General features: G+C 49.8%; 47 protein-coding genes and 4 pseudogenes (1 of these 51 running past the window's edge). 26 read left to right on the forward strand and 25 right to left on the reverse strand.

Annotated features, from left to right (window positions below):
• On the reverse strand, nt 1-136 hold the 5' portion of the coding sequence (gene cspG, locus OGX98_RS10950; protein WP_045442583.1) for a cold shock protein CspG. It extends 80 nt beyond the left edge of the window; the window shows 136 of its 216 coding nt (coding positions 1-136); its start codon is at nt 134-136; its stop codon lies off the left edge, out of view.
• Between the two features lie 301 nt (nt 137-437).
• On the opposite strand from cspG, the gene cspH reads away from it, so the two are divergent.
• Nucleotides 438-650 carry a cold shock-like protein CspH gene (cspH, locus tag OGX98_RS10955; RefSeq protein ID WP_071828923.1) on the forward strand — a complete coding sequence of 71 codons (213 nt, stop codon included), beginning with the start codon at nt 438-440 and terminating at the stop codon, nt 648-650.
• Nucleotides 651-787: 137 nt separating this feature from the next.
• On the opposite strand, the gene OGX98_RS10960 is transcribed toward cspH, so the two are convergent.
• The gene (locus OGX98_RS10960; protein ID WP_286595278.1) at nt 788-1,600 is read right to left on the reverse strand and encodes a class I SAM-dependent methyltransferase; all 813 of its coding nucleotides are present in this window, start codon (nt 1,598-1,600) and stop codon (nt 788-790) included.
• Nucleotides 1,601-2,092: 492 nt separating this feature from the next.
• Here OGX98_RS10960 and add point away from each other — a divergent pair, with 492 nt between their 5' ends.
• Complete coding sequence (add, locus tag OGX98_RS10965; protein WP_286493839.1) at nt 2,093-3,094, forward strand: adenosine deaminase; 1,002 nt, start codon at nt 2,093-2,095, stop codon at nt 3,092-3,094.
• 81 nt (nt 3,095-3,175) lie between these two features.
• Here add and OGX98_RS10970 read toward each other — a convergent pair whose 3' ends face one another.
• Entirely contained in the window at nt 3,176-4,216 is a 1,041-nt protein-coding gene (locus tag OGX98_RS10970; RefSeq protein WP_048221507.1) for an oxidoreductase, read from the reverse strand.
• Between the two features lie 241 nt (nt 4,217-4,457).
• On the opposite strand from OGX98_RS10970, the gene blr reads away from it, so the two are divergent.
• The 12 genes from blr (at nt 4,458) to gstA (ending at nt 14,723) form a co-directional block, all read left to right on the forward strand.
• Nucleotides 4,458-4,586 (forward strand): division septum protein Blr, encoded by a 129-nt coding sequence (gene blr, locus OGX98_RS10975; protein WP_045442577.1) that lies wholly within the window; start codon nt 4,458-4,460, stop codon nt 4,584-4,586.
• 295 nt (nt 4,587-4,881) lie between these two features.
• Nucleotides 4,882-5,097: a transcription modulator YdgT gene (gene ydgT / locus OGX98_RS10980; RefSeq protein ID WP_045442575.1), complete on the forward strand. Its 216-nt coding sequence runs from the start codon at nt 4,882-4,884 to the stop codon at nt 5,095-5,097.
• 92 nt (nt 5,098-5,189) lie between these two features.
• On the forward strand, nt 5,190-5,630 hold the full coding sequence (locus tag OGX98_RS10985; protein ID WP_045442573.1) for a DUF2569 domain-containing protein: 441 nt from the start codon (nt 5,190-5,192) through the stop codon (nt 5,628-5,630).
• A 76-nt stretch (nt 5,631-5,706) separates the two neighbouring features.
• Nucleotides 5,707-6,288, forward strand: a complete 582-nt coding sequence (rsxA, locus tag OGX98_RS10990; protein ID WP_005121199.1) for an electron transport complex subunit RsxA — start codon at nt 5,707-5,709, stop codon at nt 6,286-6,288.
• Nucleotides 6,288-6,866, forward strand: a complete 579-nt coding sequence (rsxB, locus tag OGX98_RS10995; protein WP_045442568.1) for an electron transport complex subunit RsxB — start codon at nt 6,288-6,290, stop codon at nt 6,864-6,866. The genes rsxA and rsxB overlap by 1 nt, the downstream gene beginning before the upstream one ends.
• Nucleotides 6,859-8,880 carry an electron transport complex subunit RsxC gene (gene rsxC, locus OGX98_RS11000; protein WP_286595279.1) on the forward strand — a complete coding sequence of 674 codons (2,022 nt, stop codon included), beginning with the start codon at nt 6,859-6,861 and terminating at the stop codon, nt 8,878-8,880. The genes rsxB and rsxC overlap by 8 nt, the downstream gene beginning before the upstream one ends.
• Nucleotides 8,881-9,933, forward strand: coding sequence for an electron transport complex subunit RsxD (gene rsxD, locus OGX98_RS11005; RefSeq protein WP_284097223.1), 1,053 nt, complete (start codon nt 8,881-8,883; stop codon nt 9,931-9,933).
• 9 nt (nt 9,934-9,942) lie between these two features.
• Complete coding sequence (gene rsxG, locus OGX98_RS11010) at nt 9,943-10,563, forward strand: electron transport complex subunit RsxG (protein WP_225760880.1); 621 nt, start codon at nt 9,943-9,945, stop codon at nt 10,561-10,563.
• 3 nt (nt 10,564-10,566) lie between these two features.
• Nucleotides 10,567-11,259, forward strand: coding sequence for an electron transport complex subunit E (locus OGX98_RS11015; protein WP_045442557.1), 693 nt, complete (start codon nt 10,567-10,569; stop codon nt 11,257-11,259).
• Nucleotides 11,259-11,894, forward strand: coding sequence for an endonuclease III (nth, locus tag OGX98_RS11020; RefSeq protein WP_045442555.1), 636 nt, complete (start codon nt 11,259-11,261; stop codon nt 11,892-11,894). Before OGX98_RS11015 ends, nth begins: the two co-directional genes overlap by 1 nt.
• 612 nt (nt 11,895-12,506) lie before the next feature.
• Entirely contained in the window at nt 12,507-14,012 is a 1,506-nt protein-coding gene (dtpA, locus tag OGX98_RS11025; RefSeq protein WP_048221511.1) for a dipeptide/tripeptide permease DtpA, read from the forward strand.
• Nucleotides 14,013-14,117: 105 nt separating this feature from the next.
• Nucleotides 14,118-14,723, forward strand: a complete 606-nt coding sequence (gene gstA / locus OGX98_RS11030) for a glutathione transferase GstA (protein ID WP_045442550.1) — start codon at nt 14,118-14,120, stop codon at nt 14,721-14,723.
• A 41-nt stretch (nt 14,724-14,764) separates the two neighbouring features.
• Here the strand turns inward: gstA and pdxY are convergent, their stop codons facing one another.
• The 5 genes from pdxY to anmK form a co-directional block, all read right to left on the reverse strand.
• Nucleotides 14,765-15,625, reverse strand: coding sequence for a pyridoxal kinase PdxY (gene pdxY, locus OGX98_RS11035; RefSeq protein ID WP_045442547.1), 861 nt, complete (start codon nt 15,623-15,625; stop codon nt 14,765-14,767).
• A gap of 64 nt (nt 15,626-15,689) precedes the next feature.
• On the reverse strand, nt 15,690-16,964 hold the full coding sequence (gene tyrS / locus OGX98_RS11040) for a tyrosine--tRNA ligase (protein WP_045442543.1): 1,275 nt from the start codon (nt 16,962-16,964) through the stop codon (nt 15,690-15,692).
• Between the two features lie 126 nt (nt 16,965-17,090).
• Nucleotides 17,091-17,747 (reverse strand): pyridoxamine 5'-phosphate oxidase, encoded by a 657-nt coding sequence (gene pdxH, locus OGX98_RS11045; protein ID WP_045442541.1) that lies wholly within the window; start codon nt 17,745-17,747, stop codon nt 17,091-17,093.
• A 59-nt stretch (nt 17,748-17,806) separates the two neighbouring features.
• On the reverse strand, nt 17,807-18,136 hold the full coding sequence (gene mliC, locus OGX98_RS11050) for a C-type lysozyme inhibitor (protein WP_136345584.1): 330 nt from the start codon (nt 18,134-18,136) through the stop codon (nt 17,807-17,809).
• Between the two features lie 87 nt (nt 18,137-18,223).
• Nucleotides 18,224-19,345: an anhydro-N-acetylmuramic acid kinase gene (anmK, locus tag OGX98_RS11055; protein WP_045442529.1), complete on the reverse strand. Its 1,122-nt coding sequence runs from the start codon at nt 19,343-19,345 to the stop codon at nt 18,224-18,226.
• Nucleotides 19,346-19,619: 274 nt separating this feature from the next.
• Here anmK and slyB point away from each other — a divergent pair, with 274 nt between their 5' ends.
• On the forward strand, nt 19,620-20,087 hold the full coding sequence (gene slyB / locus OGX98_RS11060) for an outer membrane lipoprotein SlyB (RefSeq protein WP_045442526.1): 468 nt from the start codon (nt 19,620-19,622) through the stop codon (nt 20,085-20,087).
• Nucleotides 20,088-20,133: 46 nt separating this feature from the next.
• Here slyB and slyA read toward each other — a convergent pair whose 3' ends face one another.
• Nucleotides 20,134-20,574, reverse strand: coding sequence for a transcriptional regulator SlyA (gene slyA, locus OGX98_RS11065; RefSeq protein ID WP_019076732.1), 441 nt, complete (start codon nt 20,572-20,574; stop codon nt 20,134-20,136).
• 192 nt (nt 20,575-20,766) lie between these two features.
• Between slyA and OGX98_RS11070 the strand changes: the two genes are divergently transcribed.
• The 3 genes and pseudogenes from OGX98_RS11070 (at nt 20,767) to OGX98_RS11080 (ending at nt 23,939) form a co-directional block, all read left to right on the forward strand.
• Entirely contained in the window at nt 20,767-21,003 is a 237-nt protein-coding gene (locus OGX98_RS11070; protein WP_045442519.1) for a DUF1656 domain-containing protein, read from the forward strand.
• Nucleotides 21,004-21,005: 2 nt separating this feature from the next.
• Nucleotides 21,006-21,869, forward strand: a complete 864-nt coding sequence (locus OGX98_RS11075; RefSeq protein ID WP_286595282.1) for an efflux RND transporter periplasmic adaptor subunit — start codon at nt 21,006-21,008, stop codon at nt 21,867-21,869.
• A pseudogene (locus tag OGX98_RS11080) lies at nt 21,866-23,939 on the forward strand (FUSC family protein). Before OGX98_RS11075 ends, OGX98_RS11080 begins: the two are co-directional and overlap by 4 nt.
• On the opposite strand, the gene sodC reads toward OGX98_RS11080, so the two are convergent.
• The 3 genes from sodC to OGX98_RS11095 form a co-directional block, all read right to left on the reverse strand.
• Nucleotides 23,882-24,403 (reverse strand): superoxide dismutase [Cu-Zn] SodC, encoded by a 522-nt coding sequence (gene sodC / locus OGX98_RS11085; protein WP_045442513.1) that lies wholly within the window; start codon nt 24,401-24,403, stop codon nt 23,882-23,884. The pseudogene OGX98_RS11080 and the gene sodC overlap by 58 nt on opposite strands.
• A gap of 81 nt (nt 24,404-24,484) precedes the next feature.
• Nucleotides 24,485-25,381, reverse strand: coding sequence for an aldo/keto reductase (locus tag OGX98_RS11090; RefSeq protein ID WP_286595283.1), 897 nt, complete (start codon nt 25,379-25,381; stop codon nt 24,485-24,487).
• A 50-nt stretch (nt 25,382-25,431) separates the two neighbouring features.
• On the reverse strand, nt 25,432-25,671 hold the full coding sequence (locus OGX98_RS11095) for a DUF1289 domain-containing protein (protein WP_045442508.1): 240 nt from the start codon (nt 25,669-25,671) through the stop codon (nt 25,432-25,434).
• A gap of 101 nt (nt 25,672-25,772) precedes the next feature.
• Between OGX98_RS11095 and OGX98_RS11100 the strand changes: the two genes are divergently transcribed.
• From OGX98_RS11100 to rnt, 4 genes are all read left to right on the forward strand, one after another.
• Nucleotides 25,773-26,372 carry a TetR/AcrR family transcriptional regulator gene (locus OGX98_RS11100; protein ID WP_045442505.1) on the forward strand — a complete coding sequence of 200 codons (600 nt, stop codon included), beginning with the start codon at nt 25,773-25,775 and terminating at the stop codon, nt 26,370-26,372.
• A gap of 58 nt (nt 26,373-26,430) precedes the next feature.
• Nucleotides 26,431-27,528, forward strand: coding sequence for an alkene reductase (locus tag OGX98_RS11105; protein ID WP_286595284.1), 1,098 nt, complete (start codon nt 26,431-26,433; stop codon nt 27,526-27,528).
• Between the two features lie 154 nt (nt 27,529-27,682).
• Entirely contained in the window at nt 27,683-28,090 is a 408-nt protein-coding gene (gloA, locus tag OGX98_RS11110) for a lactoylglutathione lyase (protein WP_045442499.1), read from the forward strand.
• A 94-nt stretch (nt 28,091-28,184) separates the two neighbouring features.
• On the forward strand, nt 28,185-28,832 hold the full coding sequence (gene rnt / locus OGX98_RS11115; RefSeq protein WP_286595285.1) for a ribonuclease T: 648 nt from the start codon (nt 28,185-28,187) through the stop codon (nt 28,830-28,832).
• A 149-nt stretch (nt 28,833-28,981) separates the two neighbouring features.
• Here the strand turns inward: rnt and tyrR are convergent, their stop codons facing one another.
• The 4 genes from tyrR to pspE form a co-directional block, all read right to left on the reverse strand.
• The gene (tyrR, locus tag OGX98_RS11120; protein ID WP_045442494.1) at nt 28,982-30,526 is read right to left on the reverse strand and encodes a transcriptional regulator TyrR; all 1,545 of its coding nucleotides are present in this window, start codon (nt 30,524-30,526) and stop codon (nt 28,982-28,984) included.
• Between the two features lie 146 nt (nt 30,527-30,672).
• On the reverse strand, nt 30,673-31,734 hold the full coding sequence (locus OGX98_RS11125; protein ID WP_045442491.1) for a YcjF family protein: 1,062 nt from the start codon (nt 31,732-31,734) through the stop codon (nt 30,673-30,675).
• A complete protein-coding gene (locus OGX98_RS11130; RefSeq protein WP_045449590.1) occupies nt 31,731-33,128 on the reverse strand; it encodes a YcjX family GTP-binding protein in 1,398 nt (465 codons plus the stop codon). The genes OGX98_RS11125 and OGX98_RS11130 overlap by 4 nt, the downstream gene beginning before the upstream one ends.
• A gap of 146 nt (nt 33,129-33,274) precedes the next feature.
• Entirely contained in the window at nt 33,275-33,592 is a 318-nt protein-coding gene (pspE, locus tag OGX98_RS11135) for a thiosulfate sulfurtransferase PspE (RefSeq protein ID WP_048221520.1), read from the reverse strand.
• Nucleotides 33,593-33,941: 349 nt separating this feature from the next.
• Between pspE and uspE the strand changes: the two genes are divergently transcribed.
• The gene (uspE, locus tag OGX98_RS11140; RefSeq protein ID WP_005126626.1) at nt 33,942-34,892 is read left to right on the forward strand and encodes a universal stress protein UspE; all 951 of its coding nucleotides are present in this window, start codon (nt 33,942-33,944) and stop codon (nt 34,890-34,892) included.
• 48 nt (nt 34,893-34,940) lie between these two features.
• Here the strand turns inward: uspE and OGX98_RS11145 are convergent, their stop codons facing one another.
• A complete protein-coding gene (locus OGX98_RS11145) occupies nt 34,941-35,201 on the reverse strand; it encodes a DUF2534 family protein (RefSeq protein ID WP_045442483.1) in 261 nt (86 codons plus the stop codon).
• Nucleotides 35,202-35,450: 249 nt separating this feature from the next.
• Here OGX98_RS11145 and OGX98_RS11150 point away from each other — a divergent pair, with 249 nt between their 5' ends.
• Nucleotides 35,451-36,482, forward strand: coding sequence for a mechanosensitive ion channel family protein (locus tag OGX98_RS11150; protein WP_045442480.1), 1,032 nt, complete (start codon nt 35,451-35,453; stop codon nt 36,480-36,482).
• 160 nt (nt 36,483-36,642) lie between these two features.
• On the opposite strand, the gene OGX98_RS11155 is transcribed toward OGX98_RS11150, so the two are convergent.
• Nucleotides 36,643-37,026, reverse strand: a complete 384-nt coding sequence (locus OGX98_RS11155; RefSeq protein ID WP_286595286.1) for a VOC family protein — start codon at nt 37,024-37,026, stop codon at nt 36,643-36,645.
• Between the two features lie 122 nt (nt 37,027-37,148).
• On the opposite strand from OGX98_RS11155, the gene OGX98_RS11160 reads away from it, so the two are divergent.
• The gene (locus OGX98_RS11160) at nt 37,149-37,919 is read left to right on the forward strand and encodes a DeoR/GlpR family DNA-binding transcription regulator (RefSeq protein ID WP_286595287.1); all 771 of its coding nucleotides are present in this window, start codon (nt 37,149-37,151) and stop codon (nt 37,917-37,919) included.
• Nucleotides 37,920-38,040: 121 nt separating this feature from the next.
• On the opposite strand, the gene OGX98_RS11165 is transcribed toward OGX98_RS11160, so the two are convergent.
• Nucleotides 38,041-38,271, reverse strand: a complete 231-nt coding sequence (locus OGX98_RS11165; protein WP_045442474.1) for a glutaredoxin family protein — start codon at nt 38,269-38,271, stop codon at nt 38,041-38,043.
• A 116-nt stretch (nt 38,272-38,387) separates the two neighbouring features.
• Here OGX98_RS11165 and OGX98_RS11170 point away from each other — a divergent pair, with 116 nt between their 5' ends.
• Nucleotides 38,388-38,951 carry a MarR family winged helix-turn-helix transcriptional regulator gene (locus tag OGX98_RS11170; RefSeq protein WP_045442471.1) on the forward strand — a complete coding sequence of 188 codons (564 nt, stop codon included), beginning with the start codon at nt 38,388-38,390 and terminating at the stop codon, nt 38,949-38,951.
• A gap of 45 nt (nt 38,952-38,996) precedes the next feature.
• Here OGX98_RS11170 and OGX98_RS11175 read toward each other — a convergent pair.
• The 6 genes and pseudogenes from OGX98_RS11175 to OGX98_RS11195 all read right to left on the reverse strand — a co-directional run.
• Nucleotides 38,997-39,280 (reverse strand): annotated as a pseudogene (locus OGX98_RS11175) (terminase small subunit); the annotation flags it as partial.
• Between the two features lie 75 nt (nt 39,281-39,355).
• Nucleotides 39,356-39,604, reverse strand: coding sequence for an HP1 family phage holin (locus OGX98_RS23985; protein WP_075261778.1), 249 nt, complete (start codon nt 39,602-39,604; stop codon nt 39,356-39,358).
• Nucleotides 39,605-40,280: 676 nt separating this feature from the next.
• Nucleotides 40,281-40,814, reverse strand: a complete 534-nt coding sequence (locus OGX98_RS11185) for a hypothetical protein (RefSeq protein ID WP_286595288.1) — start codon at nt 40,812-40,814, stop codon at nt 40,281-40,283.
• Between the two features lie 259 nt (nt 40,815-41,073).
• Nucleotides 41,074-41,309, reverse strand: a pseudogene (locus OGX98_RS11190) (bacteriophage antitermination protein Q); the annotation flags it as partial.
• 2 nt (nt 41,310-41,311) lie between these two features.
• Nucleotides 41,312-41,410: pseudogene (locus OGX98_RS24075) on the reverse strand (bacteriophage antitermination protein Q); the annotation flags it as partial.
• Nucleotides 41,411-41,686: 276 nt separating this feature from the next.
• Nucleotides 41,687-42,736: autotransporter outer membrane beta-barrel domain-containing protein (locus OGX98_RS11195; protein ID WP_286595289.1), on the reverse strand; the 1,050-nt coding region annotated here is incomplete at its 5' end.

Here is a 42,736-nt window from a genome sequence, read left to right on the forward strand (position 1 = left end):
GCAAGGTACGGAAGTTATTCGACTGAATAGCAGAAAAATGTACGAAAACATCTTTAGAGCCATCAGCCGGAGAGATAAAACCGAAACCTTTATCGGCGTTAAACCATTTTACTAAACCAGTCATTTTATTAGACATATTAAATATTCCTTAACTTGAGCCTTTCGGCGAACAGGGGCTTTATTACAGAAACTACGTAGTGCTTAGTAGGGAGACTCAAGAAAGGGATTACTGAAAATACCTGGTGATGAGAACTGCTTTAGTAAACTACTTTGTATGCTGTCTGTCATTCAAACCGACGACGCTATTAACTCATGATGCTCTGGATTACGCAACTTTTATTTTAGCCGTCCAGATATCCTTAGTGCTAAAAAATAGTTCTGGCTTTATTTCTCCTGATACGTATAGTGCACCCCGTTATATCTATTAAGGAATTTATTTGTCTCGTAAAATGACAGGAATTGTCAAAACCTTTGACTGCAAGAGTGGCAAAGGACTCATCATCCCTTCAGATGGTCGTAAAGATGTTCAGGTTCACATTTCAGCGTTAAGCCCCCACGAATCAGAAGTACTCACTCCAGGCATACGTGTAGAGTTTTGCCGGATCAATGGTCTGAGAGGACCAACTGCCGCCAATGTCTATCTTTCATAGCACAGTATCTGATGCATGGCACTGGTCGACACATCTTTAAACGACGGATGAAGCCATATTGCTGAGACGCTCAGAAATGGCTGAGTACTGAGGGTCTCTGGGTTCCAGACTAATTTCGAATGGTAATTGCCTCGAAACTAAGGCTTCCTTGCAAGGTAAATAGCGGTAACAAAATTACGCTTCACCTTTCCTCCAAAATCCTTTTTCACTACCCTCTCTATCTCATTGAGGAATTGCGTGCGCTCTATTTCACTCAGTCGCGCAACCGGTGAAAATGTTGAAATCAATTGTCTGGTCTGTCGGGCATCCATTTCTGATTCCCATCTGAACTCATCACTAATAATCTCGGTAAACCCGGCTTTTGCCAGATCATCGAGCCTTTCTCTTTTTTGTAGTGGGTAAGGATGGCGGTGACCCGCCTTATGTGAAGGGCTGGCGCTAAGGGGGGCAAACAAGCGATCTGTTCTTTGCATGAATGCATCCTCGTTATGCGGGTCGCCAAAAACAGTCCACCACATAGCAAACCATCCTCCGGGGCGCAGAAGCTGGAATATCCTTTCGAGTCCGCTCACGGGTTCGATCCAGTGAAAAGAGGTGGCTGCAATCCCCAGGTCAAAGCAGCCGGGCTGCAGTAGTACGTCCTCAAAAGTGGAATTTATAATCGAGAATGAGTCCTGCGAATACCGACCCAGTCTTTCCTTTAACTTTATAGCCAGATTGTGGTCAGGTTCGATTGCACTTACCTGATATCCCATATCAAGCAGATGTTCCGTTGCTTGCCCGGTCCCAGGCCCAATCTCGAAGGCCCTCCGGCAGATTTCTGGTCCGCAATGCTCTTTAAGTAATGCAAATATATGTAACGGGTAATCAGGCCTGCCCTGCTGATATGCATTCGTATCTCTGCCAAATAAAGCCCGCCCTTCGTTAAGCGGAATGTGCTCTTGCATCATCTTTCTATCCTTCAAATTGTCTAACAATTTCGAGTGTCAGACACTCAGCCAGCAACGTTGTGCCGGATATTTTAACTCGTCGCATGTCCTTACCCAGCGCAGGGATAACCCTACCCCCAACATGAGTAAATAACTTCAACGAATAGAAAGGAATTATGAGTTTTCCACACAAAACTGAATCTGCGTTATTCGAAACGGTGATAAAACAAGCGGGTGACTACCGGAGCTGAGCAACTGTCTGCCAGTGTAACTCCAGCAATCTCATATTCAGCCTGATGGATCATCCCTATGGCAACATGCTTTACGGTGTTTCCTTGAGTCGGATGGCCAATAAGGATTGTGTGCAGATAGCCCTGCTCAACGAAAAACTGAAATGAATACCCAAATATGCTCCAATTACAAAGTGATAGTGCCATTTTTTCAAAGTTATTAGAGGATTATTATTCTGTTGTATAATACTGCGCACTTTAACTAAATGACGTGAGTGCGACCATGATTGATACTTCCCTACCCTTGACCGATGTCCATCGCCACCTTGATGGTAATATCCGCGCGCAGACAATTCTCGATCTTGGCCGTCAGTTTAATTTGACACTCCCGGCTCAGACGCTTGAAACACTGATTCCTCATGTACAGGTCACATCGACAGAACCGGACCTGGTCAGCTTTTTGTCGAAGCTTGACTGGGGTGTGAAAGTCCTGGCATCTCTGGATGCTTGTCGCCGCGTGGCATTTGAGAATATTGAAGACGCCGCGCGTAACGGTCTGCACTATGTTGAGTTGCGCTTTTCTCCGGGCTACATGGCAATGGCGCATCAACTTCCGGTAGCGGGTGTGGTTGAAGCGGTCATCGAAGGTGTACGCGAAGGCTGTAAGACTTTCGGCGTTGAAGCACGCTTAATTGGTATTATGAGTCGTACCTTCGGCGAGACTGCTTGCCTGCAGGAGCTGGAGGCATTACTGGCACATCGCGGCCACATTACCGCACTGGATCTTGCCGGTGACGAACTCGGTTTTCCGGGTAGTTTATTCCTGTCACACTTCAACCGTGCGCGCGACGCGGGTTGGCACATTACTGTTCATGCAGGTGAAGCCGCTGGCCCGGAAAGCATTTGGCAAGCCATCAGAGAACTGGGTGCAGAGCGTATTGGTCACGGGGTCAAAGCGGTAGAAGATCGTGCATTAATGGATTTTCTCGCCGAGCAACGAATCGGTATTGAATCCTGCCTGACATCTAACATCCAGACCAGTACGGTCGCTTCACTGGCAGTACATCCGCTGAAAACGTTCCTTGAGCATGGTGTTCTGGCCAGTCTGAATACTGACGATCCGGCGGTTCAGGGCGTAGATATTATTCACGAATACACCATTGCGGCCCCGGCTGCTGGATTGACCCGCGAGCAAATCCGCCAGGCGCAAATCAATGGACTGGAAATGGCATTCCTGAGTGATGAAGAAAAGCGGGCTCTGCGCCAGAAAGTGGCAACAGCGTAACCGTGTGATGCGTTAATGCATGATGGCATTAACGCATCAGCAGTCTGCAATCAGATAATTGCAGGCGGTTGATAAACTCGATCAGGCAAGGCACAGCGTGGAGCGGTGTTTAGCCGACTCAATACCAAGCTCAATCAATTCCATAATTTGAATTGCCTGTCTGGCCGGAACCGGATTCTCACCGTTTCCATTTAGCGCATCTCGGATGCCCGCATAGTAAGCGGGATAATTACCCGGTATGGTAAGCAGGGTTTCTTCAACGCGTTCTTCGCCTTCAACCCGCGTCAGTACGCCATCTCGCATGTCGTAGCCCCAGTCTTCCTGCGGCAAACGTTCGCCATTTTTCAGACGTTCTTCCTGAGGATCAAGACCATACTTTACATAGCTCCCGCGCGATCCGTGAACGATGTAGCGTGCAGATTCAGCAGCAGCCAGCATTGTGCCGTGCAAAATCACCCGACGCTGCGGATAAGTCAAAATAGCATGGAAATAATCTGTCGATTGCGCGCCGGGACGAAGCTGAGCCAGATCAACAGTCAGACTGACAGGCAAGCCGAACAGGTTGATCGCCTGATCCAGAAGATGAGGTGCCAGATCGTACCAGATACCACTTCCAGGCCCCCCCTGTTCGCGCCAGCGGTCTCGGACCTGGGGACGGAAACGATCGAAGTGGGATTCAAAATAAGCCACTTCGCCCAAAACACCATCTGCCAGCAGAGCTTTCAGCGTCAGAAAATCACTGTCCCAACGACGATTATGGAACACAGACAGCACTCGTCCCAGACTGCGCGCCAGCATATCCAGTTCACGAGCTTGTGACAGTGTCACGGTAAAAGGTTTATCAACAACCACATGTTTCCCGGCTTCCAGCGCTGCTTTTGCTAACGGGAAATGGGTGTCATTCGGCGTGGGGATAACAATCAAGTCAATGCTGGGATCATCAAACAAATGCCGTGGCTCAGACACAACCGCCACCGAAGGCCAATCCGCTTTAACTTTTGCTTCGTCACTACTGGACACCGCCGCCAGTTCAAGACCCGGTGTACCGACTATCAGGGGAGCATGGAAGGTTTTACTGGCATAACCGTAGCCGATTAGCCCAACGCGGATGTTGTCACTCATGTCATTGCCTCTCATTTCAGGTCCGATCTATTTCACACCATACATAGCAACGTCACAACCGTTTAATAACCTCTACACGATAATGGTTGTTACTTAACTTAAGTCAAACATATGTCACTTAGAGTAAATTTGCTGCGAAAAAGTCAGAGAAATCGTTCCCAATGCTCTTGCCGTATTATTTATTGATTAGTAACATTTGTGCCTTGTGTTTAAGGATAAATCAAAGCAAATGTCGTCAGTAATGAATCGTCTTATTGAATTAACTGGTTGGATTGTTCTCGCGGTCTCTGTCATCCTGCTGGGTGTTGCCAATCATATTGATAACTATCAGCCGCCGGAACCAACAGCAACCTCAGTGCAGAAAAAATAAGCCTCACCAATTCTTTATAGCCCAGCACTGTCCGCAGTGACTGCTGGGTTTAGCTGCAAAAGATGAAATTTTGTCAGAAAAAGCGAATTATGGCGCTTCCGCCCCTGGGCATATTGCCTGCGATTGCGAAGCGCGTTACCCTTTCCCCTGGTGCAGACAGCATCTGCTTTTCTACCGATATGAATAATCTTATTTTTGTATTTGCACACTGGTTCGCTTTTATCTGTGCAACATTGTTTATTTCTTAATATTCACTACTCCGTTGGTATTATTTTATTAATATGGATCTCCGTTTATGACTGTTCAGGACTACTTATTAAAATTCCGCAAAATCAGTTCACTCGAAAGTCTGGAAAAACTGTTCGATCATCTTAACTACACGCTGACCGACGATCGGGACATTATCAATATGTATCGTGCTGCGGACCACCGCCGCGCGGAGCTTATCTCCGGTGGACGCCTGTTTGATGTAGGCCAGGTGCCAAAGTCGGTCTGGCATTACGTGCAATAAACAAGAAGTAGCGCTCAACGTTAAAAGCTTTATAATAATTGCCCCAAAATGAACGGCACGTCTGTTCATATACGCGTAAACCTGGAGAAGAGATGACTACGACACCGGCACAACGTATCGGAGGCTGGCTACTTGGGCCACTGGCCTGGCTGTTAGTTGCGTTGTTGAGCGCTTCGCTGGCGTTATTGCTTTATCTCACTGCGCTGGCAACGCCGCACACATTCAAAATGCTCGGTGAACAAAGCCCGATGAATCTGTTCTTGTGGGGTATTTCCTTTATTACAGCTATTGCCATGTGGTACTACACGCTGTGGCTGACCATCGCGTTTTTCAAACGCAGACAGTGCGTTCCTAAGCATTACATTATATGGCTGCTAATTTCCGTGTTGCTGGCGATTAAAGCGTTTGCGTTTTCACCAGTCCCGGACGCTTTTGCCGTACGCCAGCTATTGTTCCCTTTGTTAGCTGCTGCACTGCTGGTGCCCTATTTCAAACGCTCGCAACGCGTTAAGACAACGTTTGTGAACCCGTAATAACCTTACAGTTAACCTGTTGTCGCCTGTTGTAGATTGACAGATAATAGGCGGCTTTTTTATTTCAGGCCGAAAAATGACTGATTACCTGCTGCTGTTTGTCGGAACTGTACTGGTCAATAACTTTGTACTGGTCAAGTTTCTGGGGCTTTGCCCCTTTATGGGTGTTTCCAAAAAACTGGAAACCGCAATGGGTATGGGCCTCGCCACGACTTTTGTCATGACGCTGGCATCTATTTGCGCATGGTTGATTGACACCTGGATCCTCATCCCGCTCGATCTCATTTATTTGCGCACGCTGGCCTTTATCCTGGTCATCGCTGTGGTCGTGCAATTTACCGAAATGGTGGTGCGCAAAACCAGCCCTGCGCTGTACCGTCTGCTGGGGATCTTCTTACCGCTGATCACCACAAACTGTGCGGTACTGGGCGTCGCATTGCTGAACATCAATCTTGGTCATAATTTTTTACAGTCGGCGCTGTACGGATTTTCCGCTGCTGTCGGCTTCTCACTGGTGATGGTACTGTTTGCTGCGATTCGCGAACGCCTCGCCGTGGCAGACGTCCCTGCCCCTTTTCGCGGTAATGCGATTGCGCTAATTACCGCCGGTTTAATGTCATTGGCCTTTATGGGCTTTAGTGGTTTGGTGAAGTTGTAATGAATGCTATCTGGATTGCCGTTGCCGCAGTGAGTCTGCTGGGTCTGGCGTTCGGCGCTATTTTGGGTTACGCCTCTCGTCGTTTTGCCGTAGAGGACGATCCAGTCGTGGAGAAAATCGATGAAATTCTTCCGCAAAGCCAGTGTGGACAGTGCGGTTATCCGGGCTGCCGCCCTTATGCTGAAGCCATAGGCTGCCAGGGTGAAAAAATTAACCGCTGCGCACCTGGCGGTGAAGCGGTGATGTTGAAAATTGCTACTCTGCTTAACGTCGATCCGCAACCTATTGATGGCGAAGAGCAGGACCTTACGCCCGTGCGCATGCTGGCAGTCATTGATGAAAATAATTGTATTGGCTGCACAAAGTGTATTCAGGCCTGTCCGGTCGATGCCATCGTGGGCGCGACGCGCGCCATGCACACGGTGATGAGCGATCTCTGCACGGGGTGTAATCTGTGTGTTGATCCGTGTCCGACCCAATGTATCGAATTACGTCCAGTCGCCGAAACACCTGATAGCTGGAAGTGGGATTTGAACACTATCCCCGTGCGCATCATTCCCGTGGAACAACATGTTTAATCTATTCTCTGCATTCAGAAAAAACAAAATTTGGGACTTCGATGGCGGCATACATCCACCGGAGATGAAAACCCAGTCAAATGGTACTCCACTGCGACAGGTTCCGCTGGCGCCGCGTTTTATCATTCCGCTGAAGCAGCATATTGGTGCTGAAGGTGAGCTGTGCGTAAACGTGGGTGATCACGTTCTGCGCGGCCAGGCGCTGACCCGCGGGCGTGGCAGAATGCTGCCGGTTCATGCTCCGACCTCGGGCACGATTACCGCCATCGCCCCTCACTCCACTGCGCATCCTTCGGCATTAGCCGAGCTGAGTGTCATCATTGATGCGGATGGAGAAGATCGCTGGATTGAACGCGATTGTTGGGCAGATTATCGCTCCCACAGCCGGGAAGAGTTAATTGCACGTATTCACCAATACGGTGTAGCCGGATTAGGTGGTGCAGGTTTTCCAACCGGCGTCAAACTGCAGGGCGGCGGTGATAAAATTGAAACGCTAATCATCAATGCCGCTGAATGTGAACCTTACATTACGGCTGATGACCGTTTAATGCAGGATTGTGCGGCCCAGGTCGTCGAAGGCATCCGTATACTCGCGCATATTTTGCAGCCACGCGAAATATTACTCGGGATTGAGGATAACAAACCGCAGGCAATTTCAATGCTGCGTGCGGTGCTGGCAGACTCGCACGATATAAGCTTACGCGTCATTCCCACTAAATACCCTTCCGGCGGGGCCAAGCAATTGACCCAAATACTGACCGGGAAACAAGTTCCGCACGGTGGACGCTCCTCGGATATCGGTGTACTGATGCAAAACGTCGGTACTGCCTATGCGATTAAACGCGCCGTGATAGACGGAGAACCAATCACCGAGCGTGTTGTTACGTTGACAGGTGAAGCCGTCAGCCGTCCGGGTAACGTCTGGGCACGGTTAGGCACCCCTGTTCGTCATCTGCTGAATGACGCCGGTTTTTGCCCTTCTGCTGAACAGATGGTGATTATGGGTGGCCCACTGATGGGCTTCACCCTTCCCTGGCTTGATGTTCCCATCGTTAAGATCACTAACTGTCTTCTCGCGCCATCTGTCAGTGAAATGGGTGAACCGCAGGAAGAGAAAGGCTGCATTCGTTGTAGCGCCTGTGCCGATGCCTGCCCGGCGGATCTTCTGCCTCAGCAACTTTACTGGTTCAGTAAAGGACAACAGCACGATAAGGCAACCAGTCACAATATCGCTGACTGCATTGAATGCGGAGCCTGTGCCTGGGTTTGTCCAAGCAATATTCCGCTGGTGCAATATTTCCGCCAGGAAAAAGCTGAGCTTTATGCCATTAGTCAGGAAGAAAAACGCGCCGCTGAAGCAAAAGCACGCTTTGAAGCCAGACAAGCACGACTGGAACGTGAAAAAGCGGCTCGTCTTGAACGCCACAAAAGCGCGGCGGTACAACCTGCCGCAAAAGATCATGATGCCATTGCCGCCACACTTGCCCGCGTAAAAGAAAAGCAGGCGCAGGCAATGCAGCCGGTGGTGATCAAGGCTGGCGAAAAACCCGACAACAGCGCCGCCATTGCCGCCCGTGAGGCGCGCAAAGCACAGGCACGAGCTAAACAGGCGGAAAACTCACTGTCTGAAGAGAGCGGTACGGCGACTGATCCGCGCAAAGCTGCCGTCGAAGCCGCGATTGCCCGGGCTAAAGCGCGCAAACTTGAGCAGCAGACAGACGCTGAAACGGCCGAACCGGTAGACCCGCGCAAAGCCGCTGTCGAAGCCGCGATTGCCCGGGCTAAAGCACGCAAACTTGAACAGCAGACGGACGCTGAAACGGCCGAACCGGTAGATCCGCGCAAAGCCGCTGTCGAAGCCGCGATTGCCCGAGCTAAAGCACGCAAACTTGAGCAGCAGACCGTCGCTGAAACGGCCGAACCGGTAGATCCACGCAAAGCCGCCGTCGCGGCCGCTATTGCACGCGCGCAGGCTAAAAAAGCCGCACAGCAGCAGGTTGTTAACGAGGAATAAATGGTATTCAGAATAGCAAGCTCCCCTTATACCCATAATCAGCGCCAGACATCACGCATTATGCTGCTGGTGTTAATTGCCGCATTACCGGGTATTGCCGCTCAGTTATGGTTCTTTGGTTGGGGAACGTTATTGCAGATAGTTCTCGCCTCTGCCAGCGCTATCGCCGCCGAAGCCAGCGTGCTAAAACTGCGTAAACAGCCCGTCGTCGCAATTCTCAAAGACAACTCCGCGTTGCTGACAGGATTGCTGCTTGCTGTCAGTATTCCGCCGCTTGCTCCGTGGTGGATGGTGGTATTAGGTACTGTATTCGCGGTTATCATTGCCAAACAATTGTATGGCGGTCTCGGGCAGAATCCATTTAACCCCGCAATGATAGGCTATGTCGTCCTGCTTATTTCATTCCCGGTGCAGATGACCAGCTGGTTGCCACCGCATGAAATTGCGGCTACGGTGCCGGGTTTCTTTGATGCCCTGAACGTAATCTTTACCGGACATACCGCGGGCGGCAGTGATATGAACGCTCTACGCATGGGGATCGATGGCATCAGTCAGGCCACACCGCTGGATACGTTCAAAACATCGTTACACGCAGGACACTCCGTTGAACAAGTCATGCAATATCCTATTTACAGCGGAATGCTCGCAGGCGCTGGCTGGCAGTGGGTGAACCTGGCCTGGCTGGCTGGCGGTGTAGTGTTATTGTGGCAAAAAGCAATTCGCTGGCATATCCCGGTCAGTTTTCTGCTATCGCTCGCCATCTGTGCGACGTTAGGCTGGTTTTTCTCCCCGGATTCACTGGCTTCACCACAGTTGCACCTGCTCTCAGGTGCAACTATGCTCGGCGCATTCTTTATTCTTACCGATCCCGTTACGGCATCAACAACTAACCGTGGTCGCCTGATTTTTGGCGCGCTTGCAGGTCTGTTAGTGTGGCTGATTCGCAGTTTTGGTGGGTATCCGGATGGCGTGGCCTTTGCCGTATTGCTGGCAAATATCACTGTTCCCCTGATTGATTATTACACCCGCCCTCGCGTGTACGGACATCGCTAAGGACAACATATGCTGAAAACGATTCGTAAACACGGTATCACTCTGGCACTGTTTGCTGCGGGCTCTACGGGGTTAACGGCAGCCATTAATCAGTTAACCAAGTCCACCATTGATGAACAGGCCGCACTGCAGCAAAAGGCGCTGTTCGATCAGGTTTTGCCTGGCGATCGCTACAATAATAATCTGCCTGAAAGCTGCTATCTGGTTAATGCACCGGCGTTGGGTAAAGGATCACACCACGTTTATATTGCCCGTCAGGATGACCGTCCGGTAGCGGCAATTCTGGAAGCTACCGCACCTGATGGATACTCTGGCGCTATTCAGTTGCTGGTCGGCGTCGATTTCAATGGTACCGTACTGGGTTCGCGCGTAACGGAACATCATGAAACGCCGGGGCTGGGTGATAAAATAGAGCTGCGTCTGTCCGACTGGATAACCCATTTTAGTGGCAAAAAAATCAGCACTGAAAATGACCCACACTGGGCGGTTAAAAAAGACGGTGGTGACTTTGACCAGTTCACTGGCGCGACCATCACCCCGCGTGCGGTAGTTAATGCAGTTAAACGCGCTGGTCTGTACGCGCAAACGCTGCCTGCGCAGCTTCCTCAACTTACCGCCTGTGGAGAATAAACCATGAGCGAAATTAAAGACGTCATTGTTCAGGGGCTATGGAAAAATAACTCCGCCCTGGTGCAGTTACTCGGCATGTGCCCACTGTTAGCGGTGACCTCTACCGCCACCAACGCCCTGGGTCTGGGGCTTGCTACAACACTGGTACTGACGCTGACTAACCTGACTATCTCAGCCCTGCGTCGCTGGACACCGCCTGAAATTCGTATCCCGATTTATGTCATGATCATCGCCTCAGTGGTGAGTGCGGTGCAGATGCTTATCAACGCATATGCCTTTGGTTTGTATCAGTCCCTGGGGATCTTCATTCCCTTAATTGTGACCAACTGTATTGTGGTTGGCCGTGCAGAAGCGTTTGCCGCTAAAAAAGGCCCCGCTTTATCCGCGCTCGATGGTTTTTCCATCGGCATGGGAGCAACCGGCGCGATGTTTGTCCTCGGATCACTGCGTGAAATCATTGGTAACGGGACATTGTTTGATGGCGCAGACGGCCTGCTGGGTAGCTGGGCCAAAGTGCTGCGCGTCGAGATTTTCCATACGGATACGCCGTTCCTGTTGGCCATGCTACCGCCGGGAGCGTTCATTGGTCTGGGACTGATGCTGGCAGTTAAATATCTTATTGATGAAAGAATGAAAAAGCGTCGTGCTGAGGCTGCAGTGACGGACAGTCCGGCAGGCGAGACAGGGAATGTGTAATGAACAAAGCGAAACGGCTGGAAATACTCACACGTCTGCGTGACAACAACCCGCATCCAACAACCGAGCTCAATTTTACCTCGCCGTTTGAGTTGCTGATTTCCGTTTTACTGTCGGCGCAGGCCACCGATGTCAGCGTCAATAAAGCCACTGCAAAGCTCTATCCCGTCGCCAATACCCCTGCCGCGATGCTGGATCTCGGTGTCGAAGGGGTTAAGTCGTATATTAAAACGATAGGCTTGTTTAACAGCAAAGCAGAAAACGTAATTAAAACCTGCCGTATTCTGCTGGAACAACATCATGGCGAAGTACCTGAAGATCGGGCTGCACTGGAAGCACTGCCCGGTGTCGGGCGCAAGACAGCGAATGTGGTGCTAAACACCGCCTTTGGTTGGCCTACCATAGCCGTCGATACCCATATTTTTCGAGTGTGTAATCGAACGCAATTCGCGCCGGGTAAAAACGTTGAGCAGGTAGAAGAAAAACTGCTGAAAGTTGTTCCCAGTGAATTTAAAGTCGATTGCCATCACTGGTTAATTCTTCATGGTCGCTACACCTGCATTGCCAGGAAACCACGTTGTGGCTCTTGTATCATCGAAGACCTCTGCGAATTCAAAGAGAAAGTCGATATCTGATAATGTTGGGGGCAAGAACCCTTTCCCACTTCCATAACGATTAGTTATGCACTTCTTAATCTCTCATTTCCCGTCAATGATGCCATAGTCGCGGGCATATCTGATGTAATATTCTTGTGAATTAACACCTGAGCAGGTTAATCGTTTTTTTAGTAATAGAAATTTCTATCCATCCGTGATCAAGATCACCCTGATAACACAATGTAAAATATTTTTTATTTTGTAGTTAAAATGACAAGCAAATGACCTGACCCCGTCAATTCGATACAAAACATTACACTGGCTATTTTTAAGATAATGGCCTATATCACTGGATTCAACCTTGAATAGCAGAACATATCGCCACATTGCGGTTTACGCCCCTATCTGACAGTGTAAAAATCTGCCATTTTTCAATTGAAGAAATTTAACGCTAGATAACATTTATTAGCCTGGATGATTTCACCAGTTCAGATATATGTAACAGATTATTACAAACCCCTTGTCTGAATGGTCAAGATAGTGAACATTACTTGCCGTTTCCCCTCCCACTATAACAATCGGACGGATGAACTTGACTCATCACGTACCTGAACACCCCCGTTGATATGGGATGTAAAAAAAGAGGTAAAAGTGTCTACTGCAAACAATAAACCAACTGAAAGCGTCAGTTTAAACGCCTTCAAACAACCAAAAGCGTTCTATCTCATTTTCTCGATTGAGCTGTGGGAACGTTTTGGCTATTACGGCCTGCAAGGAATTATGGCCGTCTACCTGGTGAAGCAACTGGGTATGTCAGAAGCGGATTCCATCACCCTTTTCTCATCCTTTAGCGCCCTGGTTTATGGTCTTGTTGCCATTGGCGGCTGGTTAGGTGACAAGGTTCTTGGAACGAAGCGTGTCATCATGCTGGGTGCTATTGTCCTGGCCATCGGTTATGCACTGGTTGCATGGTCTGGTCACGACGCGGGTATCGTTTATATGGGCATGGCGGCCATCGCGGTCGGTAACGGTCTGTTCAAAGCAAACCCATCATCCCTGCTGTCTACCTGCTATGCAAAAGATGACCCGCGTCTTGATGGTGCATTTACCATGTACTATATGTCCGTCAACATCGGTTCATTCTTCTCTATGCTGGCAACTCCGTGGCTGGCTGCACGTTACGGCTGGAGCACCGCGTTCGCACTGAGCGTCGTTGGTATGCTGATCACCGTCGTGAACTTCGCATTCTGCCAGCGTTGGGTCAAACAGTACGGTTCTAAACCGGACTTCGAGCCAATCAACTACCGTAACCTGCTGCTGACAATTGGTGGCGTTGTAGTTCTGATCGCTATCGCGACATGGCTGCTGCACAACCAGGGTATCGCACGTATGGTTCTGGGCGTTATCGCTATGGGCATCGTGGTTATCTTCGGTAAAGAAGCGTTCTCCATGCACGGTGCTGCGCGTCGTAAAATGATCGTCGCTTTTATTCTGATGCTGGAAGCGATTATCTTCTTCGTGCTTTACAGCCAGATGCCGACGTCACTGAACTTCTTTGCGATTCGTAACGTTGAACACTCTATTCTGGGCATCGCTTTCGAACCTGAGCAGTACCAGGCACTGAACCCATTCTGGATCATCATTGGCAGCCCAATCCTTGCCGCCATCTATAACAAGATGGGTGACACCCTGCCGATGCCAACCAAGTTTGCTATTGGTATGGTTCTGTGTTCTGGCGCGTTCCTGATCCTGCCGCTGGGTGCGAAATTCGCAACTGATGCGGGCATCGTTTCCGTTAACTGGCTGATCATCTGCTACGGTCTGCAAAGTATCGGTGAACTGATGATCTCTGGTCTGGGTCTGGCGATGGTTGCACAGCTGGTTCCGCAGCGCCTGATGGGCTTTATCATGGGTAGCTGGTTCCTGACTACCGCAGGCGCCAACATTATTGGTGGCTACGTTGCTAACATGATGGCAGTTCCAGAAAACGTTACTGACCCACTGATGTCTCTTGAAGTATACGGACGTGTGTTCCTGCAGATTGGTATTGCTACAGCGGTTATTGCTGTTCTGATGCTGCTGACAGCACCGAAACTGAACCGTATGACTCAGGACGACGATGTAAGCGAGAAAGCCTCTAAGGCCGCAACAGCGTAATTCTCAGGGAAACTTATCTTAAGGCTGCTAACTTTATGTTAGCGGCTTTTTTTTTGTCTGAGGTAGCACTACCATACGATATACCTCAGCCACAAGGAGTTACCGATGAAACTGTTCTACAAACCGGGCGCTTGTTCTCTTGCTTCCCACATCACACTGCGTGAGAGTGGTAAAGATTTCACGCTGGATGGTGTTGATCTGATGAAGAAACGTCTGGAAAACGGCGACGATTTTTTCGCGGTAAACCCAAAAGGACAAGTTCCCGCGCTGCTGCTTGATGACGGAACGCTACTGACCGAAGGCGTTGCCATCATGCAGTACCTGGCCGACTCTGTACCAGACCGTCAGCTCCTTGCCCCCACCAGCAGCCTCTCCCGCTACAAAACAATCGAGTGGCTTAACTTTATTGCTACAGAGCTGCATAAAGGCTTTACCCCTCTGTTTCGCCCCGATACACCAGAAGAGTACAAACCAACCGTTCGTGCTCTGCTGGAGAAAAAAATGCAATATGTAAATGAGTCATTAAAAGACAATCCGTGGATCTGCGGTCAACGTTTCAGCATTGCGGATGCCTATCTGTTCACCGTGCTGCGCTGGGCATATGCAGTGAAATTGAATATGGAAGGATTCAGCCATATCGAAGCGTATATGGCGCGTATGGCGGAGCGTCCGGCAGTGACTGCGGCGCTAAAAGCTGAAGGGTTAAACTAACTGTTTAGTGCCGGATAGCGCTAACGCTTATCCGGCATTTATTACAACTGCGTTGCGCTAAAGTAGTGTTCCGGTTTAGCGATACGATCCTGAGCGGCAACCACCTGCAGCTCATACTCCTGCATCTCTTTGGTCGCGATCATAATTTCGTACACCGCCGCAGTCACATGTTCCAGCGCCTGTTGTAAAGACGCGCCCTGTAACAGCTTCACCAGCAGTAAACCGCTGGTAACATCACCAACGCCAACAGGCTGACGAGTACCAAAATCCACTAATGGTCGACTGATATGCCACGCTTGTTCAGCAGTCACCAGTAGCATCTCAAAACGATCCGTGCTGATACCCGCGCGAGCAAGGTGCTTAACCAACACAATTTCCGGACCCTGAGCAATCAGTTCACGAGCCGCTATCACTGCCTCATTCACATTGTTAACTGCGTGCTCACACAAGATTTCGAGTTCGACCAAATTGGGTGCGATAATATCGCTGGCCGGTAGCGCATGGCGTACATGAAATTCGGCAACACCCGGCGCAACAATACATCCTTTTTCTGGATGGCCCATTACCGGGTCGCAGAAATATTTCGCTTGTGGATTGGCTGCTTTAACTTTGCGCACAATGCCCAGAATATGCTCGCCCTGCTCTGCAGACCCCAGATATCCGCTTAGAACTGCGTCGCACTGCTGGAGTTTATCGATATCAGCAATACCCTGGACGATTTCAGTCAGGTGACTGGGCGGCATGACACAGCCTGTCCATTTACCGTACTGCGTGTGGTTGGAAAACTGAACGGTGTTAAGTGGCCAGACATTCGCGCCAAGACGACGCATCGGAAATTCTGCTGCACTATTGCCCGCATGGCCAAAAACAACGTGGGACTGGATGGCGAGGATATTCTTCATTTAACTTACCACAACCCTAGAATAATAAAGGGGCGTAGTTTCCCACGCCCCCGCTGACTTTTACTTACTTCCAGCAAATCAGGCAATAGTTCTTTTTGCCACGGCGCAGTAAGGTGTAGCGACCGAACAAAATATCACTCTCCTGGAAGAAATATTCCGGGTCAGATTGTTTCTCACCGTTGATAGTGACCGCGTTAGACGCAATAGTCTTACGCGCCTGGCCGCGAGAAGGTTGCAGTTCGGAATCAACCAGTGCCTGCATCAGATCGGCACCTTTTTCCATCTCAATCATCGGTACGCCATCCTGTGCCAGCTGTTCGAAATCAGCTTCGCTCAGGGAGCCCAGGTCACCGTTGAACAGGCTTTCGGTAATGCGTTTTGCCGCCACCAGCCCTTCTTCACCATGAACCAGACGTGTCACTTGTTCAGCCAGAACATACTGAGCACGAGGCGCTTTGCCACTGTTCTTATCTTCTTCTTCCAGAGCGTTGATCTCTTCAATGTCCATAAAGGTGAAGAATTTAAGGAAGCGATACACATCAGCATCAGCGGTGTTAATCCAGAACTGGTAGAACTTATACGGACTGGTTTTTTTCGGATCCAGCCATACTGCGCCACCTTCTGTTTTACCGAATTTGGTACCGTCTGCTTTGGTGATCAGCGGAACAGTCAGGCCAAACACCTGGTTCTGATGCAGGCGGCGAGTCAGGTCGATACCAGAGGTAATGTTACCCCACTGGTCAGAACCACCGATTTGCAACGCAACGCCGTGCAGTTTGTTCAGGCAAGCGAAGTCGTAACCCTGCAACAGGTTGTATGAAAACTCGGTAAAAGAGATCCCCTGATCGTCACGGTTAAGACGTTGCTTCACCGCTTCTTTGTTGATCATCTGGTTAACGGAGAAGTGTTTGCCGATATCACGCAGGAAAGTCAGTACGTTCATACCGCCAAACCAGTCGTAGTTGTTCGCAGCAATCGCAGAGTTGTCGCCACAGTCGAAATCGAGGAACGGCGCAACCTGTTTGCGGATCTTATCCACCCACTCCTGCACGGTGTCTTCGGTGTTCAGTTTACGCTCGGCGGCTTTAAAGCTCGGGTCACCAATCAGCCCCGTTGCACCACCTACCAGTGCGACAGGCTTATGGCCCGCCTGCTGGAAGCGTTTCAGGCATAACAATGGAACCAGATGCCCCAAATGCAAGCTGTCAGCGGTAGGATCGAAGCCGCAATAGAGCGCGATCGGGCCTTGCGCCAGTCGCTCTGCTAACGCTTCCTCGTCCGTCACCTGGGCCACCAGCCCCCGCTCTTGCAATTGTTTAATCAAGTTACTGCTTGCCATCAAAATCTCCATGTATAAAACGACTGCACCTTTGCCGGTACACGACTTTTCGCCTGATGCGAAAGAGACATAGAATAAAGCGCCGGATTCATCAGTACCAGCGCTTAAAACAAGAATTTTGCATCTTTACGGAGCGAGGCGATCAATTTTCCACGCGTTATCTTCACGTTGGTATAAAAAACGATCGTGTAGACGGTTTTCACCGCCCTGCCAGAACTCCATTTGTTCAATACTCACGCGAAAACCGCCCCAGAAGCTAGGTAACGGAACTTCTCCTTGCTGAAACTTCTGCTTCAGCTCAAGAAATTTACTTTCTAGAATACCGCGTGCGGAGATCCGACTTGACTGTTTAGAGACCCAGGCACCAATCTGGCTATCGCGTGGGCGGCTATGGAAATACTTCACCACCTCAAGCGTGGAAAGACGTTCAGCCTTACCGATAACCATGACCTGCCGTTCCAGCGTATGCCAGGGGAATAAAAGGCTGATGCGGGGATTATTCTCAATCTGATGCGCCTTGCGGCTGCCCATGTTGGTATAAAAAACCAGCCCTTTGTCATCATAATGTTTGAGCAACACGATACGCTGGTAGGGTTGACCATTTTCATCGACGGTTGCGACAACCATCGCAGTAGGATCCGCCAGTTTGGCGTCACAGGCTTGCCCCAGCCAACGCTCAAAAAGCGCAAGGGGTTCGGCGGGAAGATCGCGGCGGCGAAGACCGCCTTTCGTGTATTCACGGCGCAGATGCGCGATTTGCTGCAATTCGTCGTTATCAGACATGATGTTGGGCTACGGATTGTCAGTGGGTGACGCTATTGTGCGCCGCCCAGGTGAAAATCTCAACGCTTCGGGTTCTGTAACTGACAGTTATTTAACACAACTCTGTCGCGTTTATAGACCGTTGCATTGTCTCCTTTAGACCAGAAGACGTAGATGCCGTCCGTGTAACGCGCACCGGATGCCGACACACCCTGTTTGAGTTTCACTAACTGATTATCGTAAACAAAGCTCGCAACTTGTTGAGTATTGTTCAACTTCACAGTAAGCGGTTTTTCATCACAGCGGTATTCGAGTGTATCCGTTTGCATGCGCTCGACAAATTGATTGTAAACACTACAACCGCTAAGCAGTACGGGCAGACAGACAATTAACAGTTTTTTCATAGCCATATCCTGAAGACTTTCCTGGTCCCGGAGGGCAATGACACCCTCCCTAACTTCCCTAGTTTACCGGCATACAGGCGAGGATAATTTCAGTTAACTCTGAGATCGTGGGTTTGCAGGGAAAATCGCCCCTAAAACACTGGACTCTGCCGCACCGGTCACCGAAGGCAAATTACCCGGTAATCCAGCCAAGGTACGCCACGCCAGCCAGGCAAAGGCTAACGCTTCCATATCATCACCGCTAATGCCTGCCTCATCCGTTGATGTTACTTCTGTACCCGGCAACAACGCCGCCAGACGCATCATCAGAAGCGGATTACGGCTTCCGCCGCCACAAACCATCAGTCGCTCACAACCACCGCTCAGCAAGACTTGCTCTGAAATGGTCACCGCCGTCAGTTCGGCAAGCGTCGCCTGCACATCGCGCGGGTTAATCCCCGGAAACTGCGCCAGGTGACGTTCTATCCAGCCATAATTGAAATACTCGCGACCAGTGCTTTTTGGCGCGGGTGCAGAAAAATAGGGGTCGCTAAGCATATTTTGCAGCAGAGGAATAATCACCGTTCCTTCGCTGGCCCACTGCGCATCTTTGTCGTAAGGTCGACCGCATTTCCGCCAGATCCAGGCATCCATCAGCATATTGCCCGGTCCGGTGTCATATCCTCTTACAGGTTTTTCAGGTATGAGCAGTGACAAATTGGCAATCCCACCGATATTCAGCACCATCCGGCGTTCCGTCGGATGCGCCAGCAAAGCCTGATGGAAAGCAGGAACCAGCGGCGCCCCCTGCCCACCCAGCGCAATATCACGCCGGCGAAAATCCCCGACCACAGTGATCCCCGTATGCGCCACAATTTGATTGTTATCACCAATTTGCAGCGTATGAGGCGCGGCGCCTGTAGGTTCATGCCATACAGTTTGTCCGTGACAACCAATAGCAACGATATCCTGCGGCTTTAATTTTTGCTGCGACAGGAGCGCATTCACCGCCTCAGCGAACAAACGTCCCAGTTGGGTGTCCAACTGACCAAACTGAGAAAGCGTGAGTTGTTGCCCCTGGCAAATGTCCAGAATGGCTTGTTTCAAATGGATGGGGATGGGCCAGGTAAGACTCGCCTGTTGCGCAACCATCGTTTCATCTATTGCCGCCAGCACAACATCAACACCATCAAGGCTGGTTCCAGACATAACACCGATAAAACGGCCCGATTTCATATGTCATCCTTTTAAGCATGTTAGCCTTGACACTCAACCATAAAGTGCCGCGTAATTCCATGCTTCATTGATGATTTTTGCGGGTTACTGATGGCAACAGGTCATCATTTCAATCGATTTGATGAATGGTTCGTTTATACTCGGTTAACCCGGACCCAATTATGATTTTCATATTGTTCCAGTAGAACATGTGACCTTAGGCTCACAAATGCCATATAATTTTATCATGAAGGGTGTTTTTTTCAGCGTTTCGTGGTGACAAGGAGATTTTTAAATGATTAAACGTGTGCTTATTATTTCATTAATGGGCGTATCTTTAGCCGGTTGCGTTAACAATGACAGCCTTTCAGGTGACGTGTATACCGCATCCGAAGCAAAACAGGTTCAGAACGTAACCTATGGCACGATTGTTCATGTTCGTCCGGTTCAAATTCAGGGTGGTGATGACGCAAACGTAATTGGCGCTATCGGTGGTGCGGTACTCGGCGGGTTCCTCGGTAACACCGTTGGCGGTGGTACTGGCCGCTCATTAGCAACTGCTGCAGGCGCTGTAGCTGGCGGCGTTGCTGGCCAGGGCGTGCAGGGTGCAATGAATAAAACCCAGGGTGTGGAACTGGAAATCCGTAAGGATGACGGTAATACCATCATGGTAGTGCAGAAACAGGGCGCAACCAAATTCGCCGCAGGCCAGCGTGTCGTAATGGCAAGCAACGGCAGAGAAGTTACCGTTTCCCCGCGCTAATCGAATTAACGTGTGGTCAGGCTCTGGCCACACGTTAAATTTCACATCAGCCCTGAGACTGCAGCTCAATGATATTGTGTTCCAGCCTGGCAACCAGTTTAATCAGCAAATCAATCTCCTCGGCCGAGATCCCTTCCAGAATTTCTCCGCGCGTTTTATTGATTACCGCTTCCATATCTGCGATTAGCGGTTCCGCTTTCTCAGTGAGTTTTATTCTCTTTGCCCGACGATCGCTGGCGCAAGTCTGTCGCGAAATGAGTCCCTTTTCTTCCAGTTGGTCAAGCGTACGCACCAGTGAAGGCTGCTCAATACCTATCGCTTTAGCCAACTGAATCTGCGATTGATCCGGCGGCAACTGATGAATGTTGTGCAGCGTAACCCAATGTGTCTGCGTCAACTCCAGAGGCTTCAGGCGATGGTCAATCAGAGCACGCCAAATGCGCACCAACCGTGCCAGATCAGAACCTAGTGGCGATTCCAATTTCATCTCCTTATAATTAGCTTGCTAAGTTATTATACTGATTTTAGAATAGTGTGCAGCATTTGTATTCTCAAAACAAATGTATTGCCAAATTTGCTTACCGGATGACATTTTTTCAGACATTCTGTGTTAAAGAGACTCATTGTCCCTTTTTTGCTAAACCTATAGCAATGCTCTCTTCCGCCAAGGATTTTGCCCGTGAAGTTTATGTTTAATGCAACAGGATTGCCCTTACAAGATTTAATGATCGGCGCATCTGTCTATTTCCCCCCTATTTTCAAGGCGTTTGTCGCGGGGTTCATTCTCTGGCTGGTTGCTCATCGTCTACTACGCGACTGGATCTACTCCGGCGAAATATGGCATCCCCTGTTAATGGATCTGTCTCTCTTTACGCTTTGCGTATGCCTGGGCTTCTATCTGCTAATTGCGTGGTGATTATGTCGCTTAAAACCGTTAAATACTTCTCCACAATTATAGTCGCTGTTATTGCGGTCCTCGCGGGATGGTGGATGTGGAATTATTACATGCAGTCACCGTGGACGCGCGACGGCAAAGTCCGCGCTGAGCAGGTCAGCATTACGCCGCAGGTCTCCGGAAGTATCAGCAAACTCAACGTAAAGGATAACCAGTTCGTTAACGCCGGTGATGTGCTTTTGGTTATCGACAAGACACCGTTTCATATCGCCGAATTGAATGCACAGGCTCAGTTAGCCAAAGCACAGTCCGACCTGGCAAAAGCCAATAACGAAGCCAACCGCCGCCGTCATCTGTCGCAAAATTACATCTCCGCAGAGGATCTTTATACGGCGAACCTTAACGTTAAAGCGATGCAGGCCAGCGTCGAAGCCGCTCAGGCCATATTGCGCCAGGCGCAGTGGCAACTGACACAAACGGAAGTTAAAGCCCCTGTTGCGGGATGGGTGACCAATCTTTCGACCCGAACCGGAGACTACGCCTCCACGGGCAAGCCGCTGTTTGCCCTTGTCGACAGCCACTCTTTTTATGTGATGGGGTATTTTGAAGAAACCAAGCTACGCCACATTCGCGAAGGCGCGCCGGCTCTTATTACACTGTACAGCGGCAACGTAAAGTTACAGGGTCACGTATCAAGTATTGGCCGTGCTATTTACGATCAGAGTGTTGAAAGTGATTCCGGCCTCATTCCCGATATCAAACCTAACGTGCCATGGGTTCGTCTGGCGCAACGGGTTCCTGTTCGCATCGAATTTAGCGCCCTCCCTCACGATGTCACTTTGGTTTCAGGAACGACCTGTAGCGTCTCCATTGGTCAGCATCAATGAAACGGTTTCATCTGACGCCAGGTAATTTGCCGTGGTTTAAAGCCACGGCCGGACAGTGGCGTTACGCTCTGCGTAATACCATTGCAATGTGTCTGGCATTAACGTTCGCCTATTATCTGAACCTGGATGAACCTTATTGGGCGATGACCTCTGCCGCCGTGGTTAGCTTCCCCACCGTAGGTGGTGTCATCAGTAAGAGTCTGGGGCGTGTTGCCGGCAGTTTACTCGGGGCAACGGCGGCGTTGATCATTGCGGGCCATACCCTCAATGAACCCTGGCTATTTCTGCTGAGCATGTCGGCGTGGATTGGCTTATGCACGTGGGCCTGCGCACATTTTACCAATAACGTAGCCTACGCTTTTCAACTGGCTGGCTACACGGCAGCCATCATCGCGTTTCCAATGGTGAATACCGTTGAGATAACTCAATTGTGGGATATCGCCCAGGCCCGTGTATGCGAAGTCCTCGTCGGGATACTCTGTGGTGGGATGATGATGATGATCCTGCCAAGCACATCCGATGGTACAACACTGCTGACCGCACTGAAAAACATGCATGCACGCTTGCTGGAACATGCCAGTTTACTCTGGCAACCAGAAACCACTGATGCGATTCGTTCGGCTCACGAGGGCGTAATCGGCCAAATTCTGACTATGAATCTGTTGCGGATCCAGGCGTTCTGGAGTCACTATCGCTTTCGCCGCCAGAATGCACTGCTCAATTCACTGTTACACCAGCAGCTTCGTATGACCAGCGTGATTTCCAGTCTGCGCAGGATGCTGCTGAACTGGCCCAATCCCCCTGCGAATACCCGGGATATCATCGAACAACTATTGAATGCGCTGGTGAAAGCAAACACCGACAGCTATACCGTGGCGCGTATTATTGCCCCCCTGCGCCCGCGGGACCAAAGCGACTATCGACATATCGCCTTCTGGCAGCGGCTGCGTTATTTCTGCCGTATCTACCTGCAAAGCAGTCACTACCTGCATTTGCTGGAAAATGGCGTAACCGTTGATCGCATTATCGTGAATCGAACGCCTGGACTTGCCCGTCATACTGACAATGCGGAAGCGGTATGGAGCGGATTACGTACTTTCTGCACGCTGATGGTAATCGGTGCATGGAGCATCGGCGCACAGTGGGAATCGGGTTCCGGAGCACTGACGCTTGCCGCCATCAGCTGTGTGCTGTATTCCGCCGTTGCCACCCCGTTCAAATCACTCTCATTGTTGATGCGAACGCTGGTCCTGCTGTCATTATTCAGCTTTGTGGTTAAATTTGGCTTGATGGTGCAAATCACCGACCTCTGGCAATTCATTCTGTTCCTCTTTCCACTGCTTGCCACCATGCAGTTATTAAAATTGCAGATGCCAGCGCTGGCGGGACTTTGGGGACAGTTGATCGTGTTCATGGGATCGTTCATCGCCGTGACCAATCCTCCCGTCTATGATTTTGCTGATTTTCTGAATGACAATATGGCAAAAATTACCGGCGTGGCATTGTCATGGCTGGCCTTTGCCATTCTGCGCCCTGGTTCAGACGCCAGGAAGAGTCGGCGCCACATTCGCGCTCTGCGCCGGGATTTTGTCGATCAGCTCAGCCGACATCCGTCGCTCAGCGAAAATGAATTTGAGTCGTTGACCTATCATCATGTCAGTCAGCTCAGCAACAGCCAGGATGCACTGGCACGGCGCTGGTTATTACGGTGGGGAGTGGTACTACTAAATTGCTCACATGTGGTATGGCAGTTGCGCGCCTGGGAGGCACGCTCAGATCCGTTATCTCGCGTCAGGGATGTGTGCATCTCATTACTTCGCGATGTAATGAGCGAGCGTGGCGTGCAGCAACGTCCGCTGAATGCCACGCTGAATGAACTACAACGTATATGCGATACACTTGCCCATCATCATCAGTCTGCCGCACAAGAGCTGGCCGCTCTAATCTGGCGATTACACTGTTCGCTCTCTCAGCTTGAACAAGCACCACCGCCAGGTACGCTGACCCGCTGATTATTTGATAACACCACAGGCGTATCGCGCCCCGCCACCACCGAGTGGTTTGGGTTGATCGGACATATTATCTCCGCCCACATGTATCATCAGCGACTTGCCTTTGACATCATCCAGCGATTTCAGTCGCGGAGCGACGACAGCCGTCGTGGCATTCCCCTCATTATTAACCATCAGCAATGGGAGATCTCCCATGTGTCCACCACCCTCGGGGCCTTCATGCTTACCGGTTTTATGCGGGTCAAAATGTCCACCTGCCGCTTCGGCGGCCGAAGCTTTACCTTCTTTAATAGCTGGCTGACAACTGCCGTTAGCATGCACATGAAAGCCATGCTCTCCCGGCGGCAGAGCTTTCAAATCTGGCGTAAACTCCAGCCCTTTCGCCGTTTCAGAAATGGTCACTGAACCAATCGACTGCCCGACGCCTTGTGACGTCACCAGGTTCATCTCAACTTGCTCACTGGCTGCCTGTGCACCCGCACAGGCCAGTAAGGTAATCACGGCCAAACTCAAACGCTTCATACATCCTCCTTCGAACAGGTACTTGATTGATAAGTGTAAACCAGTGCCGAAAATTTGAACGACGAAGCGCAGAAAACACGATTAAGGCACGTCGTATCCCAGCGCCGCTTTACGAATTCGGAACCATTGTTGACGAGACATTGTCAGCGATTCAGCTGCAATAGCGGTACGAACGCGCTCAATTTTACCAGAACCAATAATAGGCAGCGGTTGTGATGGCAGACGTAAAATCCACGCATACACCACCTGCTCAATAGACTGGGCATTCAGCTCTTCCGCTACCGCAGCAAGCTCATTACGCAGCGGCTGGAAAGCGTCATCATTGAACAGTCGACCACCGCCCAGACAGGACCAGGCCATCGGCCGGATGCGCAACTGTTGCAACTGATCCAGGGTGCCATCCAGCAAGAGCGGCTGATGTACCGGTGATATTTCGACCTGGTTAGTCGCCAGAGTAAATGGCAGACGCGATTGCAGCAGCGAAAACTGAGCGGGTGTAAAGTTTGATACCCCAAAGTGGCGCACTTTGCCGCTATGGTGCAGCTTTTTAAAGGCATCAGCCACGTCGTCTGCATCCATCAACGGATCGGGACGGTGGATCAGCAGCAGATCAAGATAATCGGTCACCAGAAGCTTCAGAGACTGTTCTGCGCTGGCAATAATGTGAGCGCTGTCGGTGATATAATGACCAAGTGTATTTTCCGCTCGCGCCGTGGTAGCTATACCGCATTTGGTCACAATCTGCATTTTTTCCCGCAGATGTGGAGCCAACTTCAGTGCCTCGCCAAACGCAGCTTCACACTGGTATCCGCCATAAATATCCGCGTGATCGACAGTAGTTACGCCCAGTTCCAGATGTTCCTCAATAAAGCTGACTAACTGGCGCGCGGACATATTCCAGTCCATCAGCCGCCAGTACCCCATGACAAAGCGAGAAAATTCCGGGCCTTGCGGCGCAATAGTGATACGCTGAACCATAGCAGCTTCCTTAATAAGTGAATGTGTATCGAGTATACGCAATTGCGATTTTAAAAGAGTGAGGGTTGTTGCGGTTCTTCCGGCGGGTTGGTTTTGTTTGCACGTAATTTACGCATAAGCCGCTGGCGACAAAGCCGCAGCACATCCTGTTTTTCGGCATCGCTCATTTTTTGCCAGTTAAAACGCTCATCCCGGCTGCGAAAACATCCGCGGCAAAAACCGCGTTCGTCAGACTGACAGATCCCACGGCACGGGCTCTGGACGGGGAAAAACTCCAGCTGTTCGGCCACATCCCCTCCTTAAATAAGTTCGATATACCTATTGAAGACGTTAACTGAATTTCTGGCAAGCGCTATTGCATTAGACCGACTGGTCTATTACACTCCTTCGCATGAACAAAGTAACTGAACACGACACGCGCGAACATCTTCTGGCGACCGGAGAGCAGCTTTGCATGCAACGCGGATTCACCGGTATGGGTTTAAGCGAATTGTTGAAAACCGCTGAGGTTCCCAAGGGTTCGTTTTATCACTATTTTCGCTCAAAAGAAGCATTTGGTGTGGCTATGCTGGAACGCCATTATGCGGCCTATCATCAGCGACTCGGCGCGCATTTTGATGCGGGTGCTGGTAATTACCGCGACCGGATCCTGGCCTACTATCAGGAAACCCTGAATCAGTTTAGCCAGCATGGCATTATTAGCGGATGCCTGACCGTCAAATTGTCCGCCGAAGTATGCGATCTCTCTGAAGACATGCGTACGGCGATGGATAAAGGCGCGCGACATATTATTACGCTGTTAGCGCAAGCGCTGGAAAAAGGACGGGACTGCCACTGTTTGTCGTTCATTGGCGAACCTTTACAGCAGGCGCAGGTGCTGTATGCGCTGTGGCTGGGGGCCAACCTGCAGGCTAAGATTTCTCGCAGTGCCACACCGCTGGAAAATGCGCTGGCACACGTTAAAACCGTCATTACAACGCCTGACGTTTAACAGGCGTTTTTATTTAAATTATCACTAGACGACCGGTCTATTCATATCTGGAGTTATTATGTCATCTGAAAAACTGTTCTCCCCGCTGAAAGTGGGTGCTATCACAGCCGCAAACCGCGTATTCATGGCTCCACTGACGCGTCTGCGCAGCATCGAACCTGGCGACATCCCGACTCCGCTCATGGCCGAATATTATCGCCAACGGGCCAGTGCAGGTCTGATCATCAGTGAAGCCACGCAGATCTCCGCTCAGGCAAAAGGCTATGCGGGTGCGCCAGGATTACACAGCGCAGAGCAAATTGCAGCGTGGAAAAAAATCACCCATGCCGTTCATGCTGAGCAGGGTCATATCGCCGTACAATTGTGGCATACCGGGCGAATCTCTCATTCAAGCCTGCAGCCAAATGGACAGCCACCGGTTGCACCTTCCGCCATCAGCGCAGGAACCCGCACTTCACTGCGCGATGCAAACGGACTGGCGACGCGAGTGGACACCTCTATGCCGCGCGCACTGGAAACCGAAGAAATTTCAGGTATCGTCAATGATTTCCGTCAGGCAATAGCTAACGCGCGTGAAGCGGGCTTTGACCTGGTAGAGTTGCACTCCGCCCATGGCTATTTGCTGCATCAGTTTCTGTCCCCTACTTCTAACCACCGCACCGATCAATACGGTGGCAGCGTAGAGAATCGTGCGCGTCTCGTACTGGAAGTCGTCGATGCCGGGATCAAAGAATGGGGTGCAGACCGCATTGGTATTCGGGTTTCCCCTATTGGTTCTTTCCAGAACGTGGATAACGGTCCGAATGAAGAAGCCGATGCACTGTATCTGATTGAACAACTCGGCAAACGCCGGATCGCTTACCTGCATATGTCCGAACCGGACTGGGCCGGTGGTGAGCCGTATAGCGATGCGTTCCGCGAGAAAGTTCGTGCTCGATTCCATGGTCCAATTATTGGAGCGGGAGCCTACACGCCAGAGAAAGCTGAAGCGCTGATTGAAAAAGGCCTGATCGATGCGGTCGCCTTTGGCCGCGCCTATATTGCTAACCCGGATCTGGTCGCTCGTCTGCAGCATAAAGCTGAACTGAATCCACAGCGCGCTGAGAGTTTCTATGGCGGTGGCGCTGAAGGTTACACTGATTATCCGACTCTGTAACTGCCCTGACGATAGCACTGGGTTTTGAGTTGCCGCCAATAAAATGTGGTCTCAAAGAGAGCGGTTATAATCCTGCATTGATAGCGGCGTCACAACGCCGCTATACTAAAACAACATTTTGAATGTATTAGCCATTTTTGAAGGGGAAGAAAAGATGCGTTTACTTCATACCATGCTGCGCGTGGGCGACCTGCAACGTTCCATCGATTTTTATACCAAAGTACTCGGCATGAAGCTGCTGCGTACCAGTGAAAACCCTGAATACAAATACTCTCTGGCGTTTGTCGGATACGGCCCTGAAACCAGCGAAGCCGTCATTGAGCTGACCTACAACTGGGGCGTCGACAAATACGACCTGGGTACTGCTTACGGTCACATTGCCCTGAGCGTAGACAATGCGGCAGAAGCCTGCGAGCGTATTCGTCAGAACGGCGGTAACGTGACGCGTGAAGCGGGTCCGGTTAAAGGCGGTACGACGGTTATCGCGTTTGTGGAAGATCCGGACGGCTATAAAATTGAACTGATCGAAGAAAAAGACGCAGGTCGCGGCCTGGGTGACTAATCTCCCGTCGGGCGCAGATCGTCTGTGCCCGTAGTTTTATACTCATCATTTTGCCATAATACGCGCTGCAATTTTCCCGTATTAAGAGACCCAGATGTCCGATAACGCTCAACTTTCCGGTCTGTGTGACCGTTTTCGTGGTTTTTATCCTGTCGTCATTGATGTAGAAACAGCAGGATTTAATGCCAAAACCGATGCGCTGCTCGAGATTGCAGCCATCACGCTGAAAATGGATGAACAAGGCTGGCTGATGCCGGACATGACGTTGCATTTCCACGTCGAACCCTTTGAAGGGGCAAATTTACAGCCGGAAGCACTCGCGTTCAACGGTATCGACCCGAGCAATCCGCTACGCGGAGCTGTCAGCGAATACGATGCTCTGCACGCAATCTTTAAAATGGTGCGTAAAGGCATCAAAGACAGTGGTTGTAATCGGGCGATCATGGTTGCGCATAACGCCACTTTCGACCACAGCTTTATGATGGCGGCAGCGGAGCGTGCCTCACTGAAACGCAATCCGTTCCACCCGTTCGTTACCTTTGATACAGCGGCGCTGAGCGGTCTGTCTCTGGGACAAACCGTGCTGTCAAAAGCGTGCCTTGCGGCTGGAATGGAATTTGATGGAACTCAGGCGCACTCTGCGCTGTATGACACTGAACGTACTGCAGTTCTGTTCTGCGAAATCGTTAACCGCTGGAAGCGCATGGGCGGCTGGCCTCTTCCGGTGCCTGAAGGAGCGTAACTGGCTCACTTCTCAAATGCTGAGGGGGCGGAATTGATGCAAAATGCATATATCCGCCTCAAAATCTGTTCCGTAACATGCGCCTCCGATCGGTTAAGCGCATCTTAACCGATCGGCATGACGCCAGACGAGCATTGTTATTTACTGCGTTACTCTTCGCTCTTCTTCTGCTGACTCAGACCGTATTCACGTAATTTATTGGCAATCGCGGTATGCGAGACGCCCAGCCGTTTGGCGAGTTTGCGTGTGCTGGGATAATTCAGATAGAGCTGCGTAAGCACTGAGCGCTCAAAGCGGCTGGTGATTTCATCCAGCGAGCCTTCCATAACCTCTTCTCCAACAGCAACCGTCGCCGCATCATAATCCGGCAATAAAATATCCTGCGGACGCAGTTCATATCCCTCAAGCTGGGTTAGCGCCCGATAGATAGCATTTTTCAACTGACGCACGTTACCCGGCCAACCATAGCGGGTTAACACTGTACTTAGATCGGCGGAAAGTTTCGGGCGCGGTACGCCCTGCTCGTCGGCAAACTTTGCGACAAACAGCTCAGTGAGCGGCATAATATCTTGCGGGCAATCGCGCAGTGGCGGCAGGTTTAACGTCAGTACGTTGAGACGATAGTAGAGATCTTCACGAAACAGGCCTTTCTGTACCAGTTCCACAAGATTTTTTTGCGTAGCACAAATCACGCGCACATCCACATGGACTTCATGATCTTCGCCGACGCGGCGGAACGTTCCGTCATTAAGAAAACGCAGCAATTTTGTTTGCATACGCGGCGACATTTCGCCAATTTCATCCAACAGAACCGAACCGCCATTAGCCTGTTCAAAGAAGCCTTTCTTGCCTTCCGGTGCATGGCCAAACAGCTCACTTTCAACCGCATCTTCAGGAATCGAAGCGCAGTTCAGCGCCAGGTATGGTTTCTCCGCACGTGGGCTCGCCAGATGGCAGGCTCGTGCAAAAAGATCTTTTCCCGTACCGGTATTCCCGGTAATCAGCAATGGCGCACTCAGCATAGCCAGCTTGCGCGCCTGCTCCACGACGTGTTTCATTTTGGTACTGACCGCGATAATCTGACTAAACGCGCTCAGATCCTGAGTGGTCATATTTTGCAGCTGACGCCCCATACGAATGGTGGAACGCAGCATCACCACAGCGCCGGTCAACATCAGTTCGTTATTTTCACCCTGTAAATGGACCGGTGTAATTTCCATCAGGAAATTTTGTCCATTAATCACGACATGTTCGCTGTGAGAATCCTGAGGATTGCTTTCCAGCCATCGCTGGAAGTTAAATCCATTGATTAACTGTGCGGCCGTGTGGTTGCGCATACGATCCTGAGTGTGCGCAAAAAGCTGGCAGCTCGCGGGATTCGCCATTTCAACTTTGCTTTTCATGTCCAGAGAAAGGACCGGTTCCGGAAGCGCTTCAAGCAGCGCGCTAAGCGCCAGATGTTCACGTTCGGAAGGCATCCAGGGTACGGTGCGAACGTCCGTCACCCCTGAAATACGGCGGATTTCAGCCATCAGGCTGCTGAAGTTTGTGAACTCCAGTTCCGCAAAATTAAGGTAAATTCGCCCGATGGGGTCAATCTCGATACCGCGTAAATCAATGCTTCGAAGCACCAGTAAATCGAGTAATTCGCGAGTCAGACCAAGTCGGTCTTCACAAAAGACTTCCAGACGCATGGGAACCTTCACCTAAACAATGGATCATATGTAAGATGATAAGCCAGTATTCCGTTAGCAGGAAGGACTCTGTCAACAAATATTGACAGCACGCTGGAAAATTGGGCACCGAGGCGTAAAGTTATACGATCGGAGCCCTTTTAGTCTTAGCTTTCGCGGGGGGATTTGTTCTTCTGTAAGGTCTCCTTGACCTGTCCAATCAACTGACGCCGAAAATCACCAAGCCGCGGTTTGTCATCGTCTATCCATGGGAGTGGGCGGCACAGTTCCATCGCTTTAATCCCCAGACGCGCCGTTAACAATCCGGCGCCAATCCCCTGTGCAGCGCGCGTGGATAATCTGGCTGCCAGATCTTGCGACATCCAGTCCATACCGACTTCCCGCACCAGTTCACTGGCCCCGGCAAACGCAATATTCAATAACACCAGCCGGAATAAACGTAAGCGACTGTAATAACCCAGTTCAATGCCATACAGGGTCGCGATGCGGTTAATTAAACGCAGATTTCGCCAGGCGATAAATGCCATGTCCACCAGCGCCAGAGGACTGACGGCAATCATCAGCGTCGATTCAGCCGCTGAGCGGCTGATTTCGCGCCTGGCCTGCGCATCCAGCACCGGTTGCACCAGGTGGGCATACAAACTCACCACTTCCCGATCATTTTGTGTTTCGTGAATTGAAGCATACCAACGCTGCAGCGCCGGATGAGACTGATCAATCCCCGCTTGCTGTGCCAATTTTTCACAAAATGCCCGCCCTTTCCCTGTACCATGGCTATGCAGTAAATCCCGTGCCTCATCGCGCTCGTGGGCTCGCTGGCGCAGACGCCACAGGCGACGCCATTCGGTTGCGACAGAACCGATACCCGCACCGATAATCAGCGCCCCGGCGGCGCATCCGCCCATTGCGACCCAGTCCTGAGTCTGCCAGGCATTCATTGTCCACTGCACACCCTGAGCGACCACGCTGACACCAAACAATGCAAGCCCGCCCATAACCATTTTGCGCCACAGGCTACGTTTGGGACGTAAAGCTGCATCAATTACGGCTTCTGCCTGGCCTTCATCTTCCAACGGTACATCCAGCGTAGCCGGAGCAAACGTCTGCGCTTCCGTTTCGTTAAACATCTGCTGCGCTTTAAACGCCGGATTATTTTCCGTTTCCAGCGGACCTGAGAAATCGATACGCGGTTTTAACGGCTCGCTCATCGCAATTTATCTCCTATTAAAAACTCCAGCGCAGCATCAAGACGAATATGCGGTAAAGGCTTATCCACATCTAAAACCTGCGGGCGAAACGCTTCAAACTGAAAGCCCTGGCTATCCCAGAACGCCTGCCCTGGCAAACGCGCAGGCACTTCTCCCGGATAGACCGTCAGCGGCGCGCCATCGCTCAGGCGATTTCCACGCAGTGCCGGTATCTTCTCGCCCTTCACATCAATCAGCCCACTGGTGGTTGCCTGTACCGACGCCAGGCCCAGGCAATCCATGCTGATGCCTTCAAACGCCGCATTTTGCCACGCGTCCTGTATCAGTTGCTGAAGCAGTGACACCATATTGGCATGCTGATCGACCGTCACGTGATCTGCCTTAGTCGCGGCAAACAACAGCTTGTCGATAACCGGCGAGAACAACCGCCGAAACAGCGTACGCTGACCATAATGAAAGCTTTGCATTAGCTGAGTTAATGCCAGGCGCATATCGTTGAACGCTTGTGGTCCGCTGTTGAGCGGTTGCAGGCAATCAACTAACACGATCTGGCGATCGAAACGCAGGAAGTGATTCTTATAAAACCCCTTCACCACCTTCTCGCAATAGTAATTAAACCTGTCGCGTAGCATACCTGCGTTGGTATGTTTATCCGCTTGCGCCAGCCTGGACTCACCACAGGCATCCACATCCGGCCACGGGAAGAACTGCAGTGCCGGCGCGCCAGCCATATCACCCGGCAGGACAAAACGCCCAGGCTGAATGAAGTGCAGTCCCTGCTGCTTACACTGATGCAGATAATCCGTCCAGGCAGCCGCAATCTCCGCCAGACGATTCTCATCGGCGGGGGCTAATGGATCTAATCCCTGGCTCAACTGCCGCCACTTTGCCGACCATTCAGCCCGTTGCCCCTGTAGTAGCCCGGTCATTTGTCGTGACCAGCTCAGGTAGTCCTGGGCCAGCATCGGTAAATCAAGCAGCCACTCACCGGGGTAATCCACAATCTCCAGATACAACGTGGAGGTATCTTTAAAATGACGCAGTAAAGAGTCGTTGGACTTGTAGCGCAGCGCGAGGCGAATTTCGCTTACACCACGCGTCGGCGTAGGCCAGGTCGGCGGAGAACCATACAACTGGGCCAGCCCTTCATCATAGGTAAAGCGAGGAATGCCAAAATCGCGCTGTGGAACCCGTTTAACGCCGAGCAAGCGCTCTTCGCGCGCTGCGCTGAGCAGCGGCAAACGCGCACCTGCGTGAATATTGAGTAGCTGGTTTACCATCGCGGTGATAAATGCTGTCTTACCGCTGCGGCTAAGCCCGGTGACAGCCAGACGCAGATGTCTGTCCACGCCGCGATTAACCAGCGAATTGAGTTCATTTTTAAGTCGCTTCATCGCCATCCCGTTATGCTGAAGGAGCCGTAGAAATTATAACAAACAGGAAGTAAAGATTGGGGGCAATTCTTATTTATCAACTACCTGAGAAATATCAGGCGACATCATTTATGTATGCCGCCTGTTACAGATGAAAACCGCGCGGATTATTTTTGCTCTACTTTTGGAAGGTCAATCTGCTTGATCCCCCCTTCGTTCGTCACCTGCGTATATCCCATATCAATCAGCATATCCTTCGCCTGCCCTGACTGCCGTCCTGAGTTGCAGTACAGTTTCACCGTGTCGGTCTTATCCGGAACAACGGAGGTGATTTGCGCTTTGAGATCTTTCAACGGAATGTTGATCGCTCCCTGAATATGCTCCTGCTGGTATTGGTCAGGCACGCGAACATCAATCCAATGTTCTGCGGCAAAAACCGGCATACCGATGAACAACGCTAAAGCTAGTACCCCTTTTTTCAACATATTATCATCCTGAATAGTGGCTTAATTGGAAGAAAGACTATATGCCAGATCTTAAGAAAATATTGCGATCACCCTATCATCATATAAGACACCCGAACACTTTGCTTCCGGTTCTAATCAGGAGATGACAGTATCCGTTGAATGAACAAACGCGCAATAGGCCGCCCCTTTGCGTAGTCCTCAGGGTGCATACCTCGACAAAAGTTGTTTAAATTTAGCCGGATGTGGGCAAATAGAATATATTTTCCCAATTTATTGATCTGGCAGGAGGTTATCCCCTGTTTCAATCCACATTATTGGGTTACTCTTTTAATGACAAACTGCGGTGACAGTTGTAAGGAGACCCTGTATGGCTATGTATCAAAACATGCTGGTAGTCATCGATCCTAACCAGGACGATCAACCAGCATTACGGCGCGCTGTTTATTTGCATCAACGGATTGGTGGCAAAATTAAAGCCTTTTTGCCGATCTATGACTTTTCCTATGAGATGACCACCCTGCTGTCACCAGATGAGCGTACAGCAATGCGTCAGGGTGTCATCAGCCAGCGAACAGCATGGATACGTGAACAAGCAAAATACTATATCGAGGCAGGTATTCCTCTTGATATAAAAGTGGTCTGGCACAACCGTCCGTTTGAAGCCATCATCCAGGAAGTTATCAGTGCTAAGCATGACCTGGTCCTGAAAATGGCGCACCAACACGACCGTCTGGAAGCCGTGATTTTCACACCTACTGACTGGCATTTACTGCGTAAATGCCCAAGCCCGGTATGGATGGTTAAAGACCAACCGTGGCCGGAAGGTGGTAAAGCGCTGGTTGCAGTTAACCTGGCAAGTGAAGAGGCATATCACAACGCCCTCAACGAAAAACTCGTTAAGGAGACACTGCAACTCGCAGAGCAAGTTAACCATACCGAAGTGCATCTGGTTGGAGCCTATCCGGTCACACCTATCAACATCGCCATTGAGCTGCCTGAATTTGACCCCAGCGTCTATAACGACGCCATCCGTGGGCAGCACTTGTTGGCAATGAAAGCATTGCGCCAAAAGTTCAGTATCGACGAGAAAGTCACCCACGTTGAAAAAGGATTACCTGAAGAGGTTATCCCTGATTTAGCTGAACATTTACAGGCAGGTATCGTGGTATTAGGAACGGTTGGGCGTACCGGTATTTCAGCTGCGTTTCTCGGAAATACAGCGGAACAAGTCATCGACCATTTACGCTGTGACCTGCTGGTTATCAAACCCGATCAATATCAGACCCCGGTTGAACTGGACGACGAAGAAGACGATTAACCGCACAGAAAAATGCCGGATGGCGACGTCATCCGGCATTAAAAACACTTAGCGCTTATCTTCACCGCCAAGGAAATAGATCCCAAGCGGGATCGCCAGCAGAATAGTAAACACCATGCTGTAGACGCAAATCATTGCAGATTGAATGGCATACATTGAAGCGGTCCACTCTGAAAGCGGAATATTGTACTGCTCAATTACCCCACCGATTGTGGCTCGCGTAACCACCGATGCTGCGATGATGAACACCCCAAGCAGACACAACAGAAATTTCCTTCCCTTCGCTGTTTTCAGCTTAGCCATGACCATAGTATCGTCCTTTTCATTTGCAGATGAATACCTTGTTACTTTGCAATAACAATACCATGACATCAGCTCATTGTCTGCTACATAAGACTCGCTAAAAGGTTGCCTTCAGCATTATTCGCCTGAAAACAGCGCTGATTATCTTATTTCTCTCTCTTTATGCTTAATGATCTGACACCCTGAACTGGATAAAATATCTGGACTGGATATGTCAGATGATATTTAGCTAACACGGAGTAGCCTGGGAGAATCATGATCGCTGAACTGTTTATGAACAATGCATTTAATCTGACGGTAATTCTCAGTTGCTGTGCGGCATTAGTCCTGATGAGCGTCTGGTTTCATCGCTGCGAGAAACGTAAAAAAGGATTCATATTCCACGCGGCGCAATTTTTCGTCTATGCCATTATCATTGGAACATTCGGCAGCATCGCCAATAATGTGATTGAAAGCTACAGGCTGAAATTTATATCCCCGAGCGTTGTCGACTTCCTCTGTACCTCTTTGATTGCGCTCATTCTGACCATAAAACTCTTTCTGGTGATCAACCAGTTTGAAAAATCACAGATCAGCAAAGGCAGAGATATCACCAGTGCCCGGATCCTGTCGCGAATTATTAAGATAACTATCGTTGTCGTCATCATTCTGCTGTATGGCGAACATTTTGGAATGAGCTTATCCGGACTGCTAACCTTTGGTGGCATCGGCGGTATAGCTGTTGGTATGGCGGGGAAAGACATTCTGAGTAATTTCTTTTCCGGAATTATGCTCTATTTCGACAGACCGTTCAGTATCGGTGACTGGATCCGTTCTCCGGACAGAAATATCGAAGGTACAGTAACAGAAATTGGCTGGAGAATGACCAAAATAAACACCTTTGATCATCGTCCTCTGTATGTGCCGAACTCAATTTTCTCGTCAATTAGTGTAGAAAATCCAGGCAGAATGACTAACCGACGGATAAAAACGGTGATCGGGTTACGTTATGAAGATGCCGATAAAATAAGTACAATTGTCGAGTCAGTAAGACAGATGCTGCAAAACCATCCCGGTATAGACCAGAAGCAAACCTTGCTGGTTTATTTTAATGAGTTTGCGGATTCCTCTCTGAATATTATGGTCTATTGCTTTACAAAAACGACTGTATGGCAGGAGTGGCTCGCCGTTCAGCAGGATGTTTATTTAAAGATTATTACTATCGTCCAGGCAAACGGAGCCGATTTTGCCTTCCCAAGCCAGACGCTGTACATGGAAGATGCCACAGCACAAGCGTCTTCACACTAAAAGAATAAGACGCGAAATTTCGCGTCTTATTTACTCAGAGCAGCATGGTTCTGCCCCGAGAGCTAAAAACAGCCAAGTTATTGTGGCCTGACATGCCACAGATAGTAGGCAAACAGCACTTTTAACTTCCTGTCTTCGATTGTCTCGGGCAGACTAAAAATCAGGCAACAATCTCGATTAAATTACCATCAGGATCGCGTATCACGGCTTCATAATATCCGTCACCAGTAGTGCGTGGGGCTGATACTAAAATCCCCTGTTCCTGGGCACGCATCGCCATTGCGTCAACACCCTCAACACTGCCGACGGAGATGGCCAGATGAACCCATCCAACCGTGTTGTTGTCGGGCGAACAGGATGTAAGTCCAGTCTTGGTCATCAACTCAATCGCAATGCTATCACCAATATTGACGAAATAGGACTCAAACCCCGGATTCGTTTTACTGCAGTATTTTTCGTTAATCTCTCCACCAAAAAACGTGACCCAGAAATGAGCTTGTCGCTCGAGATCCTGTGTCCACAATGCCATATGGGCAACCTTCATCGCGAACCTCCACTGGTTTTATTCATAATTATACATTCCGTACTAACGGGACATTGACAACGCTAATCATAATGCACGATCATGCTTAGTATTGCTCGATTTTTATTTATTCAGGAGTTTTTATGCTCGATTACGCTGCATTCCCACAACAGCGACAGGCACTAATTCATCAGATCCTTCAGGAAAATGGTAGAGTGGTCTGCTCCAAACTCGCCGGACGATTAGGCGTTTCAGAACACACAATTCGCCGTGATTTACATGAACTTAGTAAAGAAGGTGTATGCAAGAAGGTATATGGCGGAGCCGTTATTTCATTGCCGGAATCAGCGGAGATCGCCGTTCGTAAGAACATCAATGCGGAGAAAAAGAGCAACATCGCGCAAAGATGTGCCCGGCTGGTTAAATCCGGGAGCTGCATTTTCATCGATACGGGTAGCACTAACCTGGCGATGGCTGAAGCCCTGCCCGCCGAGCTTGCACTAACAGTAGTGACTAATTCGCCAGAAATTGCCGCCGTTCTGCTAAAGAAACCACTGTTTGAGGTTATTACTCTGGGTGGCCAGGTACAGAGATCGTCAGGTGGTTGTGTTGGAGCCACGGCGATATCTCAGTTGCAGGGCATTTTATTCGATCAGGGATTTATTGGCGGATGCGCAATGGCGCCCGAGTCAGGATTGACGGGGTTTGATTACGCAGATTGTGAGTTTAAAAAAGCGGTGATTAAACAGTGCAATGAAACTATCGTCGCACTGACGGCAGATAAAATCCCGGCAGTAGCCCGGTATGTTGTTACCGAAAGCAGCAACATTGATGTCATTGTTGTAGAGGAAAATATCAGCAAAGAGTACGCAACCGCCTTTCAGGCGCATGACATCCGGATTTATACGGTATAACGTCTGTACCTAAAAATTATCTCATATAATCAAATAAATATAACGATGATAAACGTAGCCCCCTCCTCCGTTTGAACGCTTGTTCGGGAAATAGCCGGAGCGACCTCCCGAACGCCAGACGTTATTTCAGTGCTTCAATTGGCGCACCAAAGTTGATGTGTAGCACATTGCCGTCGATCACCAATGCCGGAACAGACTTCACACCAACCCGTTCAGCCTCAGCGACTCGATCAGGTTGTTCACCCAGGTGAATAATATCGACTTTCACATTTGGGGACAGATGCTGAAGCAGCGCCTCTTCCGCGGAAACGCAAACCGGGCAACCGGCATGATAATAGGTAGCCTTTGTCATGATATATCTCCTTTTGAATTATAGTATCGATTCGATACTATAATTCATACTACACTGCTTTAATGCTTTGTCAATTTAGTTTTTAATCGATACTATATGTCAAGGAGGATTTCGTTATGCACGACATGTCACTTTTCGACGTACTGGACAGGCTTTCCAGCCTGACGCGGATGTGGTTTCGCCAGCATCCTTTACTGGCGGATATTCAACCGGTACAGCTCAGCGCGTTGATGTATCTCGCTCGCTGTAACCGCTATTCCAATACGCCGCTAGGCGTGACGGACTATCTTGGACTCACCAAAGGAACCGTTTCACAATCGCTAAAGTTGTTGGAAACAAAAGGACTGATTGTGCGAACCCAGGACGTTCGGGATAAACGCAGCGTCCATTTACAGGTCTCTGAGTCAGCGAAAACCTTACTCGATGCCCTACTTCCCCCCTCATTTTTGGTGGCGGGAGAGTCTGCTATGGGGAAACGATCTGACTTGTTAAAAGAGTTGTTGTTCGAACTTCTGCGTGAAATCCAGAGAACCAACAATGTTCCTGGCTTCGGTCTTTGCCATAGCTGTCAGTTCCATCTAAAAAATAATGGCCAGAGATTTTGCAATCTCACGAAAGAACCGCTGAGTGAGGATGATTCAAAACTGATTTGTCGGGAACATCAGCCCCCGGAAGAGTAATAACAGCAGAGGCTGGCACGCGTTTACGCACCAGCCTTTATATCAGTTCTGGATAGTCGTGCTGATATCCAGTCCAGTGAGTGTCGTCCGCCACGACCTGGGCCAAAGGCTAATCGCCTTTAGGCTGCCATCGTCATTGAGGATGTCCAGCACGTCCATCTGGTCGATTTCAACCAAGCGCCGGAGCACATAATCGGCATCAATGCCCACATCTTCGTTGCGCCTGGCTTTAAGTTCGGCAATCCTGTTTTGAATGACAGCTTTTGACAGCAATTTTGTAGCAGTACCGTAGCAGTTTTAGCGCTGTACCCCACACGAATCGCTGCCTGACACGCGCTGCTTGAGCTTGAGCATCTTTAACAACCTCATCTCGGGAATTGTTCGCCCCTGTTCAATCATACGGGCTACGGTCTTTGCATTCGCTTCCTGTGAAAATACCAGTTCACTGAACAGGTAATAACGGTGCATGCGATAACGACAATAATTGCCCGGTCACTCAGGCTTAATCCTGCAATTCTGTCGGCCAACATCCTGGGCAACTCTTTTGCTGTTTTAGGTGTTTCGGCATATGCCTTCGCTGATACACCGCAGCCGGTCAGCGTGGTACCTGTTCCATATGAAAGTCTGCTGTAAATGGTGCTCATTCTGGTCATAGCCTCACCTCCGATTTTTCGGATGGCGCTGTGGGTGATTAAAGGGTCAGGCTTCACGGGATGGATTTATCAACAAAGTACGTAGCGGATGATTCCCATGAACCCTTAAATGAAAAAGGCCGCCAGATGGCAGCCTTAACTCGGTGAAAAGTGCTAATTAATATCGCTTAATTGTGTTAACCGGTGTTCTTTCTGACCAGTCAGGTCGTGCGCCAGTCATAATTGCCCTCTGCTGTGAAGGTGTAATTGACTGGGTAATTTCAGGCATCGACCTGTAGACAGGTTTAGCAGGTGATTTGATGACAACATCAGAACTACAGCCAAAGAGGAGAAAAACTGCAAACACACATAATTTAAAATCAATCACTTACAACCCTTCCGGTGGGATAAAACAGTAGAAAATAGTACAACAGTGTAAACGTCACTGTGATTCTGCATTCGTCTTCAGAGTAACGGTCAAAAGATTTTATAAAAATATTTTACAAAATGATACCAACCATAATTTATTGGTTATAGCTGTAGAAATGATACTTTCTTAGACACATTTACGATGGGATAAAAGAGTTCTATCTTCACGGGCTGGATTTATCAACAAAGCACGTAGTGGTTGATTCCCGTGAGCCTGAAATGAAAAAGGCCGTCATATGGCGACCTCTAAACTTTGAATAGGATTTTCTCAATGAACGGCTTCGTGATAAATAATCTGCCCGCCCATATCTGAAATCAGCTTATCTACTCGAATATAATCCGTATAGAAAAAAGATGGAGCATCATCCCAGTGACAGAGTGCGATTTCACGCTTCAGATATGTGTCATAGTAGATAACACGAGCCTTACATGGCCTGGTTTTTCCTCCAGATTGTGTGGGATATCTCATCTTGAATCGGTAATTGTCACTCACATGCTTATTAGCTGATGAGATCATTATTAACTCTGGAACATTCCAAAAAGTAAATGTCAGGCACATCATAACAGTAAGGCAAACGCCGAAAAGCCTCTTAACCATACCTGCTGCGACCTTATTACTTAGGTACACACGCCAAGCAATGAACATTCCTATCAGGAAGGAAGTCCCAACAATAACTGACTTATAAAGCACCCCATCAAAAAGGTATGTGTCGTGAGTTGTTTTGTCTGTCCATGCACACCAAATAACCCAAATGACTGCGAAGCAGAATGAAATCAACTCTACCTTTGTTGGCAACCTCATTATCATTAATCCATTTCTCATCTTCCTTGAAGTGAAATATATCAAATTGATAACTACCTTTGATACCTCGAAGTGGGCTTAGACTTGGCGCGCCTGGCAGGGATCTAACCAGCGAGCATTCAATTATGACTTGAGTGCTTTACAGCTTACCTACAGGCAAATAAAAAGCCCAAGGTGTTAACCTCGGGCTCGAAAACTAATTTACTGCCAGTACATACAACAATGGCACAATATCAGACTCACACGAAATGCATGCTACTTAATTGACTTTTGCAATACCCTGCTGCGAAAAAGACGTCTTTTGTTGTGATCGGGTTCTCACCGTACAAAGCAGGGATTCGCTATCGAGCCCCTTGAAGATGCTGCACAAAACTCGCAGTAGTCCGCATAGTAGTGGCTCCAGTTGTCCGGTTTGACACCACTCATAGCGGCTAAGTCCTGTTGCTGAAAAACATCACGACCAGGCAGTTCCGCTTTCACATCCTGCGCCGCCAACCCTCAAGCCAGGTCATCAACTGACCTTTCATCGCACCTCTTAAATCGGCGGTGGCAACCAGCAGTTGCTGACGCACGTATTCGAGAAATTGAGTGTTCATACAGCACAACTGTGCTCAGAGATGATCAATGTCTTAAGAGCACAAATTGTTAATTTCCTGTCAGGCGTAAAAAAGAAAATCCCGCCATAGCGGGTTCTCAGGTTTTAAGATTTTTATTGCTCAAGTTATGAGCAGTTAATCAGCTTAGGCGCGGTAAATTACATTTATCCTCAACACCACTGCTTCGGAAATAACCTCGTCCACAACATACTGGACAAGGTCCGTAGGAGATTTCTTCAGATAAAAACCGGGGATAATCCCCCGGTTAGCGCGGCATTAAAAGTTATACTTAATACCCACCATGGCATTGGTGTCACTGTATCCTTTATCCCCCATCTGAGCGCCGACATTGCCCCACAGATTGACCCGAGGGTTAATCTGTCCTTCAACACCCACTTTGACTTCGCCAATGTTGCGGGCGCCAGCCTGGTTGATGTGGACATTATCCATGTTCACGTTATAACTGCGCGTATTATGCAACCAGTTGGCTTCAATGAACGGCTCGAAAGTACGGTCTTTGTTGTCATCCATCGCATGATGGCTCTTCAGGTACGTACGAAGGCCCAGACGGGTTTGTACGTTACCGTCGCCACCGCTGCTAACGCGGGTTCCATTGGCTTCACGATGGTTGTCTGCTTTCACACCCATCCAGGTGGCCTGGGCTTGTGGCTGGATAAACCATTCATTAAGCGTCCCTTTGCTGCCAGCAAACTCGCCCAGTTTCTGGGTGTAACCCGTCTCCAGCGAGGCCGTAAAGCCTTTAGACTTGTAGGATTCGCTGGCCAGTTGCTGCCCGTTAACCTGGTTGTTGAACCAGCTGTACTGGAGCCAGCTGTCCACATACAACCCTGCTTTATCCGCATCGCTGGCAAACCAGGTGCCGTAAGCGCCAACGCTGTAACCGTTTATCGAACCTTTTGAACCATAACCCGTGACGGAAGAACGGGTAGAACTGTGGTTATTACCGTAACCCGCCATCAGACCCAGGTGGCCTCTGTTCAGACCATCGGTTGACCACTGCGCAACATCGCCACCCAACTGTGCGACATAACTGTTGCTCTGTGTTTTCAACTGACCACTGCCATCACGCCAGTTATTATGACTACCGACCTGGCGTAGCCACAGACTGGTAACTTTCTTCTCACCAGTCAGAGCATCAACGTACTGCGTTTCCCCCAGACGGTCGTGCAGACGGGTGTTGAATAACGTGTTCGCAGCCGCAATGTTTGCAAGATAGCTACCTGCTTCAGGGCGGTTAACATGTGTTTCATCAGAGGGGTCAACCGGCGGTGTTACAGGATCAACGGGAGGGTCGACAGGGTCCAC

This window comes from Citrobacter sp. Cm046 (assembly GCF_030333065.1).
Classification (GTDB): domain Bacteria; phylum Pseudomonadota; class Gammaproteobacteria; order Enterobacterales; family Enterobacteriaceae; genus Citrobacter; species Citrobacter murliniae.

Bases quoted from the DNA above. Each gene is read 5' to 3' on its own strand.
- OGX98_RS10960 (WP_286595278.1), bottom strand. From the start codon at position 1,600: ATGATGCAAGAGCACATTCCGCTTAACGAAGGGCGGGCTTTATTTGGC.
- add (WP_286493839.1), top strand. From the start codon at position 2,093: ATGATTGATACTTCCCTACCCTTGACCGATGTCCATCGCCACCTTGAT.
- OGX98_RS10970 (WP_048221507.1), bottom strand. From the start codon at position 4,216: ATGAGTGACAACATCCGCGTTGGGCTAATCGGCTACGGTTATGCCAGT.
- blr (WP_045442577.1), top strand. From the start codon at position 4,458: ATGAATCGTCTTATTGAATTAACTGGTTGGATTGTTCTCGCGGTCTCT.
- ydgT (WP_045442575.1), top strand. From the start codon at position 4,882: ATGACTGTTCAGGACTACTTATTAAAATTCCGCAAAATCAGTTCACTC.
- OGX98_RS10985 (WP_045442573.1), top strand. From the start codon at position 5,190: ATGACTACGACACCGGCACAACGTATCGGAGGCTGGCTACTTGGGCCA.
- rsxA (WP_005121199.1), top strand. From the start codon at position 5,707: ATGACTGATTACCTGCTGCTGTTTGTCGGAACTGTACTGGTCAATAAC.
- rsxB (WP_045442568.1), top strand. From the start codon at position 6,288: ATGAATGCTATCTGGATTGCCGTTGCCGCAGTGAGTCTGCTGGGTCTG.
- rsxC (WP_286595279.1), top strand. From the start codon at position 6,859: ATGTTTAATCTATTCTCTGCATTCAGAAAAAACAAAATTTGGGACTTC.
- rsxD (WP_284097223.1), top strand. From the start codon at position 8,881: ATGGTATTCAGAATAGCAAGCTCCCCTTATACCCATAATCAGCGCCAG.
- rsxG (WP_225760880.1), top strand. From the start codon at position 9,943: ATGCTGAAAACGATTCGTAAACACGGTATCACTCTGGCACTGTTTGCT.
- OGX98_RS11015 (WP_045442557.1), top strand. From the start codon at position 10,567: ATGAGCGAAATTAAAGACGTCATTGTTCAGGGGCTATGGAAAAATAAC.
- nth (WP_045442555.1), top strand. From the start codon at position 11,259: ATGAACAAAGCGAAACGGCTGGAAATACTCACACGTCTGCGTGACAAC.
- gstA (WP_045442550.1), top strand. From the start codon at position 14,118: ATGAAACTGTTCTACAAACCGGGCGCTTGTTCTCTTGCTTCCCACATC.
- pdxY (WP_045442547.1), bottom strand. From the start codon at position 15,625: ATGAAGAATATCCTCGCCATCCAGTCCCACGTTGTTTTTGGCCATGCG.
- tyrS (WP_045442543.1), bottom strand. From the start codon at position 16,964: ATGGCAAGCAGTAACTTGATTAAACAATTGCAAGAGCGGGGGCTGGTG.
- pdxH (WP_045442541.1), bottom strand. From the start codon at position 17,747: ATGTCTGATAACGACGAATTGCAGCAAATCGCGCATCTGCGCCGTGAA.
- mliC (WP_136345584.1), bottom strand. From the start codon at position 18,136: ATGGCTATGAAAAAACTGTTAATTGTCTGTCTGCCCGTACTGCTTAGC.
- anmK (WP_045442529.1), bottom strand. From the start codon at position 19,345: ATGAAATCGGGCCGTTTTATCGGTGTTATGTCTGGAACCAGCCTTGAT.
- slyB (WP_045442526.1), top strand. From the start codon at position 19,620: ATGATTAAACGTGTGCTTATTATTTCATTAATGGGCGTATCTTTAGCC.
- slyA (WP_019076732.1), bottom strand. From the start codon at position 20,574: ATGAAATTGGAATCGCCACTAGGTTCTGATCTGGCACGGTTGGTGCGC.
- OGX98_RS11075 (WP_286595282.1), top strand. From the start codon at position 21,006: ATGTCGCTTAAAACCGTTAAATACTTCTCCACAATTATAGTCGCTGTT.
- sodC (WP_045442513.1), bottom strand. From the start codon at position 24,403: ATGAAGCGTTTGAGTTTGGCCGTGATTACCTTACTGGCCTGTGCGGGT.
- OGX98_RS11090 (WP_286595283.1), bottom strand. From the start codon at position 25,381: ATGGTTCAGCGTATCACTATTGCGCCGCAAGGCCCGGAATTTTCTCGC.
- OGX98_RS11100 (WP_045442505.1), top strand. From the start codon at position 25,773: ATGAACAAAGTAACTGAACACGACACGCGCGAACATCTTCTGGCGACC.
- OGX98_RS11105 (WP_286595284.1), top strand. From the start codon at position 26,431: ATGTCATCTGAAAAACTGTTCTCCCCGCTGAAAGTGGGTGCTATCACA.
- gloA (WP_045442499.1), top strand. From the start codon at position 27,683: ATGCGTTTACTTCATACCATGCTGCGCGTGGGCGACCTGCAACGTTCC.
- rnt (WP_286595285.1), top strand. From the start codon at position 28,185: ATGTCCGATAACGCTCAACTTTCCGGTCTGTGTGACCGTTTTCGTGGT.
- tyrR (WP_045442494.1), bottom strand. From the start codon at position 30,526: ATGCGTCTGGAAGTCTTTTGTGAAGACCGACTTGGTCTGACTCGCGAA.
- OGX98_RS11125 (WP_045442491.1), bottom strand. From the start codon at position 31,734: ATGAGCGAGCCGTTAAAACCGCGTATCGATTTCTCAGGTCCGCTGGAA.
- OGX98_RS11130 (WP_045449590.1), bottom strand. From the start codon at position 33,128: ATGAAGCGACTTAAAAATGAACTCAATTCGCTGGTTAATCGCGGCGTG.
- pspE (WP_048221520.1), bottom strand. From the start codon at position 33,592: ATGTTGAAAAAAGGGGTACTAGCTTTAGCGTTGTTCATCGGTATGCCG.
- uspE (WP_005126626.1), top strand. From the start codon at position 33,942: ATGGCTATGTATCAAAACATGCTGGTAGTCATCGATCCTAACCAGGAC.
- OGX98_RS11145 (WP_045442483.1), bottom strand. From the start codon at position 35,201: ATGGTCATGGCTAAGCTGAAAACAGCGAAGGGAAGGAAATTTCTGTTG.
- OGX98_RS11150 (WP_045442480.1), top strand. From the start codon at position 35,451: ATGATCGCTGAACTGTTTATGAACAATGCATTTAATCTGACGGTAATT.
- OGX98_RS11155 (WP_286595286.1), bottom strand. From the start codon at position 37,026: ATGAAGGTTGCCCATATGGCATTGTGGACACAGGATCTCGAGCGACAA.
- OGX98_RS11160 (WP_286595287.1), top strand. From the start codon at position 37,149: ATGCTCGATTACGCTGCATTCCCACAACAGCGACAGGCACTAATTCAT.
- OGX98_RS11165 (WP_045442474.1), bottom strand. From the start codon at position 38,271: ATGACAAAGGCTACCTATTATCATGCCGGTTGCCCGGTTTGCGTTTCC.
- OGX98_RS11170 (WP_045442471.1), top strand. From the start codon at position 38,388: ATGCACGACATGTCACTTTTCGACGTACTGGACAGGCTTTCCAGCCTG.
- OGX98_RS23985 (WP_075261778.1), bottom strand. From the start codon at position 39,604: ATGACCAGAATGAGCACCATTTACAGCAGACTTTCATATGGAACAGGT.
- OGX98_RS11185 (WP_286595288.1), bottom strand. From the start codon at position 40,814: ATGAGGTTGCCAACAAAGGTAGAGTTGATTTCATTCTGCTTCGCAGTC.